This window comes from Pseudomonas fuscovaginae SE-1 (assembly GCF_000364705.1).
Classification (GTDB): Bacteria; Pseudomonadota; Gammaproteobacteria; order Pseudomonadales; family Pseudomonadaceae; genus Aquipseudomonas; species Aquipseudomonas fuscovaginae_A.
Window position 1 is genome coordinate 1 of record NZ_AQOH01000144.1, and the last position, 57,671, is coordinate 57,671.

The window sequence follows — 57,671 nt, forward strand, 5'->3', positions numbered from 1 at the left end:
CTGTAGGAGACGGCGGTGCGGCGACCCGGCCTGCCCGCGAAGAGGCCCGCAAAATCACCAAGCCCCAGGGCCAACCGCCCGGCAGCTATCAGCATCATAGGTGGAGCCAAACCGCCCAACCCCCTAGAATCCCCCGACGATTACAGGAGAAGACTTCATGCTGATGGTGATTTCCCCCGCCAAGACCCTCGATTTCGAAACACCACCGGTGACGAAACGCTACACCCAGCCGCAATACCTCGACCATTCCCAGGAGCTGATCGAACAATTGCGCCTGCTGAGCCCGGCTCAGATCAGCGAGCTGATGCACGTCTCCGACAAGATCGGCGGCCTCAACGCCGCGCGCTTCGGCAGCTGGACCCCGGCCTTCACCCCGGACAACGCCAAGCAGGCCCTGCTGGCCTTCAAGGGCGACGTCTACACCGGCCTCAACGCCGAGGACTTCAACGACGCCGACTTCGACTTCGCCCAGACCCACCTGCGCATGCTCTCCGGTCTCTATGGCCTGCTGCGCCCCCTGGACCTGATGCAACCGTACCGCCTGGAAATGGGCACCAAGTTCGCCAACGGCCGCGGCAAGGACCTCTATGCCTTCTGGGGCACGCGCATCAGCGAATGGCTCAATGAAGCCCTGGCCGCACAGGGTGACGACGTGTTGCTGAACCTGGCCTCGAACGAGTATTTCTCGGCAGTCAAACGCTCGGTGCTCAACGCCCGCATCATCAATACCGAGTTCCGCGATCAGAAGAACGGCCAGTACAAGATCATCAGCTTCTACGCGAAAAAGGCTCGCGGCATGATGGCCCGTTTCGTGACTCGAGAACGCATCAAGAACCCGGAACAATTGAAGACATTCGACGAACAAGGCTACCGTTTCAGCGCAGAGCTCTCCAAGCCGGACAACTTGGTGTTCCTCCGCGATCACGCGCCGGAATAACCGCTCCGAGGCACAGCCCCCTTCCCGTGGGAGCCAACTGTCTTCAGCTTATTGCCGATAGGTGGCGAGACAGGCTTGCAGTGCGGCGGTGTTCACCTGGCTGGCTTGCGCCGCGGTTGCGCGGAGCGGGCTTGCCAGCGAAGGCGGTCCTGAGTGCGCCAGAAGCTTCGTGGGCAAGCCCCTCCGACAAGGCAGGATTTATCCACGAACAGCGGGCGCCGGCTCACTGGGACTGAACACCTGGAGCGCTCTACGGCGGCAAGTCAAAGGCCATTGAGTCTCACAGACGGCTCTACCCATGAGGGAAACGATTGCCGGCCCATGGCAATTTTTCTGTTACCCTGCCCCGACCTGGTGCACTCCACGCAACGTGTCGAACCCACGATTTCCTCTCATTCCCTTCGTGCACCACCCGAAAAATCCATTTTTTTGACGCCAAAAAAATGGCCGTAACAACCATGAAAATTCTTTCACTCGACTTTTTTCACTTTTTTTCGTAGTGGCACGAAAAAATTTTTCCCATGATGGCATATAACCATCGCCGCATTTTTCACCCCCGTAATCAAAGGGCGAAACGAGAAGTGCTATCAATTTGAAAGCAGTGCCATCCCGGACAATATTTCAAGAATTTTCAGAAAACAGGATGAGCGGATCGGAACTTATGTTCCCCAGCATTGCTCATACCACCCGTGACGATTCTCAACGATTTTGTAAGAGAAGACTTACAGCCAGGCTGGACAACTTGTTTAAGTTTGAACTCAACACTTACAAGTCACCCCAACTCAATCAATGGACAGGAGATACGCACCATTAATATCCCCTACGAAGGCCAGGACGGCCAATCAGACAACGAACCTGTCGAACACCTGCAGGCGAATGCCCCGGAACGCTCTATTACGGGCATTAGCAGACTGCAGGCCAACTGACAGGGACCGTCCTGACGACGGCCGGCCATATCAAGGGGCACGCCCCCTCATAACAAGGCCAAGTTGCGCACAATTTGAGTGCAATTATTTAGCCACTCGACATTTATATGCCTGTACTCGGTAGGATGCTCTTCGCCGACTGAACTTCCGAGTGCACTGCGAATACTGGCCACATTAACTTCCGCCACTTGATGGCGTAATTAAGATAGAGGTAGATGCAATGCGCATTAGCATATTCGGTTTGGGTTACGTCGGTGCAGTCTGTGCCGGTTGCCTGTCTGCACGAGGCCATGATGTCGTTGGCGTTGATATCTCCAAGGACAAGATCGACCTGATCAACAACGGCAAGTCGCCGATTGTCGAGCCGGGTCTGGAGCCGCTGCTGGCCCAGGGTATTGCCAGTGGCCGACTGCGCGGCACCACCGACTTCGCCGAGGCGATTCGGGCCACTGACCTGTCGATGCTGTGCGTCGGTACGCCAAGCAAGAAGAACGGCGACCTGGAGCTGAACTACATCGAGTCGGTGTGCCGTGAAATCGGCTTCGTCCTGCGCGACAAGACAACCCGCCACACCATCGTCGTGCGCAGCACCGTGCTGCCGGGCACCGTGAAGAACGTGGTGATCCCGATCCTCGAGGACTGCTCGGGCAAGAAAGCCGGTGTCGATTTCGGCGTGGCCGTCAACCCTGAGTTCCTGCGCGAAAGCACCGCGATCAAGGACTACGACTACCCACCGATGACCGTCATCGGCGAATTCGACAGCGCTTCCGGTGATGTCCTGCAGGCGCTCTACGAAGAACTCGACGCGCCGATCATCCGCAAGGACATCGAAGTGGCCGAGATGATCAAGTACACCTGCAACGTCTGGCACGCCACCAAGGTGACCTTCGCCAACGAGATCGGCAACATCGCCAAGGCCGTCGGCGTCGACGGCCGCGAAGTGATGGACGTCGTCTGCCAGGACAAGACCCTCAACCTGTCCCAGTACTACATGCGCCCCGGCTTCGCCTTCGGCGGTTCCTGCCTGCCCAAGGACGTGCGCGCCCTGACCTACCGCGCCAGCTCCCTCGACGTCGAGTCGCCACTGCTCAACTCGCTGATGCGCAGCAACGAGACCCAAGTTCAGAACGCCTTCGACATCGTTGCCAGCCATGAAAAACGCAAGGTCGCCCTGCTCGGCCTGAGCTTCAAGGCCGGCACCGACGACCTGCGCGAAAGCCCGCTGGTGGAACTGGCGGAAATGCTGATCGGCAAGGGCTTCGACCTGCGGATCTATGACAAGAACGTCGAGTACGCCCGTGTCCACGGCGCGAACAAGGACTACATCGAGTCAAAGATCCCTCACGTGTCGTCCCTGCTCAACGCCGACTTCGACGAGGTCGTGGACAACAGCGACGTGATCATCCTCGGCAACCGCGACGAGAAGTTCCGCGCCCTCGCCGAGAAGGCACCGCACGGCAAGCAGGTGATCGACCTGGTCGGCTTCATGTCCCGACCGACGAGCGCCAGCACTCACGCCGAAGGGATCTGCTGGTAAGCCCGCGACAACCGCCACGCGGTTGATCGCCAGGCCGGCCCCACGGGTCACTCCCCTCCCTGTGGGAGCCGGCTTGCTGACGACGGCGTCCGACAGGGCGCCTCGCTCCCAGGATTGCTAAACGACCCACTCGGGCCCGGCCCGAGACACAGATGGATGCAGATTATGCACAGGCTGAAACATGGCCTCCTCCAGGCCGCCGGTTGGCTGTTCTACCTGACGTTGCTGATGGGCCTGGCCTCACTGCTGCCCACCTCGACCTTCGACGCCGAATCCAAGGATTTCATCTTCCTGATCGGTGCCGTGGGCATCTGGCGCTACTCCATGGGCGCCACCCATTTCGTACGCGGGATGATCTTTCTCTACATCGTCTACCCGCACCTGCGGCGCAAACTGCGCAAGCTGGGCAAGGCCACGGACCCGTCCCACGTGTTCCTGATGGTCACCAGTTTTCGCATCGACGCCCATACCACCGCCCAGGTCTATCAATCGGTGATCCGCGAAGCCATCGACTGCGGCTTCCCCACCACCGTGGTCTGCTCGCTGGTGGAAATGTCCGATGAACTGCTGGTCAAGAGCCTCTGGGCACGGATGAATCCACCGGAGCGGGTCACCCTCGACTTCGTCCGTATCGCCGGCACCGGCAAGCGCGATGGCCTGGCCTTCGGTTTCCGGGCGATCTCCCGCCATCTGCCGGACGACCGTGCGGTGGTCGCGGTGATCGACGGTGACACCGTACTCAGTGAAGGCGTGGTGCGCCGCACCGTGCCCTGGTTCCAGCTGTTCGACAACGTCGGCGGCCTGACCACCAACGAATTCTGCGAAGTGCGCGGCGGCTACGTCATGAGCGAATGGCACAAGCTGCGCTTCGCCCAGCGCCACATCAACATGTGCTCCATGGCCCTGTCCAAGCGCGTACTGACCATGACCGGACGCATGTCGGTATTCCGCGCCAGCGTGGTCACCGACCCGGGCTTCATCGCCGATGTCGAGAGCGACTCGCTGCAACACTGGCGCCTGGGCCGCTTCCGCTTCCTTACCGGCGACGACAAGTCCAGCTGGTACAGCCTGATGCGCCTGGGCTACGACACCTTCTACGTGCCCGACGCGGCGATCCACACCGTGGAGCACCCACCGGAGAAGAGTTTCATCAAGTCCAGCCGCAAGCTGATGTACCGCTGGTACGGCAACAACCTGCGCCAGAACTCCCGCGCCCTGGGCCTGGGTATCCGCCGCCTCGGCGTGTTCACCAGCGTGGTGCTGTTCGACCAGCGCGTGTCGATGTGGACCTCGCTGCTGGGCCTGACCGTGGCGCTGATCGCCAGCTTCAAGTACGGCATCGAATTCATTCTCGCCTACCTGCTGTGGATCGGCATCACCCGCCTGATCCTGACGATCCTGCTGGCCTGCTCGGGCCACAGCATCGGCCCGGCGTACCCGGCGATCCTCTATTACAACCAGATCGTCGGCGCGCTGATGAAGATCTACGTGTTCTTCCGCCTCGACCGCCAATCCTGGACCCGTCAGGACACCAAACTGAGCCGCGACCTCGCCAGCTTTCAAGGTTGGTTCAACACCTGGTCGTCCCGGACCATGACCTTCTCCGCCGGCAGCATTTTCATCGCCGTGCTGATGACGATGGTCTGACCCGACTCGCCTGAATTAGCCAATGGAGCTTTAACTCATGAACTCTAAAGTCAACGCCAATGTCGTCCACGAATCCGAAGCCCAGCGCCAGCATGCCCGGGTGAAGATCCCGGCCAAACTGCGCTTCTTCAGCCGCGAGGGCAAGCCCCTGGAAGTGCGCGTGCACGACCTGTCCGCCGGCGGCCTGAGCTTCAACCTGCCGCCACAACAGCAACAGGAACTGACCCTCGGCGAGGTGCACAAGGGCCGCCTGATGTTCGTCATCGACAACCTCGGCCTGGGCATGGACGTCGAGTTGCAGATCCGTGCCCACGACCGCCAGCACGGCCGGGTCGGCTGCCAGTTCCAGAACCTGGAACCACAGGATATCGCCACCCTGCGCCACCTCATCACCTCGCACCTGGCCGGCGACATCGTCAGCATGGGTGACGTGCTCGCCACCCTGCAACGCGACAATTTCACCAAGGCCCGACGCAAGAAGGACGACGGCACGGGCCTGAGCCCACTCGGCCGGCTGCGTGCGGTGACCTTCAGCGCCGGCGTGTTCATCGTCGGCCTGGCGGCATTCGGCTTCGTGCTCAAGTCGATCTACGGCATGTACTTCGTCAGCCACGCCCAGGCCGGCCTGGTCAGCGTGCCGGGGGTGAACGTCACCATGCCGCGTGACGGCACCGTGCAGAGCCTGCTCAAGGACGACGGTATCGCCGCCAAGGGCGCGCCGCTGGCGAGCTTCAGCACCAGCATGCTCGACGTGCTCAAGGGCCACCTGGACGAAGACCAGCTGCAACCGGCCAAGGTCGAGGAACTGTTCGGCAAGCAGATGACCGGCACCCTGACCTCGCCCTGCGATTGCGTGGTCGCCCAGCAACTGGTCGCCAACGGCCAGTACGCCAGCAAGGGCGACGTGATCTTCCAGTTGGTGCCACGCAACAGCGTTGCCAACGTCGAGGCACGGTTCTCCTATCGCCAGTTCGGCGAGGTACGTCCCGGTACCCGTGTGAACTTCCAGGTCGCCGGCGAAGAACAGACCCGCCAAGGCAAGATCGTCAGCAGCACCAGCCTGAAAAGCGACGATCTGTCCTCCGACATCCGTGTGCTGATCAAGCCGGATGAAAGCCTCGACAGCAGCCTTGCCGGCCGTCCGGTAGAGGTGAGCAGCGACCGCGGCCCGAGCCTGAACTGGCTGATCGACAAAGCCATGGCCGCCGGACTGTAAGCGGAGGACATGCCTGTGACGACCTTCAGACCCCTGCCCCTGACACTGGCCATGGCGATCGGCCTGGCCGGTTGCTCCGGTCTGCCCGACCAGCGCCTGGCCAACGAAGCGCTCAAGCGCGGCGACACCGCCCTGGCCGAGCAGAACTACCGCCAACTGGCGGACCTGGGCTACAGCGACGCACAGGTCGGCCTGGCCGATATCCAGGTGGAAAGCCGCGACCCGGCGCAGATCCGGCAGGCCGAGGCGACCTATCGCGCCGCCGCCGACACCTCGCCCCGTGCCCAGGCACGCCTGGGCCGCCTGCTGGTGGCCAAGCCCGGCGCGACCGAAACCGAGCACCACGAGGCCGAGACCCTGCTGAAAAAGGCCTTCGCCAACGGAGAAGGCAACACGCTGATCCCCTTGGCGATGCTCTACCTGCAATTCCCGCAGAGCTTCCCCGAGGTCAACGCCCAGCGGCAGATCGACCAGTGGCGTAGCGCCGGTTACCCGGAAGCGGGGCTGGCCCAGGTACTGCTGTACCGCACCCAGGGCACCTACGACCAGCACCTCGACGAAGTGGAGAAGATCTGCAAGGCCGCGCTCAACAGCACCGACATCTGCTACGTCGAGCTCGCCACCGTGTACCAGAAACGCGCCCAGCCGGAACAGCAGGCCGAACTGCTCAAGCAACTGCAGGCGGCCTATGGCCGCGGCACGGTCGGTGCCCAGCGGGTCGACGCCGTCGCCCGCGTGCTGGCCGATTCGAGCCTGGGCCAACCGGATACGAAAACCGCCCAGGAACTGCTCGAGAAAATCGCCCCCGGCTACCCGGCGTCCTGGGTCAGCCTGGCGCAACTGCTCTACGACTATCCCGACCTGGGCGACGTCAAGCAGATGATGGAATACCTGGACAACGGCCGTGCCGCCGACCAGCCACGGGCCGAACTGCTGCTGGGCAAGCTCTACTACGAAGGCAAGTGGGTGCCGGCCGATGCCAAACAGGCCGAGGCACACTTTCAGAAAGCGGTTGGCCGCGAAGTCGCCGCCGACTACTACCTGGGGCAGATCTACCGCCGCGGCTACCTCGGCCAGGTCTATCCGCAGAAGGCCCTCGACCACCTGCTCAAGGCCGCCCGCAACGGCCAGAACAGCGCCGACTTCGCTATCGCGCAACTGTTTTCCCAGGGTCGCGGGACCAAACCCGACCCGCTCAACGCCTATGTCTTCGGCCAACTGGCGAAAACCCAGGACACGCCGCAAGCCAATGAGCTGGCCCAGCAACTCGACGAACAACTGCCGCCTGCCCAGCGCGCCGACGCCCAGCGCCTGTTGCAGCAGGAGCAGCGCCTGCGCGGCACCCTGAGCCGCAACGCGCTGGACCTGCAACAAGTCCTGCAGGAAGGCGACAGCGAGGAAAAGACCCTATGACTTTCAATCCTTTCGTGAAGGCCGGCATCGGCCTGAGCTTTGCCCTGGCCTGGTCCACGCCGACCCTGGCCGCCCTCACCGAAACCCAGAACTTCGGCCTGGAAGCGAAGATCACCGCACAATCGGAAGATGATCGCGACCTCGGCACCCTCAAGGGTGGCGACGCCAACGGCATCGGCCTGGACCTGCGCCCCTGGGTCTTCGGCGAGAGCGGCAACTGGAGCGCCTACGCCATGGGCCAGGCGGTGACCTCCACCGACATCATCGAGACCGATACCCTGCAACAGGCCAATGGCGACCAGGAGAGTTCGAGCAACGACGCCCGCAAGCCGGACAAGAGCTACCTGGCCCTGCGTGAATTCTGGGTCGGCTACAAGGGCTTCACGCCCTACCCCGGCGAAATCCTCAAGTTCGGTCGCCAGCGCCTGCGCAACGACGACGGGCAGTGGCGCGATACCAACATCGAAGCACTGAACTGGACCTTCGACACCACCCTGCTGCGCGCCAACCTGGGTACCGCCGAGCGCTTCAGCGAATACCGCACCGACCTCACCGAGCTGGCGCCCAAGGACAAGGACCGCCTGCATGTCTACGGCGACGTCGCCTACCAGTGGACCCCTGGGCAGTGGATCGGCCTGCGCGCCCACCACACCCACGACGACGGCAAGCTCGACTACCCGACGCCGGGTATCGCCAGCGATCCGCTGGACAAGAAGGAAAACGGCAACCTGACCTGGCTCGGCCTGGAAGCCAACAGCGATGCCTACAACTTCCGCAACACCAACACCGTCAACTACTGGGCCAGCCTGACCGGCATGAGCGGTCACCGCGACACCGTCAATCCGCTCAACGCCGACGGCACCCGCCCGACCGAAGCCAAGCGTGGCGACAGCGTCAACGGCTGGGCCACCGACCTCGGCGTCCGCCTGCGCCTGGACCCGAACTGGCAGGTCGGTGCCGCCTATGCCCGCGCCAGCGGCGACTACGAGCAGAACGGCCTGGAAAGCAACCGGTCGAACTTCACCGGCACCCGCTCACGCATGCACCGTTTCGGCGAAGCCTTCCGTGGCGAGTTGAACAACCTGCAGACCGCCACCCTGTTCGGCTCCTGGCAACTGCGCGAGGACTACGACGCCAGCCTGGTCTACCACAAGTTCTGGCGCGTCGACGGCAACAAGGACGTCGGCAGCAACGGCATCAACGCCGCGCAGAACACCTATGACGACACCACCGGCGCCCTGCTCTCCAGCACCTCGCTGCCGTTGCAGGACGGCAAGAAGGACATGGGCCAGGAGATGGATCTGGTGGTCACCAAATACTTCAAGCAGGGCCTGCTGCCGGCAGCCCTGAGCCAGTCGATCGACGAGCCCTCGGCGCTGGTGCGCTTTCGCGGCGGCGTGTTCAAGCCGGGCAGCGCCTATGGCCACGACGTCGATTCTTATATGCACCGTGCATTCATCGACGTGATCTGGCGCTTCTGATGCCGGCCGCCAAGGGAGTTTCCAAGATGAATCAGATCGCCATGCAAGGTTCGCTCAGCGCTCTCGCCGCCGCCCTGCTGCTGGCCGGCAGCACGGCGCTGGCCAACGTCGACAAGCCGGCCTCCAACGGCCAGGCGCCGATCATTGCCAAGGAACTGCAACAGGCCAAGACCTACACCGTCAGCACCGCGCCGAGCGAACCGCTGCACCTGGAAAAGCCCAAGCTCCCGGACCTGGGCGGCTACACCGCCGAAGCCGTCGCGGCGAAGATCGTGCGCAGCCAGCCAGGCAAGATCAGCGTGCGCCGGATGATGCAGGAGGACGCCCTCAAGGACTTCATCGGCGGTGACAACAAGATGGCCGAATGGGTGGTGCGCCAGCACGGCATCCCCCAGGCGATCTTCATCGACGACGGCTACCTGAACCTCAAGGACCTGGTGAAGAAGCTGCCGGCCAAGTACATCAGCGAAACCTCGCCGGGGGTGTTCCTGGCCCGGATTCCGATCGTGGTCGGGCGCAAGGGCATCCTCGAAATCGACGGCCAGACCCAGGAGCTGCGGCTGTCCCAGGAAGGTGGTGCGTTCCTGGTCAACGACGGACAACTGTTCGTGCGTGATACCAAGATCACCGGCTGGCGCGAGGCCGACAACGGCCCGGCGACCTTCCGCTCACCGAAGGAGTTCCGTCCGTTCCTGCTGGCCTGGGGTGGCACCGAGACCTACATCGTCAACAGCAAGATGGCCAGCTTCGGCTACTCCAACAGCAAGTCCTACGGCGTGAGTATTTCCCAGTACACGCCGAACATGGCCAAGGTGCTCAAGCGTCCCGAACCGACCGGCTGGATCATCGGCTCGGAGTTCAGCGACATGTGGTACGGCTTCTACTGCTACGAAACCCGTGACTTCGTGCTCAAGGGCAATACCTACCGCGACAACGTCGTCTACGGCATCGACCCCCACGACCGCTCGCACCGGCTGATCATCGCCGACAACACCGTGTACGGCACGAAGAAGAAGCACGGCATCATCATTTCCCGGGAAGTGAACGACAGCTTCATCTTCAACAACCGCAGCTACGACAACCACCTCTCGGGGCTGGTGATCGACCGCAACAGCGTCAACAACCTGATCGCCTACAACGAGATCTACAAGAACCACACCGACGGCATCACCCTCTACGAGAGCGCCGACAACCTGATCTACGCCAACCGGCTGATCGGCAACAAGCGCCACGGCATCCGCATCCGCAACAGCGTCAACGTGCGCCTGTACGAGAACCTGTCGATGGCCAACGGCCTGACCGGCATCTACGGCCACATCAAGGACCTGAGCGACACCGACCGCGACATCAAGCTCGACCCATTCGACGCCGAGGTCTCGCTGATCGTGGTCGGCGGCGAACTGGCCGGCAACGGCAGCGGCCCGCTGTCCATCGACTCGCCGCTGAGCCTGGAGCTGTACCGGGTGTCGATGCTCGCCCCGGCCAAGAGCAGCGGCATCAGCTTCAGCGGCGTACTGGGCGATCGCCAGGATGAAATTCTCGACCTGCTGGTGCGCCAGCAGAAAGCCGTGCTGATCGACCCTGTCGAACGCCAGACCGAATTGCGCGATTGAGGACGACCTTAATGAACCCACACCTGATGAAACTCTTCGGCCTCTGCGCCATCACCACCGCGATACTCGCCATCAGCGGCAATCTGCGGGCCGAGGAAGCGCAGGCACCGAAATTCACCGCCGAGCCGTGCTGCAGCCTCTGCCCGGCCGCTCACGATGCGAAGAACTACGTGACCCGCTACCAGCAGAACTTCACCACCCTGGTCCAGGCCCAGGGCGACTGGCTGTTCCGTACCCAGGAAGATCTGCGCACCGAGTTCGATACCACCCCGCAAGGCTACAAGCGCCTGCAGCAGCTGCACGATGCGTTCAAGAGCAAGGGCGTCGAACTGGTGCTGGTCTACCAGCCGACCCGTGGCCTGGTGAACCGCAACAAGCTGTTCCCCGCCGAACGCGACAAATTCGACTACCAGAAGGCCCTGCACAACTACCAGGCGATGCTCGGCCGCTTCGCGAAGATGGGTTATCACGTGCCCGATCTGTCACCGTTGACCAACGAGCAGCAGGCCCACGATTTCTACTTCCGCGGTGACCAGCACTGGACCCCTTACGGAGCCGAGCGTACCGCGAAGATCGTCGCCGAGACGGTGAAAAAGATCCCCGGCTTCGCCGATATTCCCCATCGTGAATTCGAGACCCACGTCTCCGGGCGCATGGGCAAGACCGGTACCCTGCACAACATGGCCGGCCAGCTGTGCGGCACCAGCTACGCGATTCAGTACATGGAACAGTTCGCCACCGAGCCCAAGGGCGAGGCGGCGGACGGCGACCTGTTCGGTGACTCCGGCAACCCTCAGATCACCCTCGTCGGCACCAGCCACAGCGGCAAGAACTACAACTTCGCCGGTTTCCTGCAGCAGTACATCGGCGCCGACATCCTCAACGTCGCCTTCCCCGGTGGTGGCCTGGAAGGCTCGATGCTGCAGTACCTGGGCAGCGACGAGTTCCAGAAGACCCCGCCGAAGATCCTCATCTGGGAGTTCTCGCCGCTCTACCGCCTGGACCAGGAAACCATCTACCGGCAGATGATGTCCCTGCTCGACAACGGCTGCGAAGGCAAGACCGCCGACATGACCGCCAGCACCACCGTCAAGCCGGGCAAGAACGAACTGCTGGTCAACAGCAGCAACCGCGACCTGCGCAACAGCGGCCACCAGGTCGACATCCGTTTCGCCGACACCTCGGTGAAAACCCTGCAAGCCACCCTCTGGTACATGAACGGTCGCCACGAGGACATCAAGATCGAGAAACCGGAAACATCGGACACGGACGGACGTTTCGCCTTCGAATTGCGCACCGACGAGGACTGGGCCAACCAGAACCTGCTGGCCGTGGAAGTCCAGGGCCCGGAACCGGGCACGGCGCCACAGAAGGTCGAGGCGAAGATCTGCAAACGCAACGTATTCCCCAGCGCCGAGCCCCACCGGGCCCAGGCCGGGTTATGAGGTGCCTGAAGATGACTATCCGCACACTGCTCGTTCCTTCACTGCTGGGCCTGGCGATCGTCGCCGGGTCCACCCAGGCCGCGGCGCCCCTGCGCCCGCCACAGGGTTATTTCGCCGCCGTCGACAAGGTCAAGAGCAGCGACAGCCACGACGGCTGTGACGCCATGCCCCAGCCCTACACCGGCCAACTGCAGTTCCGCAGCAAGTACGAGGGCTCGGACAAGGCGCGGGCGACTCTCAACGTGCAATCGGAAAAGGCCTTCCACGACAGCACCGCCGACATCACCAGCATGGAGCGCGGCACCAGCAAGCAGGTGATGCAGTTCATGCGTGACGGTCGCCCGCAGGAACTGAGCTGCACGCTGAGCTGGCTGACCGCCTGGGCCCAGGCCGATGCGCTGATGTCCAAGGACTTCAACCATACCGGCAAGTCCATGCGCAAATGGGCACTGGGCAGCATGGCTTCGTCCTATATCCGCCTGAAGTTCTCCGACTCCCGTCCGCTGGCGACCCACCAGAAGGAAGCGCAGGAGATCGAGGCCTGGTTCGGCAAGCTGGCCGACCAGGTGGTCAGCGACTGGGACAACCTGCCACTGGAAAAGACCAACAACCACTCGTACTGGGCCGCCTGGGCGGTGATGGCGACGGCGATCGCCACCGACCGCCGCGACCTGTTCGACTGGTCGGTGAAGGAATACAAAATCGCCGCCAACCAGGTCGACCCGCAGGGTTTCCTGCCCAACGAACTCAAGCGCCAGCAACGCGCCCTGGCCTACCACAACTATGCGCTGCCACCGCTGGCGATGATCGCCAGCTTCGCCCAGGCCAACGGCGTCGACCTGCGCCAGGAAAACAACGGCGCGCTCAAGCGCCTGGGTGAACGGGTGTTGGCCGGGGTCAAGGACCCCGAACAGTTCGAGGCCCGTAACGGCAAGGAGCAGGACATGACGGACCTGAAGGTCGACAGCAAATTCGCCTGGCTGGAGCCGTACTGCACGCTCTACACCTGCCCGGACGATGTGCTGCAACGCAAGCACGGGATGCAACCGTTCAAGGCCTTCCGCCTCGGCGGTGACCTGACCAAGGTCTACGACCCGACGCACGAGAAGGGTAACCACTAACGAACTTGCAGGGTGAAAGAGCTTTTTTGTGGCGAGCGGGCTTGCCCGCGCTGGGCTGCAAGGCAGCCCCAGAACCGGCAAGCCCAGTCTGCCTGAAAAAGCGCGGACTCAGGTTTTGGGACTGCTGCGCAGTCCAGCGGGGGCAAGCCCCCTCACCACAAGAAACTGATGTACACCCCCCCATTTTTTGCGGGGGGTTTGGGGGGGCCTTGGCCCCGCACTGTTGATCAGACAAGGAGAGATCGGGATGGTCTTCTCATCCAATGTGTTCCTGTTCCTGTTCCTGCCGATCTTTCTCGGCTTGTACTACCTGAGCGGGCAACGCTATCGCAACCTGCTGTTGCTGGTCGCCAGCTACGTGTTCTACGCCTGGTGGCGGGTCGACTTCCTGGCGCTGTTCGCCGGCGTGACCCTGTGGAACTACTGGATCGGCCTGAAAGTCGGTGCCGCCGGTGTGCGCAGCAAGCCGGCCCAACGCTGGCTGCTGCTGGGCGTGGCCGTCGACCTGTGCATCCTCGGCTACTTCAAGTACGCCAACTTCGGCGTCGACAGCCTCAACGCGATCATGACCTCGTTCGGTCTGGAGCCGTTCATCCTCACCCACGTGCTGCTGCCGATCGGGATTTCGTTCTACATCTTCGAGTCCATCAGCTACATCATCGACGTCTACCGCGGCGACACCCCGGCGACCCGCAACCTGATCGACTTCGCGGCGTTCGTGGCGATCTTCCCGCACCTGATCGCCGGCCCCGTGCTGCGTTTCCGTGACCTGGCCGACCAGTTCAACCACCGCACCCACACCCTCGACAAGTTCTCCGAGGGCGCCACGCGGTTCATGCAGGGTTTCATCAAGAAGGTGTTCATAGCCGACACCCTGGCGGTGGTCGCCGACCATTGCTTCGCCCTGCAGCACCCGACCACCGGCGATGCCTGGCTCGGCGCGCTGGCCTACACCGCGCAGTTGTACTTCGACTTCTCCGGCTACAGCGACATGGCCATCGGCCTGGGCCTGATGATGGGCTTCCGCTTCATGGAAAACTTCAAACAGCCCTACATCAGCCAGTCGATCACCGAGTTCTGGCGGCGCTGGCACATCAGCCTGTCGACCTGGCTGCGCGACTACCTGTACATCACCCTCGGCGGTAACCGCCGCGGCACCCTGATCACCTACCGCAACCTGTTCCTGACCATGCTGCTCGGCGGCCTGTGGCACGGGGCGAACATCACCTACATCGTCTGGGGCGCGTGGCACGGCATGTGGCTGGCGATCGAGAAGGCCCTGGGCATCAACACCACGCCGCGCAGCCTGAATCCGATCCGCTGGGCCCTGACCTTCCTGCTGGTGATCATGGGCTGGGTGATCTTCCGGGCCGAGAACCTGCACGTGGCCGGCCGCATGTACGGCGCGATGTTCAGCTTCGGCGACTGGTCGCTGTCGGAACTCAACCGCGCCAGCCTCACCGGCCTGCAAGTGGCGACCCTGGTGGTGGCCTACGCGACCCTGGCGTTCTTCGGCCTGCGCGACCTGTACCGCGACCCGCCCGCCAACAAGGCGAAAGCCAAGCCGGCCGATGGCCCGGCCACTGCGCAACCCGGCCTGATCAAGGCGGCACCCGGCGAAGCGGCCGGCAGCATCCACGAACCCGGCTACACCGTGGGCGTCGAAGCCCAGGTGCAACCGGCCTACTGGGTTGCCGACTGGCCGCGCTACCTGATGCGCGCCCTGGTGCTGCTGCTGTTCATCGCCTCGATTCTCAAACTCTCGGCGCAGAGCTTCTCGCCGTTCCTCTACTTCCAGTTCTGAGGGAGCCGACCATGACCCGCTCATTACGCATCCTCTATATCGCGCTGTTCCTCGCCCTGCTGCTGGTGCTGGGCGTGTGGTCCCTGCGCAGCCTCATCGGTTTCAGCACCAACCCCGACGCCACGTTCCTCAACGGGCGCTGGGCCAAAGCCATCGAAACCCGCTACGACGACGAGTTCCCGATCAAGCGCCTGGGTACCAACCTCTGGGCCGCGCTGGACTTCAAGCTGTTCAACGAAGGCCGCCCCGGCGTGGTGCTGGGCCGTGACCAGTGGCTCTACAGCGACGAGGAATTCAAGCCGAGCGTCGACCAGCAGCAGAACCTGCAGGGCAACTACGCGCTGGTCGAAGGCGTACGCCAGACCCTCAAGGCCAAGGGCGTGAACCTGGTGCTGGCGATCGTCCCGGCCAAGGTCCGGCTGTATCCGGAACACCTCGGCGACGAGCGCCCGGCCAGCATCCATGCCGACCTGTACCGCGACTTCCACGCCCGCGCCGCCGCCGATCAGATCCTCGCCCCCGACCTGCTCGGCCCCCTGCAACAGGCCAAGCAGCATGGCCAGCAGGTCTTCCTGCGCACCGACACCCACTGGACCCCGGACGGTGCCCAGGTCGCCGCGACCCAACTGGCCAAGGCGATTGCCCAGGCCATGCCACTCAGTGGCCAGCCGCAGCGCTTTGTCACCGAGACCGAGAAGACCGAAACGCACAAGGGCGACCTGCGCCTGTTCCTGCCACTGGACCCTCTGTTCGAAAACCTGATGCCTGCGAAGGAGCCCCTGGAGAAACGCGTCACCCGTGCGGTCGAAACCCCGGCGGCCGGCGACGATGCCCTGTTCGCCGACAACGAGGTACCGGTGGCGCTGATCGGCACCAGCTACAGCGCCAACCCGAACTGGAACTTCGTCGGCGCCCTGAAGCAGGCCCTGCACAGCGACGTGGTCAATTACGCCGAAGACGGCCATGGCCCGATCCTGCCGATGCTCGCCTACCTCAAAAGCGATGCCTTCAAGAACAACCCGCCACAGGTGCTGATCTGGGAATTCCCGGAACGCTACCTGCCGGTCAACAACGAAATCGGCGATGCCGACCCACAGTGGGTCGCGCAATTGAAAGCCGCGGGTATCCGCCAACAGAACCTGGTTCTGAACACAACCCGATCCGAGTCGCCTGAACAGGCGCAAAACTGAAAAAGAGGTATGCACCATGACTTTTACTACGACTGGTAACACCCAAGGCCGTACCCTCAAGACCCTGGCCATGGCCGCAGGTCTCAGTCTGCTCTCGCTGCAGGTCTGGGCTGCCGGCGACGCCGCCCTGTACGGCCCGACCGCACCGAAAGGCTCGAGCTTCGTGCGCCTGTACAACGCCAGCAACCAGGAAGTCAGCGCCACCGTCGGTGCCACCGCGCTCAACGACGTCGCGCCACTGGCCAGCAGCGACTTCAGCTTCATGCCCGGCGGCGACTACAGCGCCAAGGTCGGCAGCCAGAGCCTGCCGGTGAAACTCGCTCCCGATCACTATTACACCCTGGTCAACAACGCCAGCGGCCAGCCGCAACTGATCGAGGAACCACCGTTCAAGAACAAGCAGAAGTCCCTGGTGCGCGTACAGAACCTCAGTGACAAGGCGCTGACCCTCAAGACCGCCGACGGCAAGACCGACGTGGTTCAGTCGGTGGCCGCCAAGGGCCGTGGCGAGCGCGAGATCAACCCGGTGAAAGTCAGCTTCGCCCTGTACGACGGCAACCAGAAGGTCACTGACCTCAAGCCGGTCGCCCTGGAGCGCGGTGAAGCGGCGGTGCTCTACGTCACCGGCAGCGGCAGCAGCCTGTCGCCGGTCTGGGTCAAGCGCCCGGTGTCGACCCGCTGATGAATTCGCCGGACGAACGCGACCTGAGCGTGCGGGCTCGACATCTGCCCCTGCCGGAGCAGGCGGTGCGGCGACCCGACTTGCCCGCGAAGCTTCTGGCGACCTGGAGTACGCCTTCGCAGGCAAGCCTTGCTCCTGCGGGCAGGTGCTGCCCCGCCCACGCGCATCGTCCGGCACTGGACAACAACAAGACAGCACACAGTAGCTCTGAACCCAATATCGTTTAAAGGAGTAACAGCATGATCCCGGTAATCCTCTCTGGTGGTAGCGGCTCCCGTCTCTGGCCACTGTCGCGCAAGCAGTTTCCCAAGCAGTTCCTCGCCCTGACCGGCGAGCAGACCCTGTTCCAGCAGACCATCGAACGCCTGGTGTTCGAAGGCATGGACACCCCGATCGTGGTCTGCAACAAGGACCACCGCTTCATCGTCAGCGAACAGTTGCAGGAGCGCAAACTCGAAGCCCAACGCATCCTGATGGAACCTTTCGGCCGCAACACCGCCCCCGCCGTGGCCCTGACCGCCATGCTGCTGGTCAACGAGGGCCGTGACGAGCTGATGCTGGTGCTGCCCGCCGACCATGTGCTGGAAGACCAGAAAGGCCTGCAACGCGCCCTGGCCCTGGCCACCGTGGCCGCCGAGCGCGGCGAGATGGTGCTGTTCGGTGTGCCGGCGACCAAGCCGGAAACCGGCTATGGCTATATCAAGTCGAGCAACGATGCGCTGCTGCCGGAAGGCGTCAGCCGGGTCTCGCAGTTCGTCGAGAAGCCGGATGAAAAACGCGCCAACGAATTCGTCGAGGCCGGCGGCTACTACTGGAACAGCGGCATGTTCCTGTTCCGCGCCAGCCGCTTCCTCGAAGAGCTGAAAAAACACGATCCGGACATCTACGACACCTGCCTGCTGACCCTCGAGCGCAGCCAGCAGGACGCCGACAGCGTGACCCTCGACGAGGCCACCTTCGCCCAGTGCCCTGACAACTCCATTGACTACGCGGTGATGGAAAAGACCCAGCGTGCCTGCGTGGTCCCGCTCAGCGCTGGCTGGAGCGACGTCGGTTGCTGGTCGTCGCTGTGGGACGTGCATGAAAAGGACGAGAACGGCAACGTCAGCAAGGGCGACGTGGTGATCCAGGACAGTCGCAACTGCATGATCCACGGCAACGGCAAGCTGGTGTCGGTGATCGGCCTGGAAAACATCGTCGTGGTCGAGACCAAGGACGCGATGATGATCGCCCACAAGGACAAGGTCCAGGGCGTCAAACAGATGGTCAACACCCTCAACGAACAGGGCCGCAACGAGACCCTGAACCACTGCGAAGTCTACCGGCCATGGGGTTCCTATGACTCGGTGGACATGGGCGGACGCTTCCAGGTCAAGCACATCACGGTGAAACCGGGGGCGTGCCTGTCGCTGCAGATGCACCACCACCGCGCCGAACACTGGATCGTGGTCAGCGGCACCGCCGAAGTGACCTGCGACGAGAACGTGTTCCTGCTCTGCGAGAACCAGTCCACCTACATCCCGATCGCCTCGGTGCACCGCCTGCGCAACCCGGGCAAGATCCCGCTGGAGATCATCGAAGTGCAGTCGGGCAGCTACCTGGGCGAAGACGATATCGAGCGTTTCGAAGATATCTACGGCCGTTCGACCCCGGTCGAACGTGGCGTTTCGGTGAAAACCATCGCCCAGTGACGCACCGCGTTCCACCACCTCCGTCCTGTCCGTCGCGTCCCCTATCCGCGGCGGGCAGGGCCGGGGGTGTCCCTCCTGCCCTGTCCCCCCTGTGGGAGCCAACTGTCTTTACTCCCCTGCCGGCGAGCGGAAGAACAGACTTCCAGGAAACGACAGACACCGCAGAACCGTGGGAGCCGCCCGGCCGACTCCCACAGGGATCGCGGCGACACCTGATACAGGCGCTCCCCAGGATGGACCCGAGCCACCTACACTGTCAGGATGAGGCTTCCCGCATTTTCGAGGCACCCCTTCATGTTCATCGGCGTCCTGCTGATCGTCACCTGGCTGATCCTGCTGCTGCGCTACCCGGCCAAGGCCCTGCCGGTGTCCATGGCCGCCCTGGCCGGACTCGGCATGGTGGCCGCCTGGGTGGCCTGGACCGATAGCCGCGAAGCCCGGCAACTGGCGCGCCTGGAGATGCGCATCAGCTATGCCCCCGAGCATTGCCCGGCCGACCGACCGCTGCAACTGAAAATGAAAAACGACAACAACGTGCCTCTGCTCGAACTGCGCTGGCGCATCGCCGCCTATGCCCCGGGCGATACCGTCAACCTCGCTGAAAACAGCTACACCGCCCCCCGCTATCGCGGTCCGGGCGAATTGCAGGCCGCCGGCGTCTGGGAGGATTGCCTGCCGATGCCCCCTCTGCGTCCCGGTTATCGCCCACAGACCCTGGAGTTTCGTGCCGAGCGCCTGCAGGGCAGTTTCTCCGGCTGAACCGATAATATCACTTAGCCACCTGTTATTTCTGACAGGTTACAATCCTCTGATTTTGGCGTTGAATAACTCCCTTGGCGGCACCCCATCCGGCAGGGAGTGAGAATGAAGAGCGACACCACAGTCACCGAAATAAAGACCCGGCGCGCGTTCCGCAGCGAGCTGGGCAGCCTGGAAGTGCCGCTGATCCGCCCCAGGCCTTCGGTGGTACTGGTCTACGGTCGTGGCTGCCCGCCATGCGAACAGCTCAAGCCGCAGATCGCCGCCCTGGCCGCTGGCCCCTACCGGGGCAAGGTGGCGTTTTTCCAGCTCAGTTTCCCGATCTTCAAGCTGCTGCAACCCGATATCGAGATCCAGTTCGTCCCCACCCTGTTCTTTCTCGATGGGCATGGAGGCCAGACCCGCATGCATGGCACCAACCGGGAAAAGATCAAGCAGGGGCTCGACTCGCTCCTTTTTGTCACGGACAAGGTATTCTCGGAGGCCTTCGACTCTCAGGCCTCATGAGGATGTGTCCATGCCCGTCACCTTGATCACCGGATGTTCCAGCGGCATCGGCCGCGCCCTCGCCGAAGCGTTCAGGGGCGCAGGGCATGAAGTCTGGGCCACCGCGCGCAAGACCGAGGATGTCGCCGCCCTGGCCACCGCCGGATTCACCGCCGTGCAGCTGGATGTCAACGATGGCGACGCATTGCAGCAGTTGGCCGAACGCATCGAACGTTCTCCGGCGGGGCTGGACATCCTGATCAACAACGCCGGCTACGGTGCCATGGGCCCGTTGCTCGACGGAGGTACCGCGGCCCTGCAGCGCCAGTTCGAGACCAACGTCTTCGCCCTCGTCGGCGTGACCCGCGCCCTGCTCCCGGCGCTGCGCCGCAGCCGCGGGCTGGTGGTGAATGTCGGCAGCGTCTCGGGGGTGCTGGTCACGCCGTTCGCCGGCGCCTACTGCGCGTCCAAGGCGGCGGTGCATGCCTTGAGCGATGCCCTGCGCATGGAACTGGCGCCGTTTGGCGTACGGGTGATGGAAGTGCAGCCCGGCGCCATCGACACCCATTTCGCCAGGAATGCCAGCCATGAGGCCGAGCAACTGATCGCCGAGACCTCGCCCTGGTGGCCGTTGCGCGAAGGCATCCGGGCGCGGGCCAACGCTTCGCAGAACCGGCCGACTCCGGCCAGCGAATTCGCCGCCGGCCTGCTCAAGGCCGTCACTCAGCCAAAACCGCCACGCCTGCTGCGCCTGGGCAACGGCAGCCGGGCCCTGCCGCTGATGGCGAACCTGCTGCCCAAGGGGTTGCTGGAGAAAGTGCTGATGAAGAAGTTTGGCTTGGGTGTGCGCCTCTAGACACGATTGTTGAAGATGCACAGCCGTGGGAGCCGGACTCATCCGCGAAGAGGGCTGCAAGCCTTGACCGCAGCCATTCGTCACTCCGCCGTCGGCTTGACCACCACGGTGCAGGTGATCCCCGCCGCCAGCAGCACACCGTCGGGCACCTCGTCGATGTGGATCCGCACCGGCACCCGCTGGGCCAGGCGCACCCAGTTGAAGGTCGGGTTCACATCGGCGATCAGTTCACGGCTCTCGGGGTTGTCCCGATCGTAGATACCCCGCGAAATGCTCTCCACATGCCCCCTGAGCACCTGCCCGCTCATCAGTTGCATGTCCGCCGGGTCGCCGACCTTCACGTGGGGCAGCTTGGTCTCCTCGAAGAAGCCATAGACCCAGAACGAGTGCATGTCGACCACCGCCATCTTCGCCTCGCCCATGCGTGCGTAGTCGCCGCGGTGGACGTTGAGGTTGGTGACGTAGCCATCCACTGCCGCCCGCACTTGTGTGCGCGCCAGGTTCAGTTGCGCCGCCTCCAGTTGCGCCTGGGCCTGCTGGTAGTCGGCCAGCGCGGCGTCGGCGAGGTTGCCGGCGTCGTCGCGGCTCTCCTTGGAGATCACCAGGTTGTCCAGGTCGGCACGGCGATGGGCGTTGACCTTGCGCATCTCCCAGGTGGCCTTGCGCGAGTCCACCAGCGACTGCGCCTGCTTGACCGCGATGCGGTAGTGTTCAGGATCGATCTGCATCAGCAGGTCGCCCTTCTTCACCATCTGGTTGTCGCGCACCGGCACGTCTACCACCTCGCCGGTGACGTCCGCCGCGACGTTGATGATGTCGGCCCGCACCCGGCCGTCGCGGGTCCAGGGCGTTTCCATGTACTGCACCCACAGCAACCGGCCGATCCAGATCGCGAGGGCCAGGACCAGCAAGGTGGCGAGCAGGCTGAAAAGCTTTTTCATCAGGTCGTTCTCAACGATAAACAGTGAGCGCCAGGGCGCCGAAGATGCAGCTGAACAGGCTCAGGCGCAGCAGCGCCGGATGCCAGAAGAAGCGATACAGGTCGTGGCTGGCGATGAAACGGTCGAGCGCCCAGCCGACCCCGGCGGCGACCAGGAACACCAGGGTCACGGTCGGCAGGTAGAGGCCGTGGAAGGCGATTTCACGAAGCATGGGCGGTTCCTTGTGGATGACCCAGGGCCGCCAGCGGCGAACGCGGGTCCAGCAGCGAGGTGCGGATGAAGTGCAGGTAGCTCTGCACCCGACGCAGCACCGAGGTATCGAAGTGGCGGGCAAAGGGTTCGTCGGTGGCCTGCACCCGGCTGATCGCGTGGTCCACCGCCACCAGCGCGCGTTCCAGGTTGCTGGCGCCGGGCTGGATGAACAGGCGCATCAGCGAGCGGCCCATGACCCGGATCGACTGGCGCCAGGGCTGCGACTCGGCATACGCCGGGTGCACCGGCAGGATCGCCTGTTCCTTGCGCAGTTCGATGATGGCGTGGCCGACCTCCAGCACCACGAACATCCAGCGCAGCAGCGAGCTTTGCACCTGCGGCTGGCCCGCGGCGAAACCATAGGCCTGGTGCAGCAGGTCACGGGTGCCGCTCTCGAAGGCCGAGCCGAGGCCCTTGAGCCTGCCGCTGATGGCGAACACCACCTGCTCGCGCAGGTCCTGCTCCAGCCGACGCCACAGCCAGCGGCTGTTGGGCGGCAGGATGATCGCCCCGGCCGCGGCGCAGACCAGCATGCCCATGACCATGCCGATGTAGTCATTGATGAAGGTGTAGGGGTTGTAGACCGTCAGGTTGTCCGGCACCGAGCCGGTGCTGAAGAAGATCAGCAGACCGACGCCAACCCCCAGGTAGGCCGGACGCGAGGCGAGGAACGCGCCAAGCACGAAGACCGGCGCGAGCACCAGGCACAGCAGTGGGAAACCATCGATCCAGGGGAATACGAAGAACATCTCGCCGAAGCCGATCAGCGCACCGAGAAAGGTTCCGCAGGCCATCTGGAACGACATGCGCTTGGGATTCGGCGTGGCCGCCGACAGGCCCACCGTGGCGGCGGCGATCAGGGTCATGGTCGCCCCGCTCGGCCAGGCGGTGGCGACCCAATAGCTGCCCAGCACCAGCAGGATGAAGGCGGCACGGATGCCCGAGGCCGAGGCGGCCAGCCAGTTGGTCTTGGGCACGAAGGGTTCGTCCCACTGCTCGCGCTCATGGCGGTGGTCGGCCAGGGACGCGTGAGTCAGCGCGTAACTGTGCAGTTCCTCGACGAAGCGGTAGAGCAACTCGAAGGCGGTGTGGAAATCCAGCAGGCCGGCCTCGTCCGGCCCGTTCTCCTGGAAGGCCGAGCGCAGGCTGCGGACCTGCTCCGGCAGGCCCGACTTGTACTCGGCCAACTGCTGCGCCAGACGCGCCGCATCGGCGTCGGTCAGGCCGCGCCCGGCAAAACCGTCGAGCCGTTCGGCCAGGCCGAGGAATCCCGGTTCGATGGCGGCGAAGACCGTCGACGACTCGTCGGTGCGCAAGCGTTCCAACAGCTGGTGCAGGGCATTGAAGCGGGTGGTCAGGGTCATAAACTCGCTGTTCAGGCGGTTCAGCCGGCCATTGCGTCGGCGCATGTGCGGGTCTTCGAACACGGTGACACTGCGCAGGCCTTCGATCCCCACGGCCTGGGCGATGAAACCGATGTTCGCGGTCTCGAACGCGGCACTGGCATGCGGGCCGCGCAGGCCGCTGCTGACGAACCCGGCAAAGGCGCCGAAGCGCTGATAGAGCGCATTGCGCATCGCCGCACTGGCACTCTGCGGGAGGATCGCGGCGCTGACGAAGGTCGAGCAGACCAGCCCCAGGGCAATCTCCAGCACACGCCACACGGCGGCCATGAACGCCCCTTCCGGGTGCGCCAGGGCCGGCAGGCCGACCATCGCGGCGGTGTAGCCGGCGAGGACGAAACCGTAGGCGCGGAAGTTGCGGTTGCGCGCCGCGCCCGCCGAGCAGATCCCGACCCAGATCGCCAGTGCCCCGAGAAACAGCTCGGTGTTCTGCGCGAACAGGGCGATCAGCAGCACCATCATCGCCGAACCGGCCAGGGTGCCGAGCAGGCGGTAGAAACTCTTGGCGAACACATGGCCGCTTTGTGGCTGCATGACGATGAACACGGTGATCATCGCCGTCCGCGGCTGCGGCAGCTCCAGGCGCATGGCCAGCCAGAGGGTCAGGAAGGCGGCGGCCAGGACCTTGAAAATGTAGACCCAGGTCACGCCATCGCTGCGTGCCCAGTCAAAGAAACCGCGACGCCATTCGAGGGAATACAGCCAGCGCACCGGGGCGGGCAAGGGAGTCATGGAGGTGATTCTCAGTGATCGAAGGCGGCCAGCACGGAGGGTGGTTTGGACGGCACGCTACGCTCCGGCGCCGGCACATCGCTGCCCGCGCCAAGGCCGCCGCCCAGGGCGGTGACCAGTTCGGCGTGGGCGCTCAGGCGCGCGGCCTGGACCTGCTGCTCGACCTGCTGCTGGTGGAACAGCAGGGTCTGCGCATTGAGCACGTTGAGGTAGTCGGTGAGGCCACGCTGGTAGGCGATCATCGCCAGGTCGTAGGTTTTCTGCGCGGCTGCCACCGACTCGGCGGCGAAGGCCTGCTGCTTGTCCATCGACTCGCGGCGAATCAAGCGATCGGAAATGCTCTTGAGGGCATTGACCAGCGTCTGGTTGTAATGGGCCACGGCCATGTCGTAGCCGGCCGTGGCCTCGCCCAGTTCGGCGCGCAGGCGGCCACCGTCGAAGATCGGCAGCGAAATCGCCGGGCCGACGCTGTAGTTGAATTTCTTGCCCGCCAGGAACTCCAGCATGCCGCCGCCAGTGGCCATGTAGCCGAGGCTGCCGACCAGGTCGACATTGGGATAGAACCCGGCATGCGCGACATCGATACCACGAGCCTGGGCCGCGACCTGCCAGCGGCTGGCAACCACATCCGGGCGTTGACCGAGCAGCTCGACCGGCAGCGCCGAGGGCAGTTTCAGCGCGGTACGCAGGGACAGCGACGGACGCTTCAGGCGCGCGCCATCCCCCGGACCAAGACCGGCCAGGGCCGCCAACTGGTTGCGGCTCAGGGCGATTTCCTCGTCCAGCGCATCGAGCTGGCGGTGGGTTTCCGGCAACGGCGCCCGGGCCTGGCTGACTTCGAACTGGGTGCCGATGCCGCCGGCCAGGCGGCGTTGCGCCAGGTCGAGAATCTGCGTCTGCTGGGCGAGGGTCGCCTCGACGATATCGCGCTGGGCGTAGTGCAACGACAGTTGGATGTAGGCGCGGACGATATTGTCCTGCAACTCCAGGCGGGCCTGGCGCTCTTCGGCGACGCTCATGTGCGCCAGGTCCACGGCGCGTTCGGTCGCGTTGCTCTCGCGGCCCCAGAGGTCGAGGGAATAGCTCAGGCCCAACGCCGCATTGTTGTCCCAGGTGTTCGAACCGGCCAGTTCACCGGGACCATAGAACTGATCGGTGGCCCATTTGTGGCGCTTGAGGGTCGATTGGCCGTTGACCTGCAGCGACTCCGCCGATTCGGCGAGGCCGGCCAGGGCCCGGGCCTGGCGCACCCGGGCGGCGGCCATGGCCAGGCTCGGGCTGACTTGCAGCGCCTGGTCGAGCCATTGGTCGAGTTGCGGATCGCCATAGGCCTGCCACCAACGGGCCGTTGGCCAGTGTGCGTCGCGGGCGGCGTTCCGGATCGCTTCGTCGGTGGAAAGGGTGTTGGCGGCGAGGCTCCTGCCCTGTGGGGCAATCCCTCCGGTTCCGATGCAGCCGCCGATTGCCAAGGATAAAACCCAAACACTGAGAGTCTTCAACTCTCTGCTGATGCGACGCGGCACTGCTGCGAATTCCCGACATGGATGGAGAGGCTTTGGAGCGGCAATTCTAGGGGGCGCCCGGCACGGCGATAAGCGTGGATTCCTGCGAATATCTGTTACCGTTCCCGCGATAATCCGGCATCGGCGATGGCGAAATGAGGTGCCGTGGCGAGCAGGTCCATGAGCGCATTGTGATATTGGCGGCCCAGCCGCCATGCCAGTCTGAATCCACACCGACGTTGTCACCAGACTGATAAAAAACACAAGTCAGAGGCGTCCCATGAACCTGTCTCTCGAACTGCGCCAACGCCGTAGTCTCTACGGCCCCCCTCCGCCTCCTCTCGATCCCCTGAACACCCTGCAACGCTGCCTGCACGGCGACCTGCGAATCGCGGTCGAGCGGCGGGAAAACCGCCTGCACCTGCTGACCCTGGACGGCGACCCGTGCACCCTCGAATACGCCGACGGCTACCGGGTCAGTCGGGCCTTGCAAGGCGTCGGGCATATCGCGACGCGGCACTGGCAACGGCTGAACCTGAGCCTGTGTCGCCACGGCATGAGCATCGATTGCCAGGCTCCCACGCCCGTCGTCAGGGGTCTGATCAGCGCCGCTCACTCCGAGCAGCAGGTGCTGAAGGACCTGACCCTCTTCTTCAACCTCTCCAGTGCCGCCAAACACTCCGTCGACTGAAACAGGGCGCTCGCCATGTCCGAAGCCATCCGTGATGACCTCATCAGCCTTCTGCAAAGCCAATTGCCGGACCGCCCGGCCGACTACTTCCAACTTGCCACCGACGTGGATCAGCACCGGCTCTGGCTGGAGTATGACCGGCCAAGGCTACTGCTCATGCTCGCCCGCCCTGACATACCGGCCGGAGCCAGCTCACCCGACTTCATCGTCCAGGGCCCTGGAGACCCGGTGATGCTGCTGTTCGACACCTGGTTTCGCGACCAGGCCGTCAAGGCCCTGTTCGTCGAACCCTGTTTCGGAGAAAAGAGCGGCATCCTCACCGCCTGCGATTACTTCCTGCAGCGCTGTACAACGACCTGTCAGGCACCGGGGTGACGAACCATGACACTCTTCAGCTCCGTGCAAAACCACCAGACACTGTTTCCAGATACTCGCGCAACGCCCAGGTTGGTAGGGTTCACCCCCACTGGCTCGTACTACGATGAAGTCCCGGCACTGAATCCACCGCGACTGGATCTCGTGGAACACCTGCAAGGCGTGCCCGCCGTGCCCGCCGCGCCTGCTCCCCGGAACCACCCCGAGACCACCGTTGGCACCCTTTCCGGACACTTCCAGGAAAAACTGGCAGACAGTCCTCGCGCCCGACAAGCCTCTCTGCACAAGCTTCATCGACAGTTGCTCCTGCGCACCAGCGGTACCCACGACCCGAGCAGCCCTGGCAGAAAGGACGCCAAAGCCTGCTATCAGTACTTCAAGGCCGCCCAGCATGCCTTCGACGAGCTCGCGCGTACCGGCGACGAACCCAGGCGCGGCGAGTATCAGGAACAACGCGACCTGTGCCGGATGCTCAAGTGGCAATATCGCGCCAGCCGCGACCAGCGCGACAAGACCGTGCTGGACCAGGCCATGGCCAAGAGCCGGGCCGCGGTGGCCGAGGGCGGGGCAATGGGTAACCACACCCGGCTAGGGGTTGGGGTGGGGGCTGTGGGGATGGCCCGTTTCGTACCCAGCGTGGAACTCTCCACGGGGCTGAGCACCACCCAGGGCCGCATCATCAAGGACACCACCAGCGTCAGCGCCGGAGTGACGGCGAAACTGTCGGCCGCTGTCGCCTCGGCGCAGATGGGTGCGTCATTCGAGAAATCCACCGTCCTCAAGTACGGCAACATCGATGCCTACGCCGATGCCCGCAGCCGCTCCAAATGGGCCTGGTACAACGGCTCCAAGCGCGACATGCTCACCCACAGCCGCCACCTGTTCGCCAGTTGCAACCACTACAAACGCAACATCCGGCTCGCCGCCCAGAGCCAGCCCTACCTGGAAAGAAAGCTGCTGGAGAACGGCCTTGGTTCACCCGGGTTCGAGCAGCACCAGCCGAAGGCCCAGCCATTCCAGATCGAGCGCGGCAAGCGGTTTGCGCTGACGGGCAGCGCCCAGTTCGAAGGCCTGGGCGTCGTCACCCTGGGCGCAGCGGCAAGGGCGGAAGTGCTGCACACCACGAAAAGCCAGGCGCTGGATATCATTGGGCTGTATGACTGGTCCCCGGAGATCGCCCAAAGGAGCCTCGACAAGGCCCACACCTACAACATCACACCGACGCAACTGATCAGCGACCTGAACGAACATGTCACCCACGGCAGTGAGCAACTGACCCGCGCCCTATTGGGCAACCTGGACTCCCAGGAGCGGCGCCGGATCGAAGAAAACAATGACGATCGCTCCCGGGAGTTGGCCAACCAGTACATCTACCTCAAGAAGTGCCACGCCATCGCTGACGGTTCGGAGCAGGACAGCACCCTTCGCCAGTTGTTCAAGGACCACGCGCTGCTGCTGCGTCCCGACAGCCTGAAGGTCCATACGGCCAAGGCCGACACCAAGACCACGAGCGTCAGCACCGAAGCGAAGCTCAAGGTCGCCGCGGGCGCCAGCGCGGAGTTCGGGGTGAAGCTCAGCCTTTCTTCCGTCGAGGAGGATGATCCCCACCTGAGTGGAACCTTCATCGATGTTACGGTTAACGGTCAGTTCAACACCCTCGAGAGCGTGCAGAACCTGGTCGCGAGCGGCTTGTCCCAGATCGGCGTCAAGGACTTCGATCCGGCGCCGATCGTCGCCCTGGTTGTCAGCACCGCGCTTTATCAATCCCACGGTGCGTCGACGAAGTTCTCACTGAAAATGAAGGGCGGGGAACCCGTGCTCCAGTTGCGCCAACAATTCTTCACGCAAACCGACAATGTCGATCAGACCCTTGATACACCCACTCCATTGACGGTCGAAGTCGGCTTCGGCAGCCATGTGGACACCCTCCTCGGGGAACAACTGGGTAGCAAGTCACTGGAGCCGCTTTTGCCGCTCGCCCTGGCTAAACTGGGCAAGCGCACGGAAGCGGGCATTCTCTGGTGGGACGGCTATCTCGACAAGCATGCAAAGTCGATCGACGAACTGCTGCAGAACATCGCCAATGGCAGCGAAAAAACGCTGGTCATCCAGGAACTGGAAGAAATCAGAAGCCACATCCTGCCGGCCAAACGGCAAGTGGTCGACGACCTGGTCAACGCCGCGAGAGCTGCCCGCGACAGGCCGAACGACCAGACTCTGCATCAGGCCCGGGAGACCTTGAAAGAGATGTTTTTAGCCTATATCGACGACTACTATGATGCCCAGGTCAAGAAAGCCTGGCGGGTCGAGTGAAGCCGATGGCGCAAAAACGCCTCATTGCGGCGGCGACAAGCTGCACACCGCCTTGTTACTTCGTGTCACAATTTGCCATCGCCTCAGAGAGAGCCCCATGGACACCTTGCAAAACATGCGCGCCTTCAGTTGCGTGGCCGAAGCCGGGAGTTTCACCGCCGCCGCCGTGCAACTGGACACCACGACGGCCAACGTCTCGCGCGCGGTTTCCAACCTGGAAGCCCACCTGCAAACCCGCCTGCTCAACCGCACCACCCGGCGGATCGCCCTGACCGAAGCCGGCAAGCGCTACCTGCTGCGCTGCGAACAGATCCTGGCCTACGTCGAGGAAGCCGAAGCCGAGGCCAGCGACGCCCATGCGCGGCCGGCCGGGCTGCTGAAAGTGCACACCATGACCGGCGTCGGCCAGCATTTCGTGATCGATGCGATTGCCCGCTACCGCAAGACCCACCCGGACGTGACCTTCGACCTGACCCTGGCCAACCGCGTGCCGGACCTGCTCGACGAAGGCTACGACGTGTCCATCGTGCTGGCCAAGGAGCTGCCTGATTCGGGCTTCGTCTCGCAGCGCCTCGGCATCACCTACAGCATCGTCTGCGCCTCGCCCGAGTACGTGAAGGCCAACGGCTGCGCGCGCAAGCCCAGCGAACTGCTCAACCATGCCTGCCTGCGCCTGGTCAGCCCGGTGACGGCCCTGGACAACTGGACGTTCAACGGCCCGGATGGCCAGGAGGCGGTGACCCTGTCCAGCTCGCCGTTCCTGGTGAACTCGGCCGACGCGATGAAAACCGCGATCACCAGCGGCATGGGCGTGGGCGTGCTGCCGGTGTACGCGGCCATCGAAGGACTGCGCAACGGCAGCCTGGTGCGCATGATGCCCGACTACCGGTCCCAGGAACTGAACCTGTATGCGATCTATCCGTCGCGCCAGTACCTGGATGCCAAGATCAAGACCTGGGTCGAATACCTGCGCGGCTCGCTGCCGGAAATCCTCGCCGCCCACCAGGCCGAACTGGCCGCCTACGAAATGAACCGCGTGCGCCTGGCCACCTGAGACGGTGGGAGAGCCCAGGATTGTGGGCAGGCTCAAGGGCCCTTCGCGGACAAGCCCGGCTCCTACAGGTCATCAGTCGCTTGCGGATTTGTGGTTCGACACGGACCTTGTTGGAACGTGGCTTGCCCGCGAAGGGGCCCTCAAGCCTTACTCGCCCCTACAGCCCACCGGCGAAAAATGATAGCGTGCTTGCTATTCTCCCGCCGTTCGATGAGCTTCGCGATGAAAAAAACCGTACTTGCCTTCAGCCGCATCACCCCTGCCATGGTCGAACACCTGCGCCAGGATTTCGAAGTGATCGTCCCGGATCCCAAGCTCGGCGATCTCAATGCCCAGTTCGACGAAGCCCTGCCCCACGCCCACGGCCTGATCGGCGTCGGACGCAAGCTGGGCCGGGCCCAGCTGGAAAACGCCGGCAAGCTCGAAGTGGTCTCCAGCGTCTCGGTCGGCTACGACAACTATGACGTGGCCTACCTCAGCGAACGCGGGATCATGCTCACCAATACCCCCGACGTGCTCACCGAAAGCACCGCCGACACCGGCTTCGCCCTGCTGATGAGCACGGCCCGCCGCGTCGCCGAGCTGGATGCCTGGACCAAGGCCGGCCAGTGGAAAGCCAGCATCGGCCCCGACCTGTTCGGCACCGATGTCTACGGCAAGACCCTGGGCATCGTCGGCATGGGCAACATCGGGGGCGCCGTCGCCCGCCGCGGCCGGTTCGGTTTCGACATGCCGATCCTCTACAGCGGCAACAGCCGCAAGCCGGAACTGGAGCAGCAACTGGGCGCCCAGTACCGCAGCCTCGACGCACTGCTGGCCGAAGCCGACTTCGTGGTGCTGGTGGTGCCCCTGAGCGACAAGACCCGCCACCTGATCGGCCAGCGCGAGCTGGGCCTGATGAAACCAGGGGCGATCCTGGTGAACATTTCCCGCGGCCCAGTGGTGGACGAGCCGGCACTGATCCAGGCACTGCGGAACGGTACGATCCGCGGCGCCGGCCTGGACGTCTACGAGAAGGAACCGCTGGCCGAATCGCCGCTGTTCCAACTGAAGAACGCCGTGACCCTGCCGCATATCGGCTCGGCCACCCACGAAACCCGCGCGGCCATGGCCAACCGGGCGCTGGCCAACCTGCGCAGCGCGCTGCTCGGCGAACGCCCGCAGGACCTGGTCAACCCCCAGGTCTGGAAAGGCTGAGAAGGCGCCACCGAGTCTCTGAACCATCGGCCTCAGGCAGTGCCCAGGGCCGATACCCCTTCCTTGAGCAGTGCCCTGATCGTCCAGTATTTGACCCAGGCCGCGCGCCGCCTGTTGTACTGGAACTGGCTGAGCCGGGTACGCCAGAGCAGGCGATACTCGCTGTCCTCGGGATGACTGTCGAACGCCAGCAGCCTGCCGAAGACCCGTTGAAAATCGGCGTCATGGGCATGGATCAGAAAGTTGCTCCAGACCTCGTTGGCCACCAGGAACCTCACCAGCGGGGAACTGCCATCCTCGACGGGCAGGACAGGCTCCTGCGGCAGTTCGTCGGGCAAGACCTCGGGGGGTTCCGGTGGCACTTCCTGGGGCAGCTCTTCGAGCACCTCGCCCAGCAACGTTCGCGACGGATCGCCAACCGACGACTGCGGTGATTGCGCGGCCAGTTCCTGGATCAGTACCTGCTCCTTCATTTCGTCAATCTGTTTTGGGCTGGCCCGTACCGGGCTGGGGGTGAACAAGCCATTGAACTGGTCGGGCAAGGCCAACGCCTGCTCCAGTGCGTCATAGTAGGCCCGATACCAGAAAACCGGCGACGTGTGCCGAATGCTGGTCGCCAGGCGCAGGGCCTCCAGGCGGAACTGCCCCCTCAGCAACACCAGCAGCCGCGACTCGGCCGCCTCCTGTTCCAGTTTCAACGCCTCGTGGCAATCCACGGCAAACTCCAGGCGGTTGAAAATCTGGTAGCTGGTGGACCCCGAGTAACGCCACTGCCCCTCGATCCGGAACAACCGGTTGCACAGGCTCAGGCTTTGCGACGCGGCCTCGATCAGTCGCCACACCCGCGCACTCAGGTCCTCACGCGCCCCGCGGTAGTGCACATTGAAGAAGGTCGGCGGGGAACTCATGCGCTCGAACAGCAGGAAAAACACGTCCGCCCCCGGCAGATCCCTGAGCTGGCTCCACAGCGTGATGCGGTGTTCAGTCTTTTCGTTGCCCTCGGCCCAACGGTCGATCCCGAATCTGGACGACATCGGCAGGTCCTCGAGGCCGAAGTTCATGAGCTGTTCATGCCGTTGTCGATAAGCGAGGATAGAGCCGAGCGCCTGGGACGACAGCGGATTGCCCGACAGATCGATGCCATGGCAGAGCTGATCGTGCCCGCTGAACAACTGCACCGGCAGGTCGCTGATGGTGTTCATCCGCAGTTCGACCCTGGCCAGGTCCCTGAGTCCGAGCAACCCCAGGGGCCATTCATGGATGCCGGTGTGACTGAGCCGCAGCACTTGCAGACGCTGCAGGGTGGCAAAGTTGGGCAGTACCCCCACCGGGTTGCCATTGAGGTTGAGTTCAAGCAACTCCTCCAGTCCCTCCAGCTCCTGCGCGGTACCCTGGATCAGCCGCAGCCGGTTGTTCTCCAGCGACAGCACCTGCAGCTTCTTCAACTGGCCGATCGCATTGGGTAGGCTGCTCAAACCGCTACGCTCCATACGCAAGGTGAGCAACCCGGTGAAGCTTCTGAGGAACCGGCTCAGATAGCGAACACCCCCCAGGCCCATATTGTTCATCGACAGCAGCGCGACATGACTGAAATCGGCACTCAGCTCCGGCAGGTCCTCGACCTCCAGGCCATCGAGCACCAGCGCATACGACAGCGGACCGGACTCCGGCCCGGGGCTCTCACGACGCCAGCAACGGCGGATCCTCCGGGCAATCTCCCGGCGCGGGGCCACCCGCTCGTCGGCGAAGAAGCTATCGAGGTCCTGTACCAGGGGCGCGGCCATCCAGGCAGCCAGGTCCTTCTTGAGCTGGTGATACTCGGCCTGCAGGCCTTCGACGGCTCGGGTGCGGGCCTCGACCGTGCTGCCCATCTCCGCCAGGATGCTGAACAACTGCGCCTCGGTACAACCGCGGTAGAGCCCCTTTAGCTTCCTGAGCAGCCCCGGCGGATACCCACCGGCGCCTGCCCGCCCGGTCAGCGGATAACCCAGCGCACCACCGGCCAGGCGCACCAGACGTTGGGGCAGATGGCTCCAGGGCATGAGCGGAGGCTGCCCGAGCAAACGCCGCAGGCGATTGCGATCGGCCGTCACGCTCTGGAACATCACTCGCTTCAGGTCCTGCTCGACCGTCTCGCTGACATGCGGGATCCCCAGGGTGGTGCGCCGCAGTTGCGGCAAGGCCAGCAATACGGCGGAAAACGGGTCCTCATGCACCGTCGCCAGGCTACGGGCGCCGCTGCTGTCCAGGGCGAACGACTCATAACCCGCCTCGCTCTTGACCAGCACCCGCAGGGTCGTGGCCGTAGCGCCCCCGACGCTGGCGATCAGCGGGCCAGCGGCCGTATTCCGGCGCAGTTCGATCCTCAGGCTCGGCTCCCAGCCGGGCAGACGGTCGAGCAGTTGCACGAGCAGCGTGTCGTTGAAGTCGGTTCTCTCGATGGGCAGGCACAGGCTCTCGTACAACCGGCAGACATCGACCTCGCCACTCAGATAGCGAGCCTCCTCGGCCAACCCGATCGGCAGGCGCCCGTGCTCCAGCAACAGCCGACACTCGGACAAATCCGCCTGCTCCAGCATGGCCCGCGTCAGTTCCTGGCTCAGTGACGGGAACTGCTGCCGGACAACGGTCACCAGGGGCGCCAGCCGGGTGGCCGTGTCACCTGGAACCGGCAAGGGGGCCAGGTCGAAGTGCCGGCAGACCTCGCCCAGCAGCGGCAGCGCTGCCTGGTTCTCGAACAGCAAGCGGCCTGCCAGGCTGTCCGGCGCCCCGCTGACCCCGAGGATCTGGTGAGCCATCTCATCGGAAAACGCTGGCGCGTCGCCCATCAGGCGACGCAGCGCCCGCGACCCACGCCACGTCCACGGCTGCTCGAACTCGTGCCACCAGCCGCCCTGGCCATTGTGCTCGAGCAACGGCGCATAGGCCCCCATCACCGTCGGCGGGCGGCCCCGCCACTCATCGAACAGTCCGTCCCATTCGACTTCATGAAAACCTTGCCCCAGGCGCACCCACCAGCGCCGATCCAGCGTGTGCAACCCAGGCACCGCCGACGCGGCCAGGGGATTGACCGGGAGCTCGTGCCGGTACTGCTCCAGCTTCAGTTCCAGGCTGCCGTCCTCCCGGCGCAGCGCCAGCAGGTAGGCGGCGAAGCCGTTGCGCAGCGACTGGATGTCGGTCGGGGAGGCCATCCCCAACAGCCCCTGCTCCCGGGTCGACAGCGCAGCGGCCAGCGCCAGGTAGAAACTCTGGCTCGGTACGGACAGGTCGACGCTCGGCTGCCGGCGGGTCTGCAAGGTGGTGTACACGCCTTGCCCGTATCGCCGCAACGACAACCGGTCCGTCACGGGCAAGGCCGCCGCGTCACCTTCGACCCACCTCAGACCCTTGCCCAGCCGATCGAGGAGAAAATCGCCGGCCATGAATTGCAGCCAGGCATCCGTCGGCTCATGGAACGAGCGGACCTGGCGGATGCCATCCAGGACACGCCCCAGGGCGCTGAGCTGCTGCGCGCGATCCAGCCCGTAGCGCAGTCGATACGGCACGCTGCGCCGTTCCAGCAAGGCCTTCGCCTGACCCGACGACAGCGGATGCTCGCGCAGAAACTGCGCCAGCCTGGACAGCGACAAGTGCGGGCACAACAGCCGCAGGTTCACCACCGCCTGCGGTACGCCCCCGACGAACACCGGCAGGTAGGCGCTCGCCCCACGGCTCAAGGCGCGGGGACTGGTGGCGGCATCGACCTTCAACCAGCCCGAATGCGTGCCCAGTGCCTCGAACAGTTCCGCCGAACGCTCACGGGCCATCGTTCCCAGTTGCCGACGAACCACCTCGAGCTGGGCACGCCGCACCACCGGTTCCTGGCCGCCCGGCAGCGGATCGCCGGGCACCAGGCCCAGGATCAGGTCCAGCGCGCCGGCTTCATGGGCCAAGGCCGGAGCCGCACCGCCGGCGGCGTCGGCATGCTCGACAAAACCACCCTGCGCCAACTGCCGGATACTCACCGAACGGCTGAACATGCCCAGGCGCTGGCGCCGGCCATGGACCTGCTGCAGCTCACCACTGCTGTCGTGGATCCGCAGGCAGAGGTCTTCGGGCCAGAGTGGCAAGTGCGGCAGGAGGCAGAACAGCACGCGTTGGCTCGCGGGTGACAACAGACTGCGTTCCTGATTGGCGGCGCCGATCCCGGCGATCCCCTGTTCGACCTCGAAACGCTCCAGCGCCTCGACCAGCGCGGGGCGCGGCATTTCACCCGACCAGACCTGTTCCAGATGATCACGGGAAACGCCACTGGTCTCCAGGATCCTCTCCATCTGCTGCGGCGTCCCCCCCTTGAGGGCAACCATGCGTTCGAGCAGCCGGGCATCCGAAAGGCTCCGACTGTCGTCCAGGGACACCGACCAGCGCCGGGCCTCGGCGTCGTAGGCCATGGGCGGATGAAATGCCTCGGGGTCGTCAGGCACCGCCCGGTAACCCGACAGAAGCTTGTCGTACCGGAGTTCGACCGTCAGGTCCTGTTCCTTTTCCCGGGCCCGACCATACAGCTTGCCATCGTGGCGACCCAGCCCGTGCTCATCGAACGCCGAGGCCAGTTCGAGGCGTTTGCGCGCATAAGGCAGCAGACTGTTCTTCCACAGGCGGCTGGTCGCATTCACGGCTGGCACCATGCGGTACTGGTCCAGTCGCTCGAACTCGCCGGCGATGCGCCGCGAGGCCAGGCGCCCGGCGTAACCATGCAGGCCGCCGATCAGCAGCATGCTGCCGATCTCCAGTCCCGCCTGCAGCAACACCTCGGGGTTGCCCTGCCCGGCCTGCTCGATCCCTTCGAACAGCTCCATGACCAGGTTCAGCCCCAGGGCCGCGGTCACGATCCGTCCGATGCCGCCCAGGCCTCCCGGCACCGGCGTCAGCAACAGGTCGAGCAACTGGTGCATGAAGGTGACGATCCCCTCCTTGACCGCACGCCAGTCCTGCTGTCCCTTGGAGACGGCGATCGCCTCGACATTGACGCGAAAACGCCAACTGTAGAAGCTCGCCAATGCCTGCTGCGGCCCCTGCCCGGTGGGCTGGTAGGCAAACGCCAGGTCATCGAGGGTGCGGACCGGAAACACCCAGTGAAAGGCATCGTAGAGCTTGTCGGCCGCCCAGTTCAGGCCTTGCGGCTTGTGTTCGGGCTGGAGCAGTTGCCAGAGCCGTCCCTGCTGCTCGAAGGACAGCGAGGAGATCAGCCAGCCCAACTGCCGGTTCGCGTTGTCGTCCTTGAGCAGGGCCTTGAACTCCTGCTCGAAGACCGCCTGCGACACGTGATGACGCAACACGCCACCCGGCCGCTCGGCGCAATAGCTGTACACCCCGCTCACGCCAGGAACCCGAAGGATCAGCAGGGGCAGGTGAATGTGCCCGCGCTCCGACGGTTTCCAGGAAAACAGTTGCTGGATGGCCTCCCCGATGGTGAACTCGACATGGAGGATAGCGCTGAGCAGCGAGTCCGGCAGCTTGAGCGAGACGTGCTCGACCTTCAGCCAGGGCTGCCCGCGCGCCAGCGCATCACGCAAGGCGTCGAACAGCTCCCGGTTCATGCCATTGTCGTTCGCATGGCGCGGCGCGTCATACAGGTTGAATCGAAACAGGTCGTGCATGTGCGCGCCCATCGCCCGCGCCAGCGCCGCATCGGGAGCCAGGGCGCGTTCGACGCGCTGGCGCAGGTCCGCACCGAGGTTCAGCTCACGGACGATACGAATGAAATCGTCCACATCGAGCAGACTGTGCTGGCTGACGCTTTCCACTCCCTGGTCGTGACTGATCCAGCGCCCCTTCACCTCGGGAAAGTCGAAGAAGGCAAAGTTCAGGCGCGCGGCGTCCCACAGCGACAGCGTTGCCACCTCGACCACCGTTACGGCACTCTCGTCCAACGCCCGCTTGAAGACCGACGACGAGTTGCGGGTGATCCGCGGATCCACCGCGTAGGCGGTGTGCAGGTAGGTGGTTTGCGGGTCGATATCCAGGCGGGTGGTCTGCTTGAGCCATTTGCGCAACTCGCGCAGGCCGGTCTGTTCGAAATCGTCGAGCAGGCGCCGGCTTTCGCTGTCCAGCGTGTTACGGGTGGTGTTCAGTGAGTGGAAAAGGCCGAGCCAGGTGCGCTGTTCCATCTCGCTCAACGGGCTCATCGAGGCCTGGAACGACGTGGTGAGATGGTCGAGCACCTGCTGGCGGGCCCAGCTGTCACGCGAATGCAGGTCCGTGTGCTGGCGCGCGATGAAGGCGGCGAGCTGCGGGTCGATGTCCGCGGCGCTGTCGGCCGGGGGCGAGTCGAGGGTTGGCGACGGTTGTTCTGACGGGGTCATGCTGCCTCCCTGGCAAGCGTTGAAAACGCCAGCCTAGGAGGCCAGTACCGCGCCGGGGCGTTAGCCGGGTATCGTGCCGCCCGGATCAAGCCGCCCTGGCCGCCACCGCTGGCCGCGCCGCGCCGCGCCGGGCTTGCGGAACACAAGGACGTTGCCGGCCATTACCGTCACCAGCCCGAGCAGGGCCGGCGCGCTCCAGTGATAGCCCTCGGCATAGGCCGAGACATTCAACGCCACCAGCGGGAACAGCACCGTACAGTAGGCGGCCCGTTCCGGGCCCATGCGTCCCACCAGGGTCAGGTAGGCGGTGAAGCCGATCACCGAGCCCGGGATCACCAGGTACAGCAGTGAGCCGACATAGCGGGTGTTCCACTCCATGGTGAACGCAATACCGCTGAACAGGCAGTAGATGCCCAGCATCGCGGCGCCATAGAGCATGCCCCAGGCATTGGTGGTCAACGGCTTGAGCCCGGCCTTCTGCTGCAGGCTGGAGAGCATGTTGCCCGCCGAGAAACACAGAGTGCCCAGCAAAGCCAGCCCGAGACCGAGTGCCGTGTGTGGGCCGGCGGCGTGCCCCGACAACTCGGGCCAGAACAGCAGGCCCAATCCCAGCAGGCCCAGAGCGCCGCCCAGCAGAACGTTGCGAGCGATCCGCTGCTTGAAGAACACCCGCGCGTTCAGGGCATTCCACAAGGTCGCGGTGGAAAACACCACCGCCACCAGGCCACTGGGGATCCATTGGCTGGCGCTGAGAAAGCACATGAAGTTCAGGCAGAACAGGCACAGTCCCTGGGCCAGGCAGATCAGGTGGCCGCGCCGGTCCATCGGTTGCAGGCGGCGGCTGAGCAGCAGGATGACGAACAGCACCAGCGCCGCCAGGGCGAAGCGATAGACGATCGACACTGGAATCGCCACGACGCCCAGTTGCAGTTTCAAGGCGATCCAGGTGGTGCCCCAGATCAACACGGTGAGCAGATAGAGAAAGAGGTTCATGGTGCGGGCTCCTGAAAGTCCGGGCCAGTCTGCGACCGGGGCGCAGGCCGGCGCTTGCATAAACTTGCGCTTTTGTCGCGCCGGGGCTGGCAGCCCGCCCGCGAGGGAGTAGCATGCAAGGCGTTGGAGAACAGACCATGTCCGCACTGGATTCACTGCAAGTCTTTCAAGCCCTCAGCCGCTCGCCCCATTCGCGCCTGGAACACAGCGCCGACCTGGGCGACGGGCTGTCGGCCGCGGTCTGGAGCAACCACCACGACGCCCAGGACTATGAGGCGCCCGGCCATCACACCCTGTCCTGCTACCTCGCCGGTGGCACCGGCACCTTCCGCCGCGGCCATCCCCACAACAAGGGCGGCCCGGACAAGTTGTGCATCCTGCCCGCCGAACACCAGTCCGGCTGGGTGATCAACGGCAGCATCCGGCTGGCGCACCTGTATTTCAGCCAGGAGCAGTTCGCCCTTGGTTGCGTGACCCTGCTGGACCGCGAGCCGCGTGAGCTGCAGTTGCAGGAACACACCTTTCTCGAAGACGCGCAGCAGGCCCGGCGCTTTCGCCAACTGATCGCACTGGACTGGAACGAACCGGCCGAGCGTCTGCTCGGCAGCAGCCTGGGCCACGACCTGCTCGACCATGCCCTGCTCAACCAGGTCGGCCTGCGCCACGGCTTGAAATTGAAAGGTGGGCTGGCGGCGCACCAGCGACGCCTGCTGGTGGACTACATCGACAACCGGCTGGATCAGCCGTTGAGCCTGGGCGAACTGGCCGGGCTGTGTGCGCTGTCCGAGTACCACTTCGCGCGGATGTTCCGCCACAGCTTCGGCCTGCCACCGCACCAGTATGTCCTGGCCCGCCGCCTGGAGCGGGCGCGAAACCTGTTGCGCAGCAGCGCCCAACCACTCGGGGAGATCGCCCTGGCCTGCGGTTTCGCCAGCGCCAGCCACTTCACCAACCGGTTTCGCCAGGCACTGGGGGCAACGCCCGGCCAATACCGGCAGGCGTTCCTGTACTAAAAGTTGTGATCGTTCCCACGCTCTGCGCCACAAGAGCAGACGCAGAGCGTCCTGAGAGGCATTCCCACGCAGAGCGTGGGAACGATCAACACCGTCAGTCTCGAAGACTCAATCGGTCTTGTTGGCCAGCGCCGTCACCACCTGGTTCTCGATGTCCTTGATCGCCCAGCCACCCACCCGGTAGTTGTTGGTCAGCATGGCGAACACCAGCGGCTGTCCGGTCCCGCTGGTGACGTAGCCGGCCAGCGACGACACCCCACGCATGCTGCCGGTCTTGGCGTGCACATTGTTGGCCGCCGCCGTGCCGCGCAGGCGTTTGCGCAGGGTACCGCCGATCATCCGCTCGGGGTTGCCGGCCACCGGCAACGCCGCATACCAGGCATTGAACCAGGGCCGGTTGCGCACCGCCAGCAGCAGGTCGCTGAGGGCCCGCGCCGAAACCTGGTTACGCCGGGATAGACCGGAACCGTCGAACTGCTGCAACCCCGCAGGCGAGACGCCCTGACGCTGCAGGAAACCACTCACCGCCGCCGCCCCGGCCACCGCCGTGCCGGCGTTGGCGGTCTTGCGGCCCATGGCCTTGAGCAGGATCTCCGCCATGTTGTTGTTCGACAGTTTGAGCAAGGGCGCCATCAGGTCCGCCAGCACCGCCGACTGGTGCTCCACCAGCACCCGAGCCTGTGGCGGCGTGGCCATGCCCAGCACACTGCCGCCCTCGACCACGATCCCCCGTTGGAGCAGCGCGTTACGGAACACGTCACCCACCAGTCCGGTCGGCTCCCAGACGCTCACCTGCACCACCCGCTCGGCGCCCCTGGGCAAGGCACCGTTGATCTGCAGCAGGTTGCTGCCGGTGACTCGGCTGACCACCAGCGCTCCCCCACGCCCGGTGATGGCGCGATTGACCACGGTCATGTAGCGGTTCTCCGGCGTGAAGCTGATCCGCGGTGGCTGGCGTACACCCGAGGCCCGCACATTGACCAGGATGGAACCGGCATCGAAATCGGCATTCGGCGAGATACTCAGCGCGGAAATCTGTGCGGCGAAGTACTGCTGCTCGTCCGCCGGGTCCCAGTCGAGCCCCAGGCGCTGGCGGTCGAAAGCCGTATCGTCGAGAATCAGTCGACCACGCACGCGGCTGATGCCCTTGCGGGCCAGGTCCGCCGCCAGCGCCTGGTAGTCTTCCTGGCGCATGCTCGGGTCGCCGCTGCCACGCAGGTACAGGTCGCCGACCAGCAGGTTGCCCTGCTGCACACCGGTGGTCAGCACGCTCGTGGAAAAACGGAAGTCGGCGCCCAACACATCCATCGCCGCCGCCGTGGTCACCAGTTTCAGGCTGGAGGCTGGCACCAGCCGGCTCTGCGCGTTGTATTCGCAAACCAGCTTGCCGCTGCCCGCCTCACGCACCACCAACGAGGTCACGGCGCCCTGCATGACCGGGCTGCGCAGGGTGTTGTCGAGCCCGGCGCAAAAATTCGAACGTGGCAACGGCAACGGCAACTGCGCCGCCTGCAGGATAACCGTACGCACCGGCTCCGGTGTTGGCGACGGCGCCTTGCTCGAACAGGCGCCGAGCCATGCACAGAAGACGAGCACGACGCCCCTGCCGGTAAAACCTTGTAGCCAATTCATCCAATGCCCCAACTTCAACTGACACAGATACAGAAGAGCCGCGCGGCAGGGCGCGGCCCATCACTCAACGAGGCACGTAGGAAAAAGGTACTTATCGAGTCAACAACAGGAATTATGCGGTAACAGTGCCCTGGGAATCCATGCAGGATAGCCCGCTTTGCCGGGACATGGGCCGGGCAGACAGCTGCCGTTAAGGTACCAGAGGGTGATCGGGGAGGTTCATCCTGTCAGCACCGTCCGACAGGTGAACCGGAAGTTTTCTCAGAACTCCAGGGTGCTGGACAGCGAGACCTGCCGCGAATCGCCCATGGAGACGAAGACACTGCTGGCCGCCGAGGTGTAGTAGGTCTTGTCGAACAGGTTCTTCACGTTGAACTGGAACTTGACCTTCTGCCCTTCGACCTTGGTGTCGTAGGTGGCGAAGGCATCGGCCACGGTGTAGCCCGGCAGCTCGAAGGTGTTGGCCGCATCGCCGGCGCGCTCGCCGACGTAGCGGGCCCCGGCGCCCACACGCAACTGGTCGCCGCCGACGAGGGTGCCGAAGTCGTACACCGCCGACAGCGAGCCGCTGTTCTTCGCCACGTTCTGCAGGTCATTGCCCTGGTAGTTGGCGTCCTTGGTCACCTTGGCATCGGTATAGGCATAGCTGCCGATCAGGCTCCAGCGGTCGCTCAACCGGCCGCTGAGATCCATTTCCAGGCCACGGGAACGCACTTCACCGGTGACGCTGTAGACGTTGGTCAGGCCCTCGGCGACGGTCACCAGCACGTTGCGCTTGTGGATATCGAACAGCGCCGCAGTGGCGGTCACGCGGCCCGGTATGTCGAGCCTGGCCCCCAGTTCCCAGGACCTGGACTCCTCCGGCTCGATCGAGCCGTCGAGGATCAGGCGCTGGGTGCCGGTGGTGACCAGCGGGGCGATGGTCGAATTGGGCTTGAAGGACTCGGTGTAGCTGCCATGGAACGACAGCTCGTCGGTGTAGCGGTAAACCAGGCCGTAACGGGGCGAGAACTTCTGCCCATGGGTGTTGGTGTTGACCTGGAACGGCCGGCCCTTGCCGGCATATTCGTCGAAGGTTTCGAAGCGGCCACCGGCGACCAGGATCCACTGGTCGTCGAGGTGGATCGAGTCCTGCAGGAACGCCGCATCGCTGCGCAGCAGATCGGTCTGTGCACTGTCCTTGGCACTGACGGTTGTCCCCTCCACTTCACGGCCATACACCGGGGTCAGGTAATTGAACGCGCCGCGCTGGCTCTGGCGGATCAGATCGGCCCGGTAGACCTTGCGGTACTCGTCGTCAAGACCGAACAGCAGGTCATGCCGCAGGCCGGCGAGCCGGACCTTGCCTTCGAGGCTGACGGTGGTGAAGCGGTCGGTGGTCAAAGCGCCCCGGGTGCCGTCCATGCTGCGGGTCAGGGTGCCGTTGGCGTTCACCGAGACGGTACGCACCTGGCTGGCATCGTAGGTCTCGCGGTTCCAGCTGTAGCCCAAGTGGGCCTTCCAGTTATCGTTCAGGTCGTGATCGACCTCGAAGTGATAGAGATCGGAGCGGCCCTCCATGTCGTTGAACGGCTCGTCCAGGCGGCGCTCGGCCGGGATGTTCAGCGGGTGGTTGGTCTTCGGGTCGATGGTGGTGCCACGGTCGAACGGCGTGAGGAATTCCCGATGCTCGTAGGCGAACAACAGTCTGGTACTGTCGCCGAACCAGGCCAGTGAGGGTGCGACCAGGGTTTCACGATGGGTGCCGTAGTTGCGCCAGTAATCCTCGTCCTCATGGTCGACGATCATCCGGTAGGCCAGGTTGCTGTCGCCGACCGCCCCGGTGCTGTCGAGGCTGGCGCCGCTGCCGTTCCTGCCCGAGCCATGGCTGGAGCCGCGGATCGTCACCGCGCCGTACTGCTCCAGTTGGGGCTTCCTGCTGACCAGATTGACCACCCCGCCCGGATCCTGGATACCGTAGAGCAGCGATGCCGGGCCCTTGAGCACTTCGACGCGCTCAGTGCTGGTGTTGAAGGCGCGGCCCTGCACCACCGGCATGCTGTCGCGCATGATCGAACCGTTACGGTTGTCGCCGAACCCCCGGATCATCAACGCGTCCTGGGTACTGCCGAGGGTGTTGGCCTGGGCGATGCCGCTGAGGTTCTTCAGGACGTCATCCAGGTTGCGCGGGGTCTGGTCGCGGATGACCTGGGCCGGCACCACGGTGATGGTCTGCGGGATCTCCTGCGACGAGGCGCTGGAGCGGGCAATCGAGCTGACCGGCGGCGGCTGGTAGCTGCTGCCGCCCCCGACCGGAAGGTTGCCGTTGATGGTGGTGGCGCCCAGATTCAGCGCACCTGCGGACGGCAGCGGTTCCAGGGCCAGAGTGTGCTCATCGGTACGACGGAAGGTGAAACCGGAGTTGCCGAGCAGGCGCTGCATGGCCTGCTCGGCACTCAGTCGGCCACTGACCGCTGGCGCCTGCAGGCCGTAGGGGGCCTCATCGGTGTAGACCACACTCAGGCCGGTGATCCGGCTGAAGTCGTTCAGCGCCCGGGGCAGCGGTTTGGCTACGATGGAAAAGTCGAAGACGGCACGGTGTTGCGTGCTCGTCTCGGCCGCCAGGGCCTGGCCCAACGGCGGCAGAGCCAGGCTCGAAGCCGCCAGCGCCGAAGCGCCAAGCCACTGTTTGAGCGAATTGCCCGCCACCGTTTTTACCCTGGACTTCATGCTGGAGACCCGTGTGTCGATAAGCCATTGATGCCAATGCATCGTACTTTCACCCACTACACGGACAGTGTTCGGGTTCACCTCACTGCTTGCCTGAAAATACTCCAGGCACGTTTCGATCAGCGTAAAACGATGACCCGCCCCAGCAGACTGTGCTGTTCGAACCCCAGCACGCCCTGCAACGAATCCAGTACCGCCTGTGGATCCCGGTTCGGAAAACTGCCGCTGATGCGCCGAGCCGCCAGGGCGTCGTTGAACAGCAGGATGCGCCCCGGGTAGTAACGCCGCAGGTCGTCGACCACTTCGGCCAGAGAAGCCTTCGAATAATTCAGCCAGCCCTGGCGCCAGGCCAGTTGCATGTCGCTGTCCACCGTATGCAGCGGCTGCGCCGCGCCGTCGGCATAGGCCTGCTGCTGATTGGCGCTCAGCACCTGTCGCGCCGCGCCCTGGCGCGGGCTGACTCCGACCCGTCCGGACAGTACGGTGACCTGTGCGCCCTGATCCTGCAGGCGGACTTCGAACTGGGTGCCGAGCACCCGCGCCTCGCCGCCCCTGGCCTCGACCACGAACGGCTCGCCGGTATGGCTGACGCTGAAAAACGCCGAACCGCGGCGCAACCGCACATGGCGCTCGCCGCCGCTGAAATCCACACTGATGGCGCTGTCGGTGTCCAGTGTGACCTCGGAGCGATCGGCCAGGGTCACCGTGCGGACCTGCCCCGGAGCCGACACATAGTCCGCCCCCAGTTCGTCGAGCCAGCGCTGCGGCTGCCAGCCGGCCCCTAAGGCAATCATCAGTAGCAGGCAGGCGGCCATCGCCAACGGCCCGGACCAGCGGCGCAAGGCACTGCGACGCGGACGATCCATCGCCCTGAGCAACCCCCGCAGGGCGAAGGCCTCCTCCTGCGCCAGACGACTGGCCGGTACCTCGCTCAGTTCCCAGAGCACCTGGGCCTGGGCATAGGCTTCGGCATGGGCCGGATCGGCCTGCAGCCAATGGCTGAACATCGCCTGGTCGGCTCTGCTCGGCTGGTCATGCAAGCGGCTCAACCATGTCAGCGCGGCCTGCTCCTGATCGGGCGTCACCTGGACGCTGGAACTGTTCACTTCGGTGCATTCCCTGGCGTGCGCGGTGTCTGGGGATCGCGAAGGCTGGCTTTGCAGGCTTCGAGGGCGCGCATCATATGTTTTTCCACGGCACTTTGGGACAAGCCCATGGCCCGGGCGATCTCGGCGTACTTGCGCCCATGGATCCGGTTCAGCAGGAAAATCTGCCGCGTGCGTTCCGGCAGCGCCCGCAAGGCCGCCTCGACATGTCGCAGGTCATTGCCGGCCGCCAGTGCCGCCTCGGGCTCGTGGCTGTCGGTGCGTTGCTCGGGCAACCAGCCTTCATTGACTCGCACACGAGCGCCCTCGCTGCGCAGATGGTCAATGGCAATGTTGCCGGCACAGCGCAGCAGGTAAGTGCTCAATTCCTCCACCTGCACCAGCGGCCGACGCCAGAAGCGCAGGAACAGGTCCTGGACCAGATCGGCCGCCGTCGCCCGACAGCCGACGCGACGGCTGACCAGCGCTTCCATCTGCGAACGCTGGGAAAGGAACACCCGCAGGAAATGCGCACGCCCGGCACTGCTGTCCAGGTCATTGTCTTGCGGCGACTCGGGCGGCGTCAGCATCAGGTTCAAGGCCGCACCAGCAAGGTGACAGCCAGACAACAGGAAACGGACAGCCCGCCAGTGCTGCTTTTCATGGATCGACCTTGGAAACGTGAAGACACGAGGGGCGACAACCGGGAATCCCCGACGAGCCGCTGCGAATAGTCGAGCAATATTAATGATAAATATTCTCATACGCAAAATACGCCGACGAACATCCCCATGGCCATGGGTCAGGATAGATTTCCGAGTGCTATGATCGGACCCAGAAATACGAATAATTCTTGTTATCTTAAATATCAGAACCCGTTGCCGGAGTGTCAGCGGTGCCCCACGCGCAAACCGTCGAAGTTCTTTATCAGGCCCATCATGGCTGGTTCACCGGCTGGTTGCGGCGCCGACTCGGCTGCCCGGAAAACGCCGCGGACCAGGCCCAGGACACCTTCATCAAGGTCCTGGCGGCACGCGAAAAACCGCCGATCGAGGAGCCCCGTGCGTTCCTGACGACCATCGCCAAGCGCGTGCCGTTCAACCACTACCGGCGCCAGGACCTGGAGCGTGCCTACCTGGAAACGCTGGCGCGGTTCCCGGAAATGCTCGCCCCATCAACCCGAACGACAGCAACCAGACCAACGACACCGTGATCGCCCGTGGCCAGCCCCGTCACCCGGGGATCGAGACCAGCGTCAACTATGCCCTGGACGGGCTGAGCCCGGCGCTGTCCGGATTCGACGTCTACGCGATACGCCTACGTCGACGCGAGCATCCGCGAGGACGGCCCGAACAAGGGCAAGTAGGTGGGTGAGCCGCGTACGGTCCACCTGCAGACCTCCGTGGCGTTCTGAGCCCAATCGCGCCGCAATAAAAAAGGGCCCGCACATGCAGGCCCTTTATCTTCAGCGCTGACGGTCAGCCATTGGCGGCCAGGCGAACGCGCTCTTTCTCTTCGAACTCCTCTTCCAGAAGGGCATCGCCCAGGTCGCGGCGCTCGCCCCTGACGAGCGTGGCGCGCTTGGCCGCCAGTTTGCCGAACAGGTGTTCCAATGCATGTTCCAGCTTGCTGGAAGCCCCATCGATCGCCTGTTCCAGCGTATCGGCCTTATGAGTGACGGAAATCGGTTGGCGGCCTTTTGGCCGGGCTTCGATCTGGCAACGAATATCGTGGGGGCCGGGCTTGTCGCCGTTTTCATCCCCGAGGTGGACTTCGACCCGGGTCAGGTCGTCTTCGTAACGTTCGAGCGCGCTCTCAACGGTCGTACGGACCCACTCCTCCAGTCGTTTGCTGCTTTGAATATGGTTATCACTATTGACTTGGATTTGCATAGTTCTTCCCTTATTTCAGCTAGCTCGCAAGAGGTTCGCCGCACCGCTGGAGGCAGTGCGAAACATAGCCTCTTGCCTACAGAGTTGGGCAGCTGGAAAAACAATTCAAGCCCTTTGAAAAGATAAATATTTTTCGACAAAAAAAGCCGGACAAGCCGCAAAAGCACTGGTATGGTCGGGAATTGAGTCGGGGCTTCGCGTATGAAATTTCCCGAAACAACGTCACCTGAAACCGCCCACCGGGTCCACTTCTCCGCTCATTAGCAACGCCCTGCCGGCGAGACGGCACAGGGCTTGCTTTGCTCATTGCCATTCGGCGACGCCAGCATGAGGCCAGTGCCGCCGAACAGCCGATGGTCCGGAATAACGAACCAATCCGGTTTCCACACAGTCAATGCCTGCATGTTTCGATCAGAACGGTGAAAACCATGGACAATCCCTTCCAGTTGATCAACGACGCCTTCCAGCCCGAGTACCGGGTCAACCTGAGCCTGCAGGGCCTGGATGGCAGCATCCTGCTGACCCTGTCCAATGCCGACGGCGTGGTCGCCAAGCGGATGATCAGCCCGGCGCAACGCAACGACCCAGAGCGCCTGAAGCGCCTGATCCAGAGCGTGCAGTTCGGTATCGCCATCGAGCAGGGCCACAGCGCTCTGGATATCCTTACCGCCATGACCGACGACGACAATCTCAAGTTGCTGGCCCGCCCTGCCCGAACGGGCCGGCCGGACCTCCCTCGCATGGCCCTCTAGACCAGTTGCAGCCCATTGGGGCGAGCGCCGGGGAAAACGACCTGCAATTGCGCAGCGGACAGTCCCCAGGTCCGTCCCAGCAACCCGCCCAGCAGGTCACGGTAATTGTTGAGCACCGGGTAGTCGCGGTTCTGCAGCAGGCCGGCCGCGTTCACCGTCACCTGCTCACCGGCGATCCGCCCGCCGCGCACGCTGCCGCCCAGCACCCAGTACACCGTGCCATGCCCGTGGTCGGTGCCGCGGTTGCCGTTCTCGCGAAAGGTCCGGCCGAACTCCGAAACCACCACCACCGTGGTGTTTTTCCACTGCTCGCCCATCGCCTCGGCAAACGCCGCCAGGCCCTGGCCAAGGTCGGCCAGGTTGCTCGACAGTTGCCCATGGACGCCGCCCTGGTTGACGTGGGTGTCCCAGCCGCCGACATCGACGAAGCCCAGGCGGTAGCGATCGCGCAGCAAGGTGGCAATACGCCGGGTCTCACTGGCGAAGCTGCGGGCCGTCGGTGCGCCGCGCCCGGCCTTCCGCATCTCGTCCTGCAATTCCCGGGAAACCTGCTGGCGCAGTTCCAGGCCATCGGCCACCGAGGCCGCCAGCGGGGTGCCCTGGTACATCGAGGCAAGAATGCTCGACTGGCGCTCATCGAACACCGGTTTGGACAGCCCGCGCAGCGACAGGTTGGGGATATCCCGCCCGCCCTGGAAACTCAGCGGCAGCGCATCGGTGAAGGCGATCGGCGCGCTGCCTGCAACCGTACCGGCCAGCCGGGCGAGGAAACCCGAACCATAGTGACCACGCTGCGCGCCGGGCTGGCCGGCCTCGATATTGTCCTGGGTCTCGAAATGGCTGCGGGACAGATCGTCGGTGCCGGCGAAGGGAATGAACGCCAACTGCTTGCGCTGCCATAGCGGATAGAGCGAATCGCGCAACGCCGGGTTCAGCCCCCAGCGGGGGTCCAGGGCGATGGCGCTGTCGGCGTTGTGGGAATCCGGCCGGGCAATCGCCAGATTGGGACGTGACTCGTAGTAGAAATCGCTGGCATAGGGCACCAGCAGGTTGTTGCAGTCGTAGCCCCCGCGCAGGAACACCATCAGAAAACGCGGAGCCGAGGCGGGAGCGGCGAACAGCCGTGTGGAAAACGACAGGCCCGGCAGGGCTACCGCCCCCACTGCACAGCCCAGCAGAAAATCTCGACGATTCATCAGGGCACCCTAGCGGTTGTTGAAGTCGGGGGAAGACAGCAGAAAGGTATTCCACTCCTGTGGCGACCGAGCCTGATTCAGCGCCCCGAGGGTGGCAGCCGACAGATGTGGCTCAATGGCGTCGTAGTACAACGGCGTGGTGATCAGCGGGAAACCGGCACCCACGGTCTGGCTGCCCTCGGGGGTGAACAGCCGGTTGTTGCCGGCGCCGATGGCTCGGGCAATCTCGAAGCGCTTGGACATCTGCCCGGAGCTGGCCCAACCGCTCGCCTCCAATGGCCAGCCATCCGGTGTCTGACGCCCGAACAGCGGCTCACCCAGTTGGTTGAGCCAGTTGAGCAACGGACGCGGATTGGCGATCGGCTTGCCATCGTAGGCCAGGCGCACGGCAGAGACCACGAACTGCATCGGGTCCTTGAATTTCCTGCCGGCGCTGCGCTGCAACTCCGGCGACTCGAACAGCGTGCCCATGACCTGGGCGATATCGCCATCGGTGCGCTGGAAGGTGGCGCTCAGGCGATCGACCAGGGCCTGGGGCGGCTGGTCGGCGACGAAGTATTCGGCCAGTTTGCGCGAGATGAATTGAGCGCAAGCCTTCTGCCGGGTGATCAACTCCACGGCGCGGGTGATCTCGTCGAAACCGCTGCCGGCGATCGGTTGGCCCAGCAGCAGCTTGTCGCTGAAGTCGTGCCGATTGGGATTGAACAGGAACAGGCCGTCGCGCACCACCAGCGGCGCGACCCGCGGGCCGAACTTCTGCACCCGGCCATCGAGCGGCAGCACGCCGGCACCGGTCAGAATCAGCGCCAGTTGCTGGACATCCTGCTGGGTGTAACCGGAACCGACGCCCAGGGTGTGCAGCTCCATCAGCTCACGGGCGTAGTTCTCGTTGACCTTGCCGCGGGCGTTCTGTGCATTGTCCAGGTATTCGAGCATCGCCGGGCTCTTCAGCGTCGCCAATACCAGGTCCTTGAACTTGCCGAGGGCGTGTGGGCGGATCACCCGCTCCTCGTAGTCCGCCACCATCAGCCGCACCGAGCCCTTGCCGGCGAAAACGCTGAAATGGTTGAGCCAGAACCACACCAGTTGCTCCTTGAGCGGGTTGCTGCCGTAGACCGCCCGTAGCAGGACGATCTGCCGAGCCTGCTCGGCGGCCTCGTTGGCCTGGCGCTGCAGGGCCTTCTTCGCCTCGGCCTGGGGATCGCCGTCGGGCATCGCCTTGATCTGCTCCTGGGCCTGCCGGAACGCCAGCAGGGTCGCCTGCAAAGGGGTCGCCAGGATCGGATAGGCCTGCAATTGAGCCTCGATGACGGGCGGCAACGCATCGTGGAGGCGATCGCCCAGTTGCGCCTGCAACAGCCCGGCACGGCCCATGGCCCGGAAGCGGGCGACGTTCGCCGCATCCAGGTCGAAACCATCGCGACGCAGCCAGGCGGAGTCAGCCGGGCTCAGGGGCGCGCTGGCCGCCATGGCCGCCACCGGGCAGAAAAGGCAGGCAAGCATCCAGCAATACAGCGGTCGAAAAACAGCGTGGGCAAGCGACATGCGGATACTTCCTTGCCGGGAAAAATGTTGTGCACCAGAGCAGCAGTGTCTGGCCGTGCGCCTGTCCGGAGGCTGACAGCCGCTCACGCCTGGGGCCGCCGGCAGCACCTCGTCGACGCCCACCCGACCAACGGCAGCCGACACGGAAGAAAGCGGCGTCGAGTTCAGCCAACGGACAGACACATACTGTTACAACCTATTCAACGGCCGAAAATCAAAATTCCGTCGTTGACCACAGACGCGCCATGCCAGGAAGAGTCCGAGGAGGTCTGATGTTTTTTCGTTATGCCGTGTTGACCATCGCTGTCGTCGCCGCAGCGGGTTGTGTGCAGGAACGGGTGGTACGTGAGCGCCCGGTGATCGTCGAACGCCCGGCGCCGGTCAGGTACGTCGAGGTGGTGGCGCCGCAGCCGCCGCCCCAGGAAGTCATCGAAGTCGAGCCGGCCTACCGTCCGGGCTTCATCTGGGCCCGTGGCTACTGGCATTGGGACGGTCACCGCTATGTGGCGATGCACGGCCACTGGGAGCCTGTGCGCCCCGGCTACCGCTACGTGCACCCGCACTGGGAACAGCGTGGGGATGGCTGGCACTTGCGGGCCGGGATGTGGGTCAACTGACCCACGCACTGGAACGCCTCTGAAAGGCGGGCTCAGAGCTCGCCCTTTTCCACTTCGGGGTGTTCGGCAGAACCCTCGCCAACCTTGCGCTGCGGGTGCTCGATCTTCACCGAGGGGAACTGCGACGAGGCGTAACGTACCACCAGGATCGCGAACGCCAGCAGCAGGATCGCCCCGGACAGGTAGACCACGCCCATGTCCGGCGGGTTGTGGTGCGATACATTGGAGATCAGCAGACGGGTCAGCGCGGTGATCGCCACGTAGATCAGGAAACGCACCGGCATGTGGTTGGTCTTGAAGTAGATCCCGACCATTGCGCCCAGTTCGAGGTAGATGAACAGCAGGAGGATGTCATCGATCTTGATGTGCCCCTCCTCGATCATCACCAGGAATTCCATCACGGCCGCCCAGGCCGTGACGCCGCCGATGGCGAACAGCGCCAGGTAGTGGAAGGACTCGACGAACAGGTTGCCCAGGGACTCGGCCACCTGATGCACGTTTTGCCGCAGTTTCTCGGCCCAATTGATTTTCACGGTGCACGTCCTTAGATCGGCTCGATCGGATGATGCGGGTTGAAGGTGACGGTTTCACTGCACGCAACGCCATGCAGAAAAAAGGCCAGAGGCGGCCATGAGATGGTCGCGGCAGCCCCCGAGACACGCCCCCATCCCTGTAGGAGCCGGCTTGCTGGCGATTGCGTGATGTCAGTCACCATCGTCGCCGACTGACTCACCGCGATCGCCAGCAAGCCGGCTCCCACAAGACAGGGCGCCCACCCTGACAAAACTCGAAACCGGTCTACATTAAAAAGCCACTATCCAAACCTTGAGGATTCGCATATCCTTGAAACTGTATATAAATACAGTAATCGTACAAGACAACCTATCGAGAAGGCATGTGAGGTGGTAAATGGCCGTCGAAGTGGTATACCGCAGCAGCCGAGATCTGGAGCGTTTGTTCATGGATAAAGCCGAAGCTGACCGTCATGACAAGATGCTCGAACTGGCCGAATTGCTGGCTGAAGTCCTGCAGAAGGCCGTGCCTTCGTTGAACGAGCAACAGGTGGAGGAAGTCGGCATCTACATGGCGAAGAACCGCGATGTGTTCGCCAAGGCCTTCAAGAGCCAGCCGGACGCCCTGTCCGAACTGCTCTCGACCCAGGCAGACGCCGAGTAACCCGGGCCCTCAGCGGTACAGCAGGCGTTCCGCCAACTCGTCTGCGACCCGCGCTGGCGAACGCTTCTCTGCCTGGGCATGGGCAAAGACCTCCGTCAGCCGCGCACCGATGCGTGACAGGTGCGCGGTGATGTCCGCCAGTTCCTCGCCCTGGTGCCTGAGCGCCACATAGATCAACCCTCCGGAATTGATCACATAATCCGGCGCATAGAGAATCCCGCGTTTTTCCAACTGATCGGCAACATTCAGAGTGGTCAACTGCGTATTGGCGGAGCCGGCAACCGCCGCGCAACGCAGTTGCATCACGCTCTGGCTGGTGAGGACATTGCCCAGGCCGCAGGGCGCGAAGATATCGCAGGGTGTGCTGATCAGCGCCTCGCTCGCGACTGGATGGGCATTGAGCTGTTCCATCGCCAGTTGCACCTTGCCCTGGTCGTTGTCGCTGACCAGCAATTCCGCCCCTACCGCGTGCAGTTGTTCGGCCAGGGCATAACCGACGTTGCCCAGGCCCTGGACCGCCACGCGCAGGCCTTCAAGATTGTCGCTGCCCAGGCGCGCCATGGCCGTGGCACGGATGCCGGCGAATACCCCCAGGGCCGCGTACGGCGACGGGTCGCCCGCGCTGGTGGTGCTGGTGACATGTCGGGTGTACTGGGCGATGCAATCCATGTCGGCCGTTGACGTGCCGCTGTCGATCGCGGTGATGTAGCGGCCATCGAGTTGTTCGATACAGCGGCCGAAGGCCTCGAACAACGCCGCCCGGCTCTCGACATGGGCGGGCCGGATGATCACCGCCTTGCCACCCCCTACCGGCAGGCCGGCCAGGGCCGCCTTGTAGCTCATGCCCTGGGCCAGGCGAATGGCATCGGTCATGGCGGATTCATCGTCAGGATAGGCCAGGTAACGACAGCCACCCAGCGCCGGTCCGAGGCGACGGTTATGGATGGCGATCACCGCCTTCAACCCGGTGACCGGGTCGACGCTGAGGTGCAGCGATTCAAGGCGAGTGCTTTGCATGAGAGCAAACATCGAATAGCCCCCTGATCACTTCTTGTACACAGCGAGTATAGGCTCCGCCGCAAAGAATGCCGAAGTACCGGGGAATAAGCCGGCCAGCGTTGCAGGCTTTATGACATAACCCGCCAGCGGCCTCCAAGCCACTGGACGAAAGCCCGCAGCAGCGCTAAAACAGAGCATCTGCCGGAGATTTCGATGAACCCCCGCCAAGCTTTTTTTGCCTGTCTGGAGCGCACGCCGCCCGCGGTGTTCGAAGCGGCGTTGTGGATCGCCGCCGAACATGATCCCAAGGTGCGGCCCGAAAACCTGCTGCGCGAGTTCAAGGACCTGCAACAACGGGTCAGCGCCGGGCTGCCGCTGTTGCCGGTCAGCGAGCTGGCACAGCCACTGCTGCGACGGATGAATGAACTGGGTTTCCAGCAGGACGAGTTCACCCCCCTGAGGCCCCACGCCGCGCTGCTCGACAAGGTCCTGCAACGTCGTCGCGGTCAGCCACTGGTACTGGCACTGATCGCCCTGGAGCTGGCCCGTGGCCTGGAGATTCCGCTGGTGGGGATCAATTTTCCCGGGCATTTCCTGCTCCGGGTGCCGGGAGCGGACCATCTGCTCGATCCCTGCGGCGGCCGCCGTCTCTATCCCAACGATTGCCGTGAGTTGCTCAGCCGCCAATATGGCCCAGGCATGCAACTGAGCGCCGAGCACATGCAGACCGCGACGCCGCTGGAGATGCTGCAGCGCCTGTCACGCAACCTGCGACAACTGCACCTGGCCAACGACGACTTCCTCGCCGGCCTGCGCGATGCCGAACGGGTCCTGGAACTCGGCCAGGGCAACGCCAGCGACTACCTGGCCCGCGCCAGCCTGTACCAGAAACTCGACTGCCCGCGGGCCGAGCGCTATGACCTGGAACGCGCCCTGCTGCTCAGCGACGACCCGATCCAGCGCCTGCGCCTGACGGAACGGCTGGGCCGGCTGCCGCCCGATACCGTCGTGCATTAGCAGGACACCGGATACGGATCAATCGCGGTCATCGAGCATTAGCGGACAACCATCAGACTCAGCATTTCATTTTTTGGCTTTATTGAAATGCACTCCTCTCATCGCTATGCTCATTTCAAATGAGAGTTTTTTTGAAATGACCATGATCAAGGCTCCACCACCGACTCTTCTCAGTCCCTATGCAACCATCATCGAAAAGCATATGGGGATGCTCGAGGTGTATCTGGAACTCGCACAGGCAGTCGATGCCAGGGGGCGCTACCGGCATTTCGACGAACTGCGTTTTCGCTGGCCCAAGGGGGTGGACCCACAGCTGGCCTGGGCTGTCGTCAAGGTCGAACGCAAGAAACAACAAAGGAACGTACTCTCGCTCGGCGATCCGTCACTCCCTTGCCCCCTGTTCTATACACCAGCGATGCATATCGCCATTTCCGCCTGCGATCAGCACACGACCACAGCGGCCCTGGAATGGATGTGTTCGAAAATTGGCGAGGAAAAGCACCTGCAGTACCTGCTCAAGGATCTGGTCGAAGACGAAGCGATCAGCAGCAGCCAACTGGAAGGTGCAGCCACCACCACAAGGGCGGCCAAGGAACTGTTGAAGCGTGCTCGGGGCCCGAGAACACCTGATGAAAAAATGATCATCGGCAACTTCAAGATGATGAAACTGGCCTGGGAATGCAGGGACCGTGAACTCTCGCTGGAACTGATCACCGAGTTGCATCAGGCAGGGGTCGAAGGCATCGACGACGAACACTATCATCCCGGTGCCCTGAGGAATGACGACAATATCGTCATCGAGGATGGCAGGGGCGATGTGGTCCACCAACCACCTCCCGCGGCACATCTCGCCGCACGCCTTCTTCAGATCTGCGAATGGATCAATACCAGCCATTCGGACATGAGCAACCTCAGCTACATCCACCCGCTCATGAAGGCAATCATTCTTCACTTCGCGATAGGGTTCGAGCACCCGTTCCATGATGGTAACGGCCGCGTCGCCCGCTCGCTGTTCTACTGGTATCTGTTCAAGAGGGGATTCGGCGCGTTCCGTTACATCGCCATCAGCACCTTGCTGAAATCGGCGCCCATACAATATGGAAAGAGCTACCTGTACACGGAAACGGATGACATGGACCTGACCTACTTCGTTGACTGCCAGTGCCGTGTCATCACCCGTGCCATCGGAGAATTCAAGAAAACCTACGACGCCACTGTCGAGTCGATGAACCGGTTCAATACATTTCTGTACGAATCCGGCCTCTACGCGAAGCTCTCGGAAAAGCAGCGGGTCGTGTTCAATGTCGCAAAATCCGGTGTGGCGCAACAATTCACCGTCACCGGCGTGAAGGACAATCTCGGTTGCGCCTACAACACGGCGGCGGCGGTACTGAGCGGTCTCGTCGAGCTGAATCTGTTCAGGAAGCGCAAGGTGGGGAATGAATGGATCTATGAAATGATCGAGGCGACAGCCATCCAGAAAAACTGGAAGGCATGAAGCGGGCCCGATCAGGAACATCGAGCCCCACTCATAGCGGTCCTCAGGCCGGGGTATCCGGCTGGTTGGCCGGGTGGGCCTGAACGAACGCCGGATGCTGCTGCGCCAGCGCCGCGACCCGGCGAATGCGCGGGTAGGCCTCCAGCGGCACCTTGAAGCGCTCGGCTGCGTACAGTTGCGGAATCAGGTAGACGTCCGCCAATCCCGGCTCGCTGCCGAAGCAGTAGCCACTCTCGCCGACCAACTGCTCGATGGCGGCCAGCCCCTGGGTGATCCAGTGCCCGATCCACTCCTGCACCTGCTGTTCATCGTGCCCCCACTGGCGGAGCAGGTTGAGCACGCTGACGTTGTGCAACGGATGGATATCGCAGCCGATCAACGCTGCCACCGCCCGCTCCTGGGCCCGGGTCGACAGGTCCCGGGACAACAGCGGCACCTGTGGATAACGCTCCTCCAGAAACTCGATGATCGCCGGCGACTGGGTCAGCAGATGGCCGGCATCGGTGCGCAGCGCCGGTACCCGCCCCTGGGGGTTGAGTGCCAGGTACGCCGGCTGGCGGTGCTCACCGCCCCCCGGCGCGATCAGGTTGACCGGTAGCGCGTGATAGTCCAGGCCCTTGAGTGCCAGGGCGATCCGCACCCGATAGGACGAGGTCGAGCGGTAGTACGTGTAAAGCTCCATGACTCGCTCCTCTCAACGCGCCGGCACGACCCTGCCGCGACACTCGCCAAAGCCGATCGAGGCAAAGCCCTCGCGGCGGCAGCGCGCGCGCAGGATGATTTCGTCGCCATCCTCAAGGAAACGGCGCAGTTCGCCCGAAGGCAGTTCCACGGGTTTCTTGCCACCCTCGGTGATCTCCAGCAGGCTGCCGAACTGACCGGCCTCGGGGCCGGACAGGGTGCCGGAGCCGAACAGGTCGCCGGCCTGCAACTGGCAGCCGTTGACACTGTGATGCGCAACCATCTGTGCCACGGTCCAGTACATGTGGCGGGTGTTGCTCAGGGTCAGGCGTTGCGGCGGCAGTTGCTGCTCGCGCATGGCTTCGGTCTGCAGCAGCACTTCCAGTTCGATATCGAAGGCACCCGCCTCCTGGTCGTGCTGGTCGAGCAGGTACGGCAGCGGTTGTGGATCGCCCGCGGGGCGTACCGGCTGGGCCCTGCGGAACGGCTCCAGGGCCTCGGCGGTCACCACCCAGGGCGAAACGCTGGTGATGAAGCTTTTCGACAGGAACGGCCCGAGTGGCTGGTATTCCCAGGCCTGCACGTCACGTGCCGACCAGTCGTTGAGCAGGCAGTAGCCGGCAATGTGCTGCGCCGCATCGCCGATGGCGATCGACTCGCCCATGGCGTTGCCCTGGCCGATCCAGATGCCCAGCTCCAGTTCGTAGTCCAGGCGGGCGCAAGGGCCGAACACCGGTTCGGTCTGCCCGGCCGGCAGGGTCTGGCCCTTGGGACGAATCACGTCGGTGCCGGATGGACGCACGGTCGAGGCCCGGCCGTGGTAGCCAATCGGCACATGCTTGTAGTTGGGCAACAACGGGTTGTCGGGGCGGAACAGCTTGCCGACGTTTTGTGCGTGCTCGATGCCGACGTAGAAATCGGTGTAGTCACCGATCTTCGCCGGCAGGTGCATGACGCAGTCGGCCGCCAGCGGCAACAGCTTGGAAGCCTCAGCCTCAATGCGGTCACGCAGGCCGCTGTTTTCCTCGAACAGCTCCAGCAGGCGTTGGCGCAGGGCCTGGCGCGCGCCGCGGCCCAGTTCGAAGAAAGCATTCAGTTGGCCGCCACGGGTGGCTTCGACCGCGCTCCTGGCCGCGCCGTCGAACAGGCCGGCGTCCAGCGCGGCCTGCAGGTCGAAGATATGCTCGCCGATCGCCACGCCGCTGCGCGGGGCCGAGCCCTGCTGGCTGAAGATGCCCAGTGGCAGGTTCTGTAACGG

The 57,671-nt window shown here is 64.0% G+C and carries 44 protein-coding genes and 2 pseudogenes (1 of these 46 running past the window's edge); 29 read left to right on the plus strand and 17 right to left on the minus strand.

Annotation, left to right across the window (positions count from 1 at the left end):
• Positions 1 to 157: 157 nt before the first annotated feature.
• The 16 genes from yaaA (at position 158) to K675_RS0114455 (ending at position 20,804) form a co-directional block, all read left to right on the plus strand.
• A complete protein-coding gene (yaaA, locus tag K675_RS0114380; RefSeq protein WP_017904206.1) occupies positions 158 to 937 on the plus strand; it encodes a peroxide stress protein YaaA in 780 nt (259 codons plus the stop codon).
• Between the two features lie 1,146 nt (positions 938 to 2,083).
• Positions 2,084 to 3,400 carry a nucleotide sugar dehydrogenase gene (locus K675_RS0114385; protein ID WP_017904207.1) on the plus strand — a complete coding sequence of 439 codons (1,317 nt, stop codon included), beginning with the start codon at positions 2,084 to 2,086 and terminating at the stop codon, positions 3,398 to 3,400.
• Between the two features lie 165 nt (positions 3,401 to 3,565).
• Positions 3,566 to 5,047: a mannuronan synthase gene (gene alg8, locus K675_RS0114390; protein WP_017904208.1), complete on the plus strand. Its 1,482-nt coding sequence runs from the start codon at positions 3,566 to 3,568 to the stop codon at positions 5,045 to 5,047.
• A 37-nt stretch (positions 5,048 to 5,084) separates the two neighbouring features.
• Positions 5,085 to 6,263 carry an alginate biosynthesis protein Alg44 gene (locus K675_RS0114395; RefSeq protein WP_017904209.1) on the plus strand — a complete coding sequence of 393 codons (1,179 nt, stop codon included), beginning with the start codon at positions 5,085 to 5,087 and terminating at the stop codon, positions 6,261 to 6,263.
• Positions 6,264 to 6,272: 9 nt separating this feature from the next.
• A complete protein-coding gene (gene algK, locus K675_RS0114400; protein ID WP_026145194.1) occupies positions 6,273 to 7,676 on the plus strand; it encodes an alginate biosynthesis TPR repeat lipoprotein AlgK in 1,404 nt (467 codons plus the stop codon).
• Positions 7,673 to 9,157, plus strand: coding sequence for an alginate export family protein (locus K675_RS0114405; protein WP_017904211.1), 1,485 nt, complete (start codon positions 7,673 to 7,675; stop codon positions 9,155 to 9,157). The genes algK and K675_RS0114405 overlap by 4 nt, the downstream gene beginning before the upstream one ends.
• 26 nt (positions 9,158 to 9,183) lie before the next feature.
• Entirely contained in the window at positions 9,184 to 10,770 is a 1,587-nt protein-coding gene (algG, locus tag K675_RS0114410; protein WP_157383940.1) for a mannuronan 5-epimerase AlgG, read from the plus strand.
• A gap of 11 nt (positions 10,771 to 10,781) precedes the next feature.
• Positions 10,782 to 12,215, plus strand: a complete 1,434-nt coding sequence (locus tag K675_RS0114415; protein WP_017904213.1) for an alginate O-acetyltransferase — start codon at positions 10,782 to 10,784, stop codon at positions 12,213 to 12,215.
• 11 nt (positions 12,216 to 12,226) lie between these two features.
• Complete coding sequence (locus K675_RS0114420) at positions 12,227 to 13,336, plus strand: mannuronate-specific alginate lyase (protein ID WP_017904214.1); 1,110 nt, start codon at positions 12,227 to 12,229, stop codon at positions 13,334 to 13,336.
• Between the two features lie 247 nt (positions 13,337 to 13,583).
• Positions 13,584 to 15,140, plus strand: coding sequence for an MBOAT family O-acyltransferase (locus tag K675_RS0114425; protein WP_017904215.1), 1,557 nt, complete (start codon positions 13,584 to 13,586; stop codon positions 15,138 to 15,140).
• Between the two features lie 11 nt (positions 15,141 to 15,151).
• Positions 15,152 to 16,330, plus strand: coding sequence for an alginate O-acetyltransferase (locus K675_RS0114430; RefSeq protein ID WP_017904216.1), 1,179 nt, complete (start codon positions 15,152 to 15,154; stop codon positions 16,328 to 16,330).
• Between the two features lie 16 nt (positions 16,331 to 16,346).
• Positions 16,347 to 17,012 (plus strand): alginate O-acetyltransferase AlgF, encoded by a 666-nt coding sequence (locus K675_RS0114435; RefSeq protein WP_017904217.1) that lies wholly within the window; start codon positions 16,347 to 16,349, stop codon positions 17,010 to 17,012.
• Between the two features lie 239 nt (positions 17,013 to 17,251).
• Positions 17,252 to 18,703, plus strand: a complete 1,452-nt coding sequence (locus K675_RS0114440; protein WP_017904218.1) for a mannose-1-phosphate guanylyltransferase/mannose-6-phosphate isomerase — start codon at positions 17,252 to 17,254, stop codon at positions 18,701 to 18,703.
• A gap of 294 nt (positions 18,704 to 18,997) precedes the next feature.
• On the plus strand, positions 18,998 to 19,462 hold the full coding sequence (locus K675_RS0114445; RefSeq protein ID WP_017904219.1) for a hypothetical protein: 465 nt from the start codon (positions 18,998 to 19,000) through the stop codon (positions 19,460 to 19,462).
• A 105-nt stretch (positions 19,463 to 19,567) separates the two neighbouring features.
• Positions 19,568 to 19,969, plus strand: coding sequence for a thioredoxin domain-containing protein (locus K675_RS0114450; RefSeq protein WP_017904220.1), 402 nt, complete (start codon positions 19,568 to 19,570; stop codon positions 19,967 to 19,969).
• Positions 19,970 to 19,979: 10 nt separating this feature from the next.
• Positions 19,980 to 20,804, plus strand: coding sequence for an SDR family oxidoreductase (locus tag K675_RS0114455; RefSeq protein WP_017904221.1), 825 nt, complete (start codon positions 19,980 to 19,982; stop codon positions 20,802 to 20,804).
• Positions 20,805 to 20,884: 80 nt separating this feature from the next.
• Here K675_RS0114455 and K675_RS0114460 read toward each other — a convergent pair whose 3' ends face one another.
• From K675_RS0114460 to K675_RS0114475, 4 genes are read right to left on the minus strand one after another with little or no spacing between them, the layout of a single operon-like run.
• Positions 20,885 to 21,745, minus strand: coding sequence for an efflux RND transporter periplasmic adaptor subunit (locus K675_RS0114460; RefSeq protein ID WP_017904222.1), 861 nt, complete (start codon positions 21,743 to 21,745; stop codon positions 20,885 to 20,887).
• Positions 21,746 to 21,755: 10 nt separating this feature from the next.
• Positions 21,756 to 21,956: a DUF1656 domain-containing protein gene (locus K675_RS0114465; RefSeq protein ID WP_010445139.1), complete on the minus strand. Its 201-nt coding sequence runs from the start codon at positions 21,954 to 21,956 to the stop codon at positions 21,756 to 21,758.
• Positions 21,946 to 24,132, minus strand: a complete 2,187-nt coding sequence (locus K675_RS0114470; RefSeq protein ID WP_017904223.1) for an FUSC family protein — start codon at positions 24,130 to 24,132, stop codon at positions 21,946 to 21,948. The genes K675_RS0114465 and K675_RS0114470 overlap by 11 nt, the downstream gene beginning before the upstream one ends.
• Before the next feature lie 11 nt (positions 24,133 to 24,143).
• Positions 24,144 to 25,655, minus strand: a complete 1,512-nt coding sequence (locus K675_RS0114475; RefSeq protein WP_026145196.1) for an efflux transporter outer membrane subunit — start codon at positions 25,653 to 25,655, stop codon at positions 24,144 to 24,146.
• A gap of 259 nt (positions 25,656 to 25,914) precedes the next feature.
• Between K675_RS0114475 and K675_RS0114480 the strand changes: the two genes are divergently transcribed.
• From K675_RS0114480 to K675_RS0114500, 5 genes are all read left to right on the plus strand, one after another.
• Positions 25,915 to 26,325 (plus strand): hypothetical protein, encoded by a 411-nt coding sequence (locus K675_RS0114480; protein WP_017904225.1) that lies wholly within the window; start codon positions 25,915 to 25,917, stop codon positions 26,323 to 26,325.
• A 15-nt stretch (positions 26,326 to 26,340) separates the two neighbouring features.
• Complete coding sequence (locus K675_RS0114485; protein WP_017904226.1) at positions 26,341 to 26,700, plus strand: hypothetical protein; 360 nt, start codon at positions 26,341 to 26,343, stop codon at positions 26,698 to 26,700.
• Positions 26,701 to 26,844: 144 nt separating this feature from the next.
• The gene (locus K675_RS0114490) at positions 26,845 to 29,013 is read left to right on the plus strand and encodes a hypothetical protein (RefSeq protein ID WP_232434432.1); all 2,169 of its coding nucleotides are present in this window, start codon (positions 26,845 to 26,847) and stop codon (positions 29,011 to 29,013) included.
• Positions 29,014 to 29,110: 97 nt separating this feature from the next.
• Positions 29,111 to 30,067 carry a LysR family transcriptional regulator gene (locus tag K675_RS0114495; protein WP_017904228.1) on the plus strand — a complete coding sequence of 319 codons (957 nt, stop codon included), beginning with the start codon at positions 29,111 to 29,113 and terminating at the stop codon, positions 30,065 to 30,067.
• Positions 30,068 to 30,289: 222 nt separating this feature from the next.
• A complete protein-coding gene (locus K675_RS0114500; RefSeq protein ID WP_026145197.1) occupies positions 30,290 to 31,264 on the plus strand; it encodes a 2-hydroxyacid dehydrogenase in 975 nt (324 codons plus the stop codon).
• A 32-nt stretch (positions 31,265 to 31,296) separates the two neighbouring features.
• Here the strand turns inward: K675_RS0114500 and K675_RS0114505 are convergent, their stop codons facing one another.
• Together K675_RS0114505 and K675_RS0114510 are read right to left on the minus strand one after the other, a co-directional pair.
• Positions 31,297 to 37,608 carry an NEL-type E3 ubiquitin ligase domain-containing protein gene (locus tag K675_RS0114505; RefSeq protein WP_017904230.1) on the minus strand — a complete coding sequence of 2,104 codons (6,312 nt, stop codon included), beginning with the start codon at positions 37,606 to 37,608 and terminating at the stop codon, positions 31,297 to 31,299.
• A 60-nt stretch (positions 37,609 to 37,668) separates the two neighbouring features.
• Positions 37,669 to 38,601, minus strand: coding sequence for a DMT family transporter (locus tag K675_RS0114510; protein WP_017904231.1), 933 nt, complete (start codon positions 38,599 to 38,601; stop codon positions 37,669 to 37,671).
• 137 nt (positions 38,602 to 38,738) lie between these two features.
• Here K675_RS0114510 and K675_RS0114515 point away from each other — a divergent pair, with 137 nt between their 5' ends.
• Entirely contained in the window at positions 38,739 to 39,614 is an 876-nt protein-coding gene (locus tag K675_RS0114515) for an AraC family transcriptional regulator (RefSeq protein WP_017904232.1), read from the plus strand.
• A gap of 108 nt (positions 39,615 to 39,722) precedes the next feature.
• Here K675_RS0114515 and dacB read toward each other — a convergent pair whose 3' ends face one another.
• The 4 genes from dacB to K675_RS0114535 all read right to left on the minus strand — a co-directional run bounded on the left by dacB (position 39,723) and on the right by K675_RS0114535 (position 45,633).
• A complete protein-coding gene (dacB, locus tag K675_RS0114520; protein ID WP_026145198.1) occupies positions 39,723 to 41,246 on the minus strand; it encodes a D-alanyl-D-alanine carboxypeptidase/D-alanyl-D-alanine endopeptidase in 1,524 nt (507 codons plus the stop codon).
• Between the two features lie 261 nt (positions 41,247 to 41,507).
• Positions 41,508 to 43,955 carry a TonB-dependent siderophore receptor gene (locus K675_RS0114525; protein ID WP_026145199.1) on the minus strand — a complete coding sequence of 816 codons (2,448 nt, stop codon included), beginning with the start codon at positions 43,953 to 43,955 and terminating at the stop codon, positions 41,508 to 41,510.
• A gap of 119 nt (positions 43,956 to 44,074) precedes the next feature.
• Positions 44,075 to 45,061: a FecR family protein gene (locus K675_RS0114530; protein ID WP_017904235.1), complete on the minus strand. Its 987-nt coding sequence runs from the start codon at positions 45,059 to 45,061 to the stop codon at positions 44,075 to 44,077.
• Positions 45,058 to 45,633 (minus strand): RNA polymerase sigma factor, encoded by a 576-nt coding sequence (locus tag K675_RS0114535; RefSeq protein WP_026145200.1) that lies wholly within the window; start codon positions 45,631 to 45,633, stop codon positions 45,058 to 45,060. Before K675_RS0114535 ends, K675_RS0114530 begins: the two co-directional genes overlap by 4 nt.
• A 302-nt stretch (positions 45,634 to 45,935) precedes the next feature.
• Here K675_RS0114535 and K675_RS30805 point away from each other — a divergent pair.
• A pseudogene (locus K675_RS30805) lies at positions 45,936 to 46,232 on the plus strand (sigma factor); the annotation flags it as partial.
• Positions 46,217 to 46,400 (plus strand): annotated as a pseudogene (locus K675_RS33010) (hypothetical protein); the annotation flags it as partial. The pseudogenes K675_RS30805 and K675_RS33010, both read left to right, overlap by 16 nt.
• A 118-nt stretch (positions 46,401 to 46,518) precedes the next feature.
• Here K675_RS33010 and K675_RS0114545 read toward each other — a convergent pair.
• A complete protein-coding gene (locus tag K675_RS0114545) occupies positions 46,519 to 46,932 on the minus strand; it encodes an HPF/RaiA family ribosome-associated protein (protein WP_017904238.1) in 414 nt (137 codons plus the stop codon).
• Positions 46,933 to 47,360: 428 nt separating this feature from the next.
• Between K675_RS0114545 and K675_RS0114550 the strand changes: the two genes are divergently transcribed.
• Positions 47,361 to 47,684 (plus strand): DUF3509 domain-containing protein, encoded by a 324-nt coding sequence (locus K675_RS0114550; protein WP_017904239.1) that lies wholly within the window; start codon positions 47,361 to 47,363, stop codon positions 47,682 to 47,684.
• On the opposite strand, the gene K675_RS0114555 is transcribed toward K675_RS0114550, so the two are convergent.
• Together K675_RS0114555 and K675_RS0114560 are read right to left on the minus strand one after the other, a co-directional pair.
• On the minus strand, positions 47,681 to 48,880 hold the full coding sequence (locus K675_RS0114555; RefSeq protein WP_017904240.1) for a DUF1501 domain-containing protein: 1,200 nt from the start codon (positions 48,878 to 48,880) through the stop codon (positions 47,681 to 47,683). The two genes, K675_RS0114550 and K675_RS0114555, sit on opposite strands and share 4 nt — an antisense overlap.
• A 9-nt stretch (positions 48,881 to 48,889) precedes the next feature.
• A complete protein-coding gene (locus tag K675_RS0114560) occupies positions 48,890 to 50,425 on the minus strand; it encodes a DUF1800 domain-containing protein (protein WP_017904241.1) in 1,536 nt (511 codons plus the stop codon).
• A 272-nt stretch (positions 50,426 to 50,697) separates the two neighbouring features.
• On the opposite strand from K675_RS0114560, the gene K675_RS0114565 reads away from it, so the two are divergent.
• Positions 50,698 to 51,042, plus strand: a complete 345-nt coding sequence (locus K675_RS0114565; RefSeq protein WP_017904242.1) for a YXWGXW repeat-containing protein — start codon at positions 50,698 to 50,700, stop codon at positions 51,040 to 51,042.
• A 32-nt stretch (positions 51,043 to 51,074) separates the two neighbouring features.
• Here K675_RS0114565 and K675_RS0114570 read toward each other — a convergent pair whose 3' ends face one another.
• Positions 51,075 to 51,575, minus strand: coding sequence for a phosphate-starvation-inducible protein PsiE (locus K675_RS0114570; protein WP_017904243.1), 501 nt, complete (start codon positions 51,573 to 51,575; stop codon positions 51,075 to 51,077).
• A gap of 376 nt (positions 51,576 to 51,951) precedes the next feature.
• Here K675_RS0114570 and K675_RS0114575 point away from each other — a divergent pair, with 376 nt between their 5' ends.
• Positions 51,952 to 52,218 (plus strand): YebG family protein, encoded by a 267-nt coding sequence (locus K675_RS0114575; protein ID WP_017904244.1) that lies wholly within the window; start codon positions 51,952 to 51,954, stop codon positions 52,216 to 52,218.
• A gap of 9 nt (positions 52,219 to 52,227) precedes the next feature.
• Here the strand turns inward: K675_RS0114575 and K675_RS0114580 are convergent, their stop codons facing one another.
• Positions 52,228 to 53,247 (minus strand): Leu/Phe/Val dehydrogenase, encoded by a 1,020-nt coding sequence (locus K675_RS0114580; protein WP_026145202.1) that lies wholly within the window; start codon positions 53,245 to 53,247, stop codon positions 52,228 to 52,230.
• Between the two features lie 183 nt (positions 53,248 to 53,430).
• On the opposite strand from K675_RS0114580, the gene K675_RS0114585 reads away from it, so the two are divergent.
• On the plus strand, positions 53,431 to 54,234 hold the full coding sequence (locus K675_RS0114585; RefSeq protein ID WP_017904246.1) for a SirB1 family protein: 804 nt from the start codon (positions 53,431 to 53,433) through the stop codon (positions 54,232 to 54,234).
• Between the two features lie 142 nt (positions 54,235 to 54,376).
• A complete protein-coding gene (locus K675_RS0114590; RefSeq protein ID WP_026145203.1) occupies positions 54,377 to 55,732 on the plus strand; it encodes a Fic family protein in 1,356 nt (451 codons plus the stop codon).
• Positions 55,733 to 55,775: 43 nt separating this feature from the next.
• Here the strand turns inward: K675_RS0114590 and maiA are convergent, their stop codons facing one another.
• Both maiA and fahA read right to left on the minus strand, forming a co-directional pair.
• Positions 55,776 to 56,414 (minus strand): maleylacetoacetate isomerase, encoded by a 639-nt coding sequence (gene maiA / locus K675_RS0114595; RefSeq protein ID WP_017904248.1) that lies wholly within the window; start codon positions 56,412 to 56,414, stop codon positions 55,776 to 55,778.
• Positions 56,415 to 56,426: 12 nt separating this feature from the next.
• Positions 56,427 to 57,671, minus strand: partial view of a fumarylacetoacetase gene (fahA, locus tag K675_RS0114600; RefSeq protein WP_017904249.1) — the 3' portion only. Its footprint extends 60 nt past the window's final position; 1,245 of the gene's 1,305 nt are visible here — the last part of the coding sequence; its start codon lies off the right edge, out of view; the stop codon is at positions 56,427 to 56,429.

What these genes read in the sequence shown, in the direction of transcription:
- yaaA (WP_017904206.1), top strand. Translation starts at nt 158, where the DNA reads ATGCTGATGGTGATTTCCCCCGCCAAGACCCTCGATTTCGAAACACCA.
- K675_RS0114385 (WP_017904207.1), top strand. Translation starts at nt 2,084, where the DNA reads ATGCGCATTAGCATATTCGGTTTGGGTTACGTCGGTGCAGTCTGTGCC.
- alg8 (WP_017904208.1), top strand. Translation starts at nt 3,566, where the DNA reads ATGCACAGGCTGAAACATGGCCTCCTCCAGGCCGCCGGTTGGCTGTTC.
- K675_RS0114395 (WP_017904209.1), top strand. Translation starts at nt 5,085, where the DNA reads ATGAACTCTAAAGTCAACGCCAATGTCGTCCACGAATCCGAAGCCCAG.
- algK (WP_026145194.1), top strand. Translation starts at nt 6,273, where the DNA reads ATGCCTGTGACGACCTTCAGACCCCTGCCCCTGACACTGGCCATGGCG.
- K675_RS0114405 (WP_017904211.1), top strand. Translation starts at nt 7,673, where the DNA reads ATGACTTTCAATCCTTTCGTGAAGGCCGGCATCGGCCTGAGCTTTGCC.
- algG (WP_157383940.1), top strand. Translation starts at nt 9,184, where the DNA reads ATGAATCAGATCGCCATGCAAGGTTCGCTCAGCGCTCTCGCCGCCGCC.
- K675_RS0114415 (WP_017904213.1), top strand. Translation starts at nt 10,782, where the DNA reads ATGAACCCACACCTGATGAAACTCTTCGGCCTCTGCGCCATCACCACC.
- K675_RS0114420 (WP_017904214.1), top strand. Translation starts at nt 12,227, where the DNA reads ATGACTATCCGCACACTGCTCGTTCCTTCACTGCTGGGCCTGGCGATC.
- K675_RS0114425 (WP_017904215.1), top strand. Translation starts at nt 13,584, where the DNA reads ATGGTCTTCTCATCCAATGTGTTCCTGTTCCTGTTCCTGCCGATCTTT.
- K675_RS0114430 (WP_017904216.1), top strand. Translation starts at nt 15,152, where the DNA reads ATGACCCGCTCATTACGCATCCTCTATATCGCGCTGTTCCTCGCCCTG.
- K675_RS0114435 (WP_017904217.1), top strand. Translation starts at nt 16,347, where the DNA reads ATGACTTTTACTACGACTGGTAACACCCAAGGCCGTACCCTCAAGACC.
- K675_RS0114440 (WP_017904218.1), top strand. Translation starts at nt 17,252, where the DNA reads ATGATCCCGGTAATCCTCTCTGGTGGTAGCGGCTCCCGTCTCTGGCCA.
- K675_RS0114445 (WP_017904219.1), top strand. Translation starts at nt 18,998, where the DNA reads ATGTTCATCGGCGTCCTGCTGATCGTCACCTGGCTGATCCTGCTGCTG.
- K675_RS0114450 (WP_017904220.1), top strand. Translation starts at nt 19,568, where the DNA reads ATGAAGAGCGACACCACAGTCACCGAAATAAAGACCCGGCGCGCGTTC.
- K675_RS0114455 (WP_017904221.1), top strand. Translation starts at nt 19,980, where the DNA reads ATGCCCGTCACCTTGATCACCGGATGTTCCAGCGGCATCGGCCGCGCC.
- K675_RS0114460 (WP_017904222.1), bottom strand. Translation starts at nt 21,745, where the DNA reads ATGAAAAAGCTTTTCAGCCTGCTCGCCACCTTGCTGGTCCTGGCCCTC.
- K675_RS0114465 (WP_010445139.1), bottom strand. Translation starts at nt 21,956, where the DNA reads ATGCTTCGTGAAATCGCCTTCCACGGCCTCTACCTGCCGACCGTGACC.
- K675_RS0114470 (WP_017904223.1), bottom strand. Translation starts at nt 24,132, where the DNA reads ATGACTCCCTTGCCCGCCCCGGTGCGCTGGCTGTATTCCCTCGAATGG.
- K675_RS0114480 (WP_017904225.1), top strand. Translation starts at nt 25,915, where the DNA reads ATGAACCTGTCTCTCGAACTGCGCCAACGCCGTAGTCTCTACGGCCCC.
- K675_RS0114485 (WP_017904226.1), top strand. Translation starts at nt 26,341, where the DNA reads ATGTCCGAAGCCATCCGTGATGACCTCATCAGCCTTCTGCAAAGCCAA.
- K675_RS0114495 (WP_017904228.1), top strand. Translation starts at nt 29,111, where the DNA reads ATGGACACCTTGCAAAACATGCGCGCCTTCAGTTGCGTGGCCGAAGCC.
- K675_RS0114500 (WP_026145197.1), top strand. Translation starts at nt 30,290, where the DNA reads ATGAAAAAAACCGTACTTGCCTTCAGCCGCATCACCCCTGCCATGGTC.
- K675_RS0114505 (WP_017904230.1), bottom strand. Translation starts at nt 37,608, where the DNA reads ATGACCCCGTCAGAACAACCGTCGCCAACCCTCGACTCGCCCCCGGCC.
- K675_RS0114510 (WP_017904231.1), bottom strand. Translation starts at nt 38,601, where the DNA reads ATGAACCTCTTTCTCTATCTGCTCACCGTGTTGATCTGGGGCACCACC.
- K675_RS0114515 (WP_017904232.1), top strand. Translation starts at nt 38,739, where the DNA reads ATGTCCGCACTGGATTCACTGCAAGTCTTTCAAGCCCTCAGCCGCTCG.
- dacB (WP_026145198.1), bottom strand. Translation starts at nt 41,246, where the DNA reads ATGAATTGGCTACAAGGTTTTACCGGCAGGGGCGTCGTGCTCGTCTTC.
- K675_RS0114525 (WP_026145199.1), bottom strand. Translation starts at nt 43,955, where the DNA reads ATGAAGTCCAGGGTAAAAACGGTGGCGGGCAATTCGCTCAAACAGTGG.
- K675_RS0114545 (WP_017904238.1), bottom strand. Translation starts at nt 46,932, where the DNA reads ATGCAAATCCAAGTCAATAGTGATAACCATATTCAAAGCAGCAAACGA.
- K675_RS0114550 (WP_017904239.1), top strand. Translation starts at nt 47,361, where the DNA reads ATGGACAATCCCTTCCAGTTGATCAACGACGCCTTCCAGCCCGAGTAC.
- K675_RS0114555 (WP_017904240.1), bottom strand. Translation starts at nt 48,880, where the DNA reads ATGAATCGTCGAGATTTTCTGCTGGGCTGTGCAGTGGGGGCGGTAGCC.
- K675_RS0114560 (WP_017904241.1), bottom strand. Translation starts at nt 50,425, where the DNA reads ATGTCGCTTGCCCACGCTGTTTTTCGACCGCTGTATTGCTGGATGCTT.
- K675_RS0114565 (WP_017904242.1), top strand. Translation starts at nt 50,698, where the DNA reads ATGTTTTTTCGTTATGCCGTGTTGACCATCGCTGTCGTCGCCGCAGCG.
- K675_RS0114575 (WP_017904244.1), top strand. Translation starts at nt 51,952, where the DNA reads ATGGCCGTCGAAGTGGTATACCGCAGCAGCCGAGATCTGGAGCGTTTG.
- K675_RS0114580 (WP_026145202.1), bottom strand. Translation starts at nt 53,247, where the DNA reads ATGTTTGCTCTCATGCAAAGCACTCGCCTTGAATCGCTGCACCTCAGC.
- K675_RS0114585 (WP_017904246.1), top strand. Translation starts at nt 53,431, where the DNA reads ATGAACCCCCGCCAAGCTTTTTTTGCCTGTCTGGAGCGCACGCCGCCC.
- K675_RS0114590 (WP_026145203.1), top strand. Translation starts at nt 54,377, where the DNA reads ATGATCAAGGCTCCACCACCGACTCTTCTCAGTCCCTATGCAACCATC.
- maiA (WP_017904248.1), bottom strand. Translation starts at nt 56,414, where the DNA reads ATGGAGCTTTACACGTACTACCGCTCGACCTCGTCCTATCGGGTGCGG.